Source organism: Nocardiopsis sp. LOL_012, from assembly GCF_048060475.1.
GTDB lineage: Bacteria > Actinomycetota > Actinomycetes > Streptosporangiales > Streptosporangiaceae > Nocardiopsis.
In genome coordinates this window covers 1-55,377 of record NZ_JBHMIV010000029.1, presented here as the reverse complement: position 1 = coordinate 55,377, position 55,377 = coordinate 1, and the positions used below count along the sequence as shown (strand labels likewise).

Genomic DNA, 55,377 nt, shown 5'->3' with positions numbered 1-55,377 from the left:
ACCGTGAACTCCTCCGCCAACACATGGAAGGACCGCACAGCCAACCGCCGCGGCACACTCCGGTTGGCCTCATACACCAACCCCTGCACCTCACGCAGCAGATCACGATCACCCGCGATCTCTTCAGGCGCCATCGACAACGGCCGCCCGTTCACCAGACGCCAGTACTCCAACTGATCACGCACCAACGTGATCAACGCACTCGCGAACGGCCGCCCCTCCGAGATCACCAACACCTGGCTCACCAGCGGATGCGCACGCAACCGACCCTCGAACTCGGCCACCAGCACCGCGTCGTCGACCGACTCCGCCGCACCCTCCGCCACCACAGGCGCCCCAGCCGCGTCCGGCGCAGGCTCCACCCGCGGCACCGGCTCCGTCACCGGCTCCACAGCACGCTCCGGCACCGCGAACCGGCCCGGAACCTCGGCCACCGCCGCCTGGGGCCGGAGCCGCCCCCGCACACGCACGAACCCGTCCTCGTCCATGTCCGCCAGCACCCCCGTGGCCAACCACCCCTCACGGAACGCACCGCGCGTCGCCTCACCGTCCCCCCAGTACTCCGAGAAGAGACCGCCCCCGCGCACATGGACCTCGCCCTCACGCGACACCCACACCTCACGCCCCTCCAACGCACGGCCCACCGACCCGGCCGACCGATCCCCCACCGCGTTGGCCACGAACACACCAGCCGTCTCAGGCATGCCGAACACCTGCACCACCGGCATCCCTATACCGCTGAAGAACCGGTCCAACCGCTCGGAAAGCCCCCCACCCCAACACACAGCCAGATGCACCCGGCCACCGAACACCTCGCGCACCCGACCCAGCGACCAGTCGTACATCGACCGCGACAACCGCCGCCACGGACTCTTCTTCGGCGCCCGGTCGAACTGCACCGCCGCATCCGCAGCCGCGTTGAACGTCCCCAGCGAATCCCACCCCATCAACCGGGCACGGTCCCGCTCCCCCTCGTACACACCCTCCAACAGCCCCGCCGGCCCCACCAGCACCGTCGGAGCGAACGAGGCCACCAGACCCGGAAGCGACCCCGGAGCCGCCAGCCCCAACCGCACCCGACCCATCACACACGCCAACAACGAAGCCAGCCCCGAGATCTCCGACAACGGAAGATCCACCAGCGCACTCGCCTGACCCGGCTTCAACTCCGACAACCGCGGCCACATCCGGTCCACCACGTCCGCCGCCGCGTCCCGCAGAGCACCGTGCGACAGCACCACACCCCGCATCCGCCGCGACACCGTGCTCATCGGATACAGCACCACCGCAGTGTCCTCAGCAGCGATCGCATCCCGCCGAAACCGCACCGCCGAGGTGTCCATGTACGCACCCAGCCGCACGATCTCCCCGGCACCGCCCTCCAGACGCCACACACGCCCCAGATCCGACACCTCACGCTGCAGCCCCGACACCGCATGCCACACCCGCTCGCCCTCGACCACGGCCGCCGCGGGACGCGTCTGACGCACCACATGGGCCACCCGCTCCACCGAAGCCGAGGCCGACACCGGAACCAGCACCGCACCCACCGACCACACGGCGAACGCCACACGAGCCCAGTCGTGACGGACCCCCGCAACCAGCAGCACCCGATCACCCTCGGACACCCCCGCCGCGACCATCCCCTTGGCCAGAGCCGTCACCTCCGTGGCGAACTCCCCCACCGTCCGCCGTTGCCAGCCCCCGCCCTCACCGGGCACCGTGAACGCCTCGACGTCCGGGGCCTCCCGCGCCAACCCGTACACCAACTCGCCCAGCCCGGACAGTTCTCGCCCACGCACACCCGGACTGACACTCGACCCGGCCATAGACCCTCATCCTCTGACACGTCGGCAACGGGATCACATACCAGCAGGCCCGTCACGAAAGGGGAACATGAGCACCTACTGTGCCCGGACACACCACCCCACGGCAACCCGGATCAGGTACACGAATCCCCAGCACACGACCGGTCATCGGACCTTCGACCGCACGGACCACACGAACGCCGCAAACGACAGCACCGCCGACACCGCCATCACCACGGCCATGCTCAGCACCGACGCCTCACCCGACGGGGTCATCCCGGCCAACGCGGCCACACCGCCCCCCATCGCGAACTGCAACGCACCCATCAGCGCCGAACCCGTGCCCGCCACCGCCACCGGCTGACCGTCCAGCGCCAACACCGTCGCGTTGGGCATGATGAACCCGACACTGAACATCATCAGCGCGAGCAGCGCCGACACCACGGCCAGCGTCGCCACACCGCACAACTCGAACACCAGCAGCGACACCACCGCCACCAGCGCGATCACCAACCCCAGAGCCAACCGACGCGGCGCCTCCACGCGCCCCACCAGCACCCCGTTGATCTGTGTCCCCGCCATCAGCCCCAGCGAGTTCACCGCGAACAGCCACGCGTACACCTGAGGCGAGGCACCGAACCCCTCCTGCGCCACGAACGAGAACGACGACACATAGGTGAACAGCATCCCGAAACTCAACCCGACCGTGAGCACCGGAGCCATATACCGCGGATCACGCAGCAGCCGCCCCACCGTCACCGCCAACTCCCGCGGCCCCCGCGAACGCCGCTCCTCCACCGGCAGGCTCTCCGGAAGCCACACCAGAGCCAACACGAAACTGAGCACCGACACCACCGCCAGCACCCAGAAACTCAACTGCCACGGCCCCACCAGCAACAACTGCGCCCCGGCCAAGGGGGCCAGCAGCGGCGCCAGCAGCATCACCAGAGCCAGCCGGGAGAAGAACCGCACCGCCTCATCACCGGAGAACAGGTCGCGCACCACCGCGCGGGCGATCACCGCACCGGCCGCACCCGCCGCGCCCTGGATGAACCGCACCACCGCGAACACCGTCGCGTCGGGCACGAAAACGCACAATACAGACGCCACCGTGAACAGCGCCACGCCCACCAGCAGCGGCCTGCGTCGTCCCACCGCATCGCTCATCGGGCCGATCACCAACTGTCCGACCGCGAGCCCCAGCATCATCGCCGTCAACGTGAGGTGGATCTGCCCCTCGGTCGCCGCCAAGTCATCGGCGACCTGAGGAAACGCCGGCAGGTACATGTCGGTCGCCAACGGGCCCAGGCCCGTCAGAACACCCAGCACCAAGACCAGGAGAGCGACCGAACGGCGCGGCCGGGCGGAACGGACCACACCACCCGACCCGGAAACCGACCCGACTGACAGGGACTCCGATGACTGCACGATCACTCCAAAACACGAGGGGGAGGGGGATCAGGGACACCACCGGGGGACCGAAGAACACCCCAGGCCATCCCATATCAACACTGTTGAACACCAAAAGCGTCCCGGCAACCCCCGGCATCCGCTGTGACTTGCACTACCCGGGCACCGCTTCAGCGCACCAGCCGGTCCACCAGCCGCTCCACCTCGGCCGCCGGATCCTCCGTCAGCCCCCCGTGTACCGGCCCCGTCTGCACGATCGTGCTCCTGGGTGCGGTCAACCACCGGAACCGCTGCCCGGGGCGCTCACCACCGGCCGCACCCGCCCCCCGACCGCCCGCACACGTCGCCTCGACCGCCGCCAGGGCCCGCCGCACGCCCGCCACATCGGTGTCCGGGGCCAGCGCCAGCAGCTTCCGCTCGTCCAGCGCCGTACGGGCCGCCAGGAACGCCCGCTCCTGGCAGTAGACGATCACCCCCGCGTTCACGCACTCGCCGCGCTCCAGGCAGGGCACCACCCTCACCAGCGCGTACTCGAACACGCACCGGTCGCGCTCCTCGCCCACGCGTCCGGTCGTCACCGCGTCGCTGTAGCGCTCACCGCCGCTCACCGCCCCACCTCCGGCAGCCAGGAGCGGTCCGACAGCCGGGCCAGCAGGTGTCGCACGTAGGCGTCGCGCACCTCACCGGGAGAGCCGAACCCCGGCTCGTCGGCCAGCCACTCGTCCGGTACCAGGTCCACCGCTGCGCGCAGGAGTCCCTCCCCCACCACGGGGGCCAGTGCCGCGTCCGCGGCGGCCAGATCGGGGGAGAAGCCCGACAGAACGTGGTCGGAGGCGTCGTAGGGGCGGGAGACGAACCGGTCCGCGTTAGCCCAACTGTGGTGGAAGATGAGTGTCGCCCCGTGGTCGATGAGGTAGGGACGCCCGTGCCACAGCAGCATGTTCGGGTTGCGCCATGAGCGGTCGACATTGCCGGTCAGAGCGTCCAGCCACAGTACCCGGCCGGCGAATCCGGGATCGGCGCCGAAAGCCAGGGGATCGAACCCCAGCGACCCGGGCAGGAAGTCCATCCCAAGGTTGAGTCCGCCGCTGGCCCTGAGCAGTTCCTGTACCTCGGGGTCGGGCTCGCCCCGCCCGATCACCGGATCCAGTTCCACCAGTGCCAGCTCGGGGACCGGCAACCCCAGGGCCCGGCCGAGTTCACCGGTGACGACCTCGGCCACGAGCGTCTTGCGCCCCTGACCTGCCCCTACGAACTTGACCACGTACATCCCCAGGTCGTCGGCCTCGACCAGACCGGGAAGCGAGCCCCCTTCGCGCAGCGGCAGGACGTACCGCGTCGCGACCACTTTCCTCAACACGACGACCAGCATAGGCAGGCACCGGGCGTGGACCGGCCCCACCTGCGGTCACCGCGCCCAGGGCCGCGCAGACGGCCGAGGTCGCCCCGCCTGCCGAAAGCCCCGGCACGGGGCCGGCCGTGCCCGCTCTCCGCCCCTGAACATGTTCCAGCCCCCTGCACGGGCCGACAATGACACGTCGCGCTCGGCCCGGGTGGGAAAGCGTGCGGCGTAGCCGCGCGATTGTCTTTTAGGAGTGTTTTGATTCTCCTTTCGAGATGAACAGCCACCTTTACGTCGTAGATTTGTATGGGTCTACAGAGGAGAACGTGGCATCTCCTCCAGGACTACCGCCACCTCACAGGTGGTCCTCGGGGTCGCCCTCCAGGTCCTCCCCCTCCGTCGAGGGCCTCGGCGTCTGCGGGGCGGGCTCCTCCTCCACCGGCGAGGCCGACTCACCCTCCTCCGCGTCCTCGGGCTCGATCTGGATCGGCCCCGGCGGAGGCATCTCCGGCGGAGGGAACTGCAGCATCCACCAGTACAGGGCTGTGACCAGCAGCAGCAGGAAGACCAGGAAGGCGGCCAGAGCACCGACCAGCCACCAGTTCCGCTCCCCCGGCCCGGCCCCGGCCTCCCGGTGGTCCTGCCGAGGCGCCCAGCGCGCGGCGGCCCCCGGCCGCTCCCCCGCCCAGTACGGCAGCACGACCGGTCCGTCGGCGACCACCGGACCGCCCTCGGCGACCTCCCTGAGGACCTCCCCCGCCGCGGAGGCGGCGCCGGGCAGCGCGACCCACAGCACCGACCGGCCGCGCGTGCGCGCGGCCAGGACGTCGTCTCGGCCGCGGACCGCCCGCACGAACCTCTCCCGCGCCCGGGGGTCGGCGCCGGCCCCGGAGTGCAGCACGGCCACGCTCACCTCGGCCCCCGAGGCGTCCCGGCCCAGGAACACGACCCCCACCGGGGAGGTGTCCGCCCTGCCGAGCAGGCGGAACCCGCCCAGTTGGCGGGGATCGTCTCCGCGCAGGCCCCGGGTGGCAACCCCCATGTCGTGGTCCCCTCGTTCAACGACTCGGCCGCCCGCCACGTGGCGTCGTGTCCCGGAATCTCCCGGGTGAAGCGGGTAGTGTCGCCACAAGCGGGTGATCCACACCCTATTCGGCGCTACCTGTCACGCGGGGCTCCCAGTCGGAGAGGCGGAAGATGTCAGAGAACTCACCCGGAGCCGTGCCCCCGCAGGGCGCGGACGGCACCCCGGGCGAGCCCACCAGGCTGCTGCGCTCGGCGCTCCAGGAGGTCTCCACCGTCATCGTCGGCCAGGACCGGATGGTGGAGCGCACCCTCATCGCCCTCGTCGCCCGGGGCCACTGCCTCATCGAGGGCGTGCCCGGCGTCGCCAAGACCCTGGCGGTGTCGACCCTGGCCAAGGTCACCGGCGGCTCCTTCTCCCGCATCCAGTTCACCCCCGACCTGGTGCCCTCCGACATCGTGGGGACTCGGATCTACCATCCCTCCACCGAGAGGTTCGACGTCGAGCTGGGCCCGGTCTTCGTCAACTTCGTCCTCGCCGACGAGATCAACCGCGCCCCGGCCAAGGTGCAGTCGGCGCTGCTGGAGGTCATGGCCGAGGGCCAGGTCTCCCTCGGCGGCACCACCTATCCGCTGCCCTCCCCGTTCATCGTCATCGCCACCCAGAACCCCGTGGAGTCGGAGGGCGTCTACCCGCTCCCCGAGGCGCAGCGGGACCGCTTCCTGATGAAGGTCGACGTCGGGCACCCCGGCGCGCACGAGGAGATGGAGATCCTGCGCCGGATGAGCACCCGTCCGCCCACGGCGCACCAGGTGCTGGACCCGGTCACCCTCAGCGAACTGCAGTCGGACGCCGAGCGCGTCCACGTGCACCAGCTCATCGCCGACTACGTGGTGCGCCTGGTCATGGCCACCCGTGAGCCCGAGCGCCACCAGATGCCGGACCTGCGCCAGGTGCTGGAGGTGGGCGCCAGCCCCCGCGCCACCCTCGGCCTGGTCGCGGCCGCACGCGCCCTGGCCGTCCTGCGCGGGCGCGACTACGTCCTGCCCGACGACGTCAGGGTGCTGGCCCGCGACGTGATCGCCCACCGGCTCGTCCTGACCTTCGACGCCCTCGCGGACGGGGTCACCGCCGGCCAGGTCGTCGACCGCGTCCTGTCCACGGTCCTGGCGCCCCGGGTGATCTGGGACGAGCCTCCCAGCGGCGAGACGGCCTCCTTCGCCTCCCCGAGGTGAGCCCCGTGTCCGCACCGATGTTGGGAACCGACGCGCGTCTGCGGGCCGCGCTGCGCCGGCTGGACCTGCGCATCGTGCACCGCCTGGAGGGGCTGCTGCACGGCGAGCACCTCGGGCTGCGCCTGGGGCCGGGGTCGGAGGCGGCCGAGGCCCGCCTGTACCAGCCGGGGGAGGACGACGTCCGCCTCATGGACTGGGCGGTGACGGCCCGCACCGACGTCCCGCACGTGCGCGACCTGGTCGCCGACCGCGAGCTGGAGAGCTGGACCCTGCTGGACCTGTCGCCGGGCATGGACTTCGGTACGGGCCTGCACACCAAGCGCCAGGTGGCCGTCGGCGCGATGGTCGCGGCGAACCTGCTCACCCAGCGGGTGGGCGACCGCTTCGGCGCGCACTTCCTCCACCAGGGCACGGTGCGGCGCTGGCCCGCCCGGTCCGGCAAGGAGGCGCTGCTCTCGCTCCTGGCCACGGTGGCGGCCGCCCCCACGGGGGACGCCCCCCACCCGGGCGGCGCGACGCTGGCCGACGCGGTGACCGACCTGGTGCGCACCCGGCGGCGCCGGGGGCTGCGCGTGGTCGTCTCCGACTTCCTGGACGGCCCGTCCGGGGAGGGCGGGTCCCCCGACTGGGAGCGGCCCCTGCGGCAGTTGTCCTCGCGCCACCAGGTGCTGGTCGTGGAGGTGGTCGACCCCAGGGAGCTGGAGGTGCCCGACATCGGATCGGTGACCCTGCGCGATCCGCGGACCGGGGCGGTGCGCGACATCCGGCTGACCGCACGGGTCAGTGAGCGCTACCGGCGGGCAGCGCACGCCCAGAGGCAGGCGATCCGGGCGGCGCTGCGGCGGTGCGGCGTCCACCACCTCGTGCTGCGCACCGACCGCGACTGGGTTCTGGACACCGCGCGGTTCGTCATCCACCAGCGCCGGACCGCGCACCACATGGCCAGGCACACCCCGGGGACGCCCCGGTGACCACGGAACGGCGGCAGAGGATGCGACACCGACGGCACGGGCGGCAGCCGTACCGGGGCGCGGACGGACGGAGGCGGGGCGCATGACCTTCCTGGAGCCGCAGCGGCTGTGGTGGCTGCTGGTGATCGTGCTGCTCGTCGCGGCCTACATGTTCGCCCAGACCCGCCGTCGGCGGTACACGGCGCGCTTCACCAACCTGGCCCTGCTGGACCAGGTGGTGCCCCGCCGCCCGGACCTGCGCCGCCACGTCCCCCCCGTGCTGTTCACGCTCGCCCTGGCGGTGCTGATCGCGGCGATGGCGGTGCCCGCCATGCCGGTGCAGGCGCCCCGGGAACGGGCCACGATCATCGTTGCGGTGGACGTGTCCCTGTCGATGGCGGCCACCGACATCGAGCCCGACCGGCTGAACGCGGCAAAGAAGTCTGCCCAGGGGTTCGTGAACACCCTCCCCGACCGGTTCAACGTGGGCCTGGTGTCCTTCTCCTCGACGGCGACGGTGGTGGCCTCGCCCACCCAGGACCACGAGGCGGTGGTCACCTCGATCGAGAACCTGCGGCTGGGGCCGGGCACGGCGATCGGCGAGGGCGTGTTCGCCTCGCTGGAGGCGATCCGCGGTTTCGACGAGGACTCCGTCGAGGACCCGCCCCCGTCGGCGATCGTGCTGCTGTCGGACGGGGAGAACACCAGCGGGCGGGCGATCGCGGAGGCCTCGTCCGTCGCCGCGGAGGCGGGCATTCCGGTGTCGACGATCGCCTTCGGCAGCGGCGCCGCGCTGATCGAGATCGACGGCTACCAGGTGCCCGCCGACATCGACAAGGAGGCGCTCATGGAACTGGCCGACGGCACCCGGGGGCACTTCTACGAGGCCGCGTCCGAGAACGAGCTCAACGACGTCTACGAGGACATCGGCTCCTCGCTGGGCACCGAGTGGGTCCATGAGGAAATCGTCACACGCTTCGTCCTGGCCGCCCTCCTGCTGGGCCTGGCCACGGCGGTGACCTCGCTCCTGTGGTTCCAGCGGATGCCGTGACCGCTTCCCGGCGGTGAGCGGGTGCCTCTCCTGCCCCACCCCCGCACACTGTGATGTTAGCGACATCCGTTTAATAGGGGTTTACCCCATTCCTGTCGTGCCCACGGGTTAGCGTTGCCATGTTTTGTCCTGCCCTTCCAGTTGAGGAAAGATGCCGAACATACCCGCAGCAGCACCCACCGCGATCTGCTTCGACCTAGACGACACGCTCATCGACGACAGCGCCGCGTCGTCCACGGGGCTGCGTGCGGTCATGGAACGGATCGGCCACCCCGACTTCTCCGCCGCACGGACCCTGTGGGAGGTGCAGACCGAGATCTCCTTCGGTACCTACCTGCGCGGCAAGATCAGCCTGGAGCAGCAGCGCCGAGAGCGCATCCGGGCGCTGGCCGTCCAGGCCGGCCGCTCCGACCTGGTCGACCAGCAGTGCGACGACCTCTACCGCCTCTACCTGGACGCCCACCGCTCTGGCTGGCAGGTCTTCCCCGACACACACCGCGCACTGAACGCCCTGGCCTCCGCCGGGTACCGCCTGGCCGTGGTCACCAACGGCGTGGAATCCCTCCAGCACGCCAAGATGCAGGCCCTGGAGCTGACCCCCTACTTCCACACCGTGGTCTGCGCCGACACCGCCGGCGCGGGCAAGCCCGACCCGCGCATCTTCGAGACGGCCGCCCAGCGCCTGGGCGTGGACCCGCGCGCCTGCTGGCACGTCGGCGACCAGATCCAGTCCGACGGTGTGGGGGCCCGGGCCGCGCACATGCACCCCGTCGTGATCGACCGCCGGGGCGGGAGGGGCTTCGAGGGCGTGACCATGGTCTCCGGCCTCGACGAGCTGCTCCACCTGGTCGGCCTGCCCACCGCGGCCCCCTCGGGGGTGCTGTGAGGCCCTCCCGGGCCACCGCGCGCCGCGTCACCGTCCACCTGGTCCCGAGGACCGGGACCGCTGTGCGCGGGCGGCGGCTGAAGTTCCCCGAGTCCCCGGAGGCGGTGGCCCGCGAGCTCGGCGGCCTGGCCCCGGGCACCCCCCTGTCGGCCGTGGACGTGCTCACCGAACTGGGTACCTCCCCGGAGGGCGGCACCGTGCACGTGGACCGCCTCGTGTTCGCCGAAGCGGACGGGACGCGCCCCCTGGTGACCGGACCGCTGCCCCCCTCGGTCGCGGAACTGGCCTCCGAGGAGGCGCCCGCCGACGGCCGCCCCCGGCTGAGCCGGGTGGCCTCCTACGGGATCGTGACCGGCCCGGACGGCCGCCTGCTGCTCAGCCTGATCGCCGAGGGCTTCCCCGGCGCGGGCACCTGGCACCTGCCGGGCGGGGGCGTGGACGCCGGGGAGGACGTGCGCGAGGCCCTGCGGCGCGAGGTGTTCGAAGAGACCGGCCAGCACGGCGCCGTCGGAGAGCTCATCGCGGTGACCGCCCACCACCGGACCGCGCCCCCCGGGCCGCAGGTGCACGGCGTGTGGGTCTTCTTCCACGTGCACGTGGGAGAACCGGTCGCCGCCCGCGTGGTGGAGACGGGCGGGTCCACCTCCGACTGCGGGTGGTTCGCCCCCGAGGAGCTGGTCGGGTTGCGCCTGTCCACCACGGCCAGGCGCGGACTGGGGCACCTGGTCGGCCGCCCGGACGGGGACCGCTGAGCCGTTCGGCTCAGCGGCGCCGCTCGCGCAGCCACCACAGGAGCGCGCCGGACCCCAGCACGGCCAGCCCCACCGCCCCCACGTGCAGTGGAAGACTGCACGCCAGGACCACGCACCCCGCCAGCCCGGCCACCGGCACCAGCAGCGGCGGACGGTTCTCGTCCGGCCCCAACCGCAGCGCCGAGGCGTTGGTGATGGCGTAGTAGACCAGGACGCTGAAGGCGGAGAAGGAGATCACCCCCCACAGGTCGGTGAGCAGCACCAGTGCCACGGCCACCGCGCCGACCGCGATCCCCGCGCGGCGGGGGACTCCGAGGCGCGGGTGCAGGCCGCGCAGGAAGCGCGGCAGGTGGCCGTCCTCGGCCATCACCGCGGCGGTGCGGGACACCCCCGGCAGCAATGACAGCAGGGCCCCCAGGCTCGCGACGGCGGCACCGGCGACGACGAGGGGCACCAGGGTGTCGAAGCCCGCCGCCCGGACCGCGTCGACCAGCGGCGCGGCGCTCGTGGACAGGCGCTCGCGGCCCAGCACGATGAGTACGCCGGTGCCCACGACCAGGTACAGGGCGAGCACCCCGCCCAGGGAGAGGGCGATCGCCCTAGGGATGGTCCTGCGCGGGTCGTGGACCTCACCGCCCAGCGTCGCCACGCGTGCGCAGCCCGCGAAGGCGAAGAAGATCACGCCGGCCGCGCCGAGCAGGCCGAAGGACCCGGGCCAGGGGCCGAGTCCGTCCACCTCGGCGACGGCGGCCAGACGGCCGCTGAAGCCCATGGCGACGACGACGGCGGCCAGGACGGCCAGCACCGCCCCGAGCACGGCCTTGACCGCCAGTGTGGAGCGGCGCACCCCCCAGTGGTCCAGGGCGACGACCGCGGCGACGGCTGCCGCGGCGACGGGCCGCTCCCAGCCGGGCGCGGCGTAGGCGGCAAAGGTCATGGCCATCGCCGCGCAGGAGGCGGTCTTGCCGACCACGAAGGCCCAGCCCGCCAGGTACCCCCACAGCTCGCCCAGGCGCTCGCGCCCGTAGACGTAGGCGCCGGCGGACCGGGTGTGGCGGGCGGCGAGGCGGGCGGAGGAGACGGCGTTGCAGTAGGCGATCGCGCCGGCGACGACGATGGCGACCGGCAGCCAGGCTCCCGCGCCGACCACCGCCGGGGCGAAGACGGAGAACACTCCGGCGCCGAGCATCGCTCCCGCGCCGATGGCCACCGCGTCGGCGGTGCCCAGTACACGGGCAGGGGTGGCCTGGGCTCCGGAGGGGGTGGTCAAAGGCGTCTCCTAGGGTTGGGTGGTGACCCGCCTTTTCCGAGTGTGCCCGATCCGGATGACCATCGGGTGCCCGTGGGTGTGAGGGCGGTGACCGCTTCCGGTCGCGACGGTGTCGCCGCGCGGGGGTCCGGACCGCGGGCGGCCCCCGGCGGGCGCCGGGGGCCGCATGGTTCACGCGCCGTCGTGGCGGAGCCCTCAGCTCGGCCGCCACGGGGTGCCGGTGTTCTCGTTGATGTCCTCGGCCGCCACCTGGCGAAGCTGGCGGGAGAGGTCGGACAGCGCACGCGATACGGCCAGTTCCTCGCCGATCTCGGGAACGTCCAGGTCCGCCGGGTGCTTGCGGGCCATGCCGTGGCCTCTGAGAGCCGTCCCGTCATCGGCGATCATGCCGACCTCGGCCCAGGTACGCGCGGCCTCCCCCTCGCTCTCCTCCGACACGACGACGTCGACGTCCCAGCGCTTGGTCGTCTGCATGGTGCTCGCCCCCTCCGCCTGTGTGTCCGCGGCCTTTGACGTGGGCTCGATGTGGGCGTCCGGTCCGGGGTACACGAGGTCGTCGTGTCCGTGCTCGCTCTGGAGCCAGTGCACCTGGTACGGCGGTTCCCCGCCGCTGCCCCGGACGCCGGTCACGATCCCCGTCCTGCGGTGTGCGTCGTCGCGCGGGCTCTCGACGACCAACCGGTCTCCTACCTGTGCTCGCATGCTCTCCCCCACAAACCTCGGCTACCTCCATCTTGGGCACGGCCGGGCGTCCGGTCCCGGGGGTTGACGATTTCGTTCCCGCTGGAACGGGAGGTTTTTGCCGTGCGGTCCCCCTCGCTTGCGGTGCTGGTACCGTCGCTGCGTGGCCCAGCACTACTTCGACCCCGACCCCGGCACCGCCAGCCGCCCGTCGACGGCCGACCTCGTCCTGCCCGACCTGCACCTGCGGCTGCGCACCGACCGGGGCGTGTTCTCGCCCGACAGGGTCGACCTGGGGACCCGGGTGCTGCTGGAGACGGTGCCGCCGCCACCGGCGCGAGGGCGGCTGCTGGACCTGGGCTGCGGTTACGGACCCATCGCCCTGACCCTGGCCTCACGTGCCCCCGGCGCCCGGGTCCTGGGCGTGGACGTCAACTCCAGGGCCGTGGACCTGGCCCGGCGCAACGCGGCCGAGCACGGGCTGGGGGGCGCACGCTTCGCCGTGGTCTCCCCCGGGGGCGGCCTGGCCGCGGACCAGGGGCCGCACCGGCCGGAGGCCCCCTCCTGCACGGAGCAGGACCTGGCCGGGCCCTTCGACGCGGTGTGGTCCAACCCGCCCATCCGGGTGGGCAAGGGGGTGCTGCACGCGATGCTGCTGACGTGGCTGGGCCGCCTCGCCCCCGGCGGCGAGGCCCACCTGGTGGTGCAGCGCCACCTGGGCGCCGACTCGCTGCAGAAATGGCTGGACTCCCAGGGCCTGCCCGCCGAACGTACGGCCTCCCGCGCGGGGTTCCGGGTGCTGCGCGTGCGCCGCTCCAGCACCGGCGAAACGCCGTAACACCGATTTTGCCCGTTGTGCCCCAGGTGAGGAGTGCGGTCGGCCCCCCGACCGGTTAACCTGAGGCGAGCACTGGCAGAATCGAGAATCCGACCCCACCCGCTGAGGAACACACCGCAGTTGAGCACGCAGTTGCGTCCCACGGACGTCAAACGCCTGAACCGGCAGTGGCGCAGGCGCACGGAGGGGCGCGTCGCCCTTCTCGTCGAATCCGTCACCCAGCCCTTCAACCTGGGTTCGATCCTGCGCACGTGCGCGACGCTTGGCGTGGACCGCCTGTGGCTCACGGGCAACAGCGCCGACCCCGACGACCCCAAGGTCGGCAAGACCGCGCTGGGAACCGCGGCGAAGGTCCCCCACACCCGCTTCCCCACCACCGCCGAGGCGCTGGAGGACGTGCGCTCGGACGGCTACAAGGTCGTGGCGGTCGAACTCGCCTCCGGGGCGCTCCCCCTGCACGCCGCCCCGCTCGAACCGGACGTGTGCCTGGCCGTGGGCGCCGAGGACCACGGCTGCTCCCCTGCCCTGCTGGCGGGCGCGGACGCCGTGGCCTACATCCCGCAGGTCGGCCGGGTCGGATCGCTCAACGTGGCGGTGGCCACCGCGATCGCCCTCACCGAGGCCCGCCGCCGCGAGTGGGCCTCCCTGGGCGGGGAGGCCGACGCCCCCGTCGGGGGCTGACCGGGAACCCTTCCCCGCGTCCGAACGTTCTCATCGCACACACAGGCCGTTTCAGGCACATCCGACGCGCGAAGGCGCAGAGAGAGGAACAGTGGACCCGTCCCGAAGTACCAACAGCGTCCCCCGCGGATGCTGTGACCCAGATTCAGACGAGCCCCCTTCTCCTAGGGGCGCGCACCGGTACAGGAACCCCGCCCCGCGGCGGACACAGGCGGTGCGTGCCCGATGAGCACCGTCCTCGGTATCGCCGTCGGCCTGCTGGTGATCCTGGTGATCATCGCCGCCAACGGGTACTTCGTCGCCCAGGAGTTCGGCTTCATGGCGGTGGACCGCTCCCGTGTCCGGGCTCGGGCCGCCACGGGCGACCCCGTCGCGAGGCGGGTCAAGAAGGTCACCGACCGCACCTCGTTCATGCTCTCCGGCGCCCAGCTGGGCATCACCGTGACCGGCCTGCTGGTCGGCTACGTGGCCGAGCCGATGATCGGCCAGGGCATCGGTGAACTGCTGGGGCTGACCGGGGTCCCCGTGGCCACCGGTGTGGCCGTGGGCACCGTCTTCACGCTGCTGTTCTCGACCGCGGTGCAGATGGTGTTCGGCGAGCTCTTCCCCAAGAACCTGGCGATCGCCCGCCCCGAGCCGGTCGCCCGCTGGCTGGCCCTGTCCACCAACATCTACCTGCGGGTCTTCGGTCCCGTGATCTGGCTGTTCGACCAGGCGGCGATCGTCCTGCTCAAGGCGGTACGGATCACGCCGCTGGAGGACGTCCAGCACGCGGCGACCCCGCGCGACCTGGAGAGCATCATCGCCGAGTCCCGGGAGAAGGGCGACCTGCCCGCGGAGCTGTCCGCCCTGCTGGACCGCACCCTGGACTTCCACGAGCGCACCGCCGGGCACGCGATGATCCCGCGCCCGGAGGTGGCGACGGTGGAGGAGGGCGACCCGGTCAGCCGGGTCGTCGAGCTGATGGCCTCGGACCACTCGCGCTTCCCGGTGCTGGGCGACGGCGTGGACGACATCGTGGGCGTGATCTGCCTGCGCGACGTCCTGGCCCTGGGCGAGCGCGACCTGGCCGCGATCAGGGTCAGCGAGGTGGCGCGGCCCACCGTCATGGTCCCGACCTCGCTGCCGCTGCCGGAGGTGCTGGACCGGCTGCGCGAGGCGGACGAGGAGTTCGCCTGCGTGCTCGACGAGTACGGCGGCCTGGCCGGGGTGATCACCACCGAGGACCTGGCCGAGGAGCTCGTGGGGGAGATCGCCGACGAGCACTCCCCCGACGAGGAGGCCCCGGCGCACCTGGAGCACGAGGGCGGCTACATGGTGCCGGGCGCCCTGCACGTGGACGAGGCCGAGCGACTGCTCGGCCACGACCTGCCCCAGGGCGACTACGAGACCGTGGGCGGCCTGCTCATCCACGAGCTGCACCGGCTGCCCGACGTGGGCGACCGGGTCGACATCGCCCTGCCCCGGCCGGCCGGCGCCCACGAGGAGGACCCTGACATGGAGCTGACACTGATCGTCGACTCCGTGCAGCGGCACGTTCCGCACACCGTGGAGCTGCGCCTGCACGAGGCGGCGGACGCCCGGTCCCGGGAGGTGCGGGCATGAGCGACCTGAACCCGTGGGTGGCGCTGGCCCTGACCGCGTTCATCATCGCGCTGAGCGCGTTCTTCGTGGCGATCGAGTTCGCGCTGGTGGCGGCCCGCCGCTACCGGTTGGAGGCCCAGGCCGAGCACAGCGTGTCGGCGCGCGCCGCGCTGCGCAACGCCCGCGACCTGTCACTGCTGCTGGCCGGTTCGCAACTGGGCATCACCCTGTGCACGCTGGCCCTGGGGGCCATCTCCAAGCCCGCCGTGCACCACCTGCTGGAGCCGCTGTTCTCGGGGCTGCCGCACGCGGTGGCCTCGACGGTCTCGTTCGTGCTCGCCCTGACGGTCGTGACGTTCCTGCACCTGGTGGTGGGTGAGATGGCGCCCAAGTCGTGGGCGATCTCGCACCCCGAGAAGTCTGCGACGCTGCTGTCGATCCCGATGCAGGCGTTCATGTGGTTCACCCGACCCCTGCTGGTCACCCTCAACGGGATGACCAACTGGTTCCTGCACCGGTTCGGGGTGGAGGCCGTGGACGAGGTGTCGGCGGGGCACGACCCCGACTCGGTGCGCGAGCTGGTGGAGCACTCGGTCAAGGCCGGGGCCCTGGACTCCGAGCGCCGCGACCAGCTCGCCACCGCGCTGGAGGTCAACTCTCGGCCGCTGAGCGAGATCATCACCCCGCGCGAGGAGATGGCGTGGGTGGCGCCCGAGGCCGGCCTGGAGGAGATCAAGCGTGTCTCCCGCTCCTCCACACACCTGCGCCTGGTCGTCGTGGACCAGGAGCAGCCGGTGGGCGTGCTGCACGTGCGCGAGGCCCTGACCCGCCCGCCGGGGACCACGGCGGCCGACCTGATGCGCCCGGTGCTCACCCTTCCGACGAACACGCCGATGTACGCGGCGATGAGCGTCATGCGGGAGAGCCGCAGCCACCTGACCCTGGTGGAGGAGGACGGTGCGCTGCGCGGACTGGTCACCCTCCAGGACATCCTGGACCGGCTGCTGCTGCTGGACACCGCGGCCTGAGGCCGGACGGGAACCGCCGGGGGCGGGGGACGCACCGTCCCCCGCCCCCGGCTCCGTCTCGGCGTCAGGACGTCTTGACGGTGAGGTTGACCTCGATGTTGCCGCGGGTGGCGCGGGAGTAGGGGCACACCTGGTGGGCGGCCTCGACGAGCTCCTCGGCCTTGGCCTGGTCGGCCCCGGGGATCGTGACGACCAGGTCCACCTCCAGGGACAGGCCGTCCTCGGCCTTGCCCAGGCCGACACGGGAGTCGATGGTGGAGCCGGCCAGGTCGGCACCGGCGCCGCGGGCGACCTTCTTCAGGGCGCCGTGGAAGCAGGCGGCGTAGCCCACCGCGAAGAGCTGCTCGGGATTGGTGCCGGGGCCGTCGTCGCCGCCCAGCCCCTTGGGGACCGACAGGTCGACCGACAGGCGGCCGTCGTCGGTCTTGCCGGTTCCGGCGCGCCCCTCACCGGTGACGGTGGCGTTGGCGTTGTACAGGATGTCGAGAGCCATGGACTGCCTTTCTGTGTGGTCCGGCGCCCAGCGGGGCGCCGTGGTTCGGGATGCGGCCGACGGTGTTCAGGACCCGGCCCCGGGTACGGGGCGCGAGCGCCCGCCTCGGGGGGCGGACTCCACCGACGCGGTGAGGCGGTCGAGCGCCCGCCGCAGCTCACCGGCCTGCTGCGGGTCCAGCCCGGCCGCGCACAGGACGCGCCCGGGTACCGTCCACACCCGCGAGCGCATCCGCTCGCCCTCCTCGGTCAGGGTGACCTCGACGACGCGCTCGTCGTCGGCGCTGCGGCGCCTGTCGAGGAGTCCGGCGCGCTCCAGGCGGCGCAGGAGCGGTGAGAGCGTGCCCGAGTCCAGGCGCAGGGCGCGTCCCAACTCCTTCACGGTGAGCGCGTCGCGCTCCCAGAGGGCGAGCAGGACGAGGTACTGGGGGTAGGTGAGCCCCAGGTCGTCCAGAAGGTCGCGGTAGAGCCCGGTCAGGGCCCGTGAGGCCGCGTACAGGGAGAAGCAGAGCTGGTTCTCCAGTGCCAGGTGCTCGTCCCGCTGTCCGTCTGCCATGGCCCGCTCCCCTCTCCCGTGTCCGCTGTGGCCGCACGGCCACCGTAGCACTCATTAGTTGTCCACAACATGATTTTGCGCAATGTTTTTGTCCGGGCTCGCCGTACAGCGGCGCACCCCTCGCTTCGGCGTGGCCTCGCGAGGAGCCCCGGCCCCTTGGGGGCTCGGGAGGAATCGCGTCTCAAAGAAAACGCACGCCCTGGGCCAGCGGCAGACCGCCGCCGTAGTTGACCGTGTTGGTCGCCCGCCGCATGTACGCCTTCCAGGCGTCGGAACCGGACTCTCGGCCGCCGCCGGTGTCCTTCTCCCCACCGAAGGCGCCGCCGATCTCCGCACCCGAGGTACCGATGTTGACGTTGACGATCCCGCAGTCCGACCCGGCCGAGGACAGGAACAGCTCCGCCTCGGCCTGGTCCCGGGTGAAGATCGCCGAGGAGAGCCCCTGGGGCACCCCGTTGTGCAGTTCCATCGCCTCGTCCAGGGTCCGGTAGGACATCACGTACAGGATCGGGGCGAAGGTCTCCTCCCGCACGACCTCCGTCTGCCCGGGCATGCGCACCAGCGCCGGCTCGACGTAGTAGGCGTCCGCGCCCGCCTCCTCCAGGCGGCGCCCCCCGCCGACCAGGACGTCGCCGCCGTCGGCCGCGGCCCGCTCCAGCGCCCCGGCCATGGCCTCGTACCCGTGCCGGGTGATGAGCGGCCCCACCAGGGTCGACTCCCCGAAGGGGTCGCCGATGCGGTCGCGTAGCTGCTTGTAGGCGACCACGAGGCGCTCGGCGACCTGGTCGACGACCGTCTCGTGCACGATCAGGCGGCGCAGCGAGGTGCAGCGCTGTCCCGCGGTCCCCGCCGCGGAGAACACACTGCCGCGCACCACCAGGTCCAGGTCGGCCGAGGGAGCCACCACCGCGGCGTTGTTGCCGCCCAGTTCCAGCAGGCAGCGCCCCACCCGCGCCGCGACGCGCGGGCCGACCTGGCGCCCCATCGCCACCGACCCAGTCGCCGACAGCAGCGCCACCCGGGTGTCGTCCACCAGCGCCCCGCCGACCTCGCGGCCGCCCAGCACCACCGTGTGTACGCCGGAGGGCGCCCCGGTGTCGGCCGCCGCGCGCATGAGCATCGCGTGGCAGGCCAGCGCGGTGAGCGGGGTCGCCTCCGAGGGCTTCCACACCACTGTGTTCCCGCAGACCAGCGCCACACAGGTGTTCCACGACCACACCGCCACGGGGAAGTTGAACGCGGTGATCACCCCGACCACGCCCAGCGGGTGCCAGGTCTCCATGAGGCGGTGGCCCGGCCGCTCGGAGGGCATCGTGCGCCCGTACAACTGCCGGGACAGCCCCACGGCGAAGTCGCAGATGTCGATCATCTCCTGGACCTCGCCGAGGGCCTCGGAGGTGATCTTGCCCGCCTCGATCGTCACCAGTTCGGCGAGATCGGCCTTGTGTTCGCGCAGCAGTTCGCCCAGGCGCCGGACGAGCCCGCCCCGCTGGGGCGCGGGGGTGTCGCGCCAGACCGGGGAGAAGCACTCGCGGGCGGCGGCCACGGCCCGCCCCGCGGAGGCGGGGGTGTCGAACTCGACCGGGAACAGGTGCTGGCCGGTGATGGGGGTGCGGGCCATCCCGGCCGCGCCGATCGGCTCGCGCAGCCGGTCGACCCCGCAGCGCTCCAGAGCGGCCCGGGCGCGGTCGGCGAGGGCGTCGGTGTCGGGAAGGGCGGCGGTGTGCATGGGATGCTCTCTTCGTCGAGAGGTGGACCTGGCATCCCACACACTGCCAACTCCGGCCCCTGCGGTCCAGGTCCACCGCCGCGGACGCCCGGCGCGCCCCCGGGACCACCGGGGAACGGCCCCGCTAGTAGTAGGAGGACTCGTTCATCGACCAGATCACCGATCCGCCGTAGAACACCAGGTAGACGACCCAGGCGACGATGCCGACGCCGAACATGGCGTAGGAGATGACCATGCACGTCCGTGCCGCCTGGGGGTTGCTGCCCGCGATGGAGGCGCTGACGATGCCGAGGACGAGCCCCACGATCGAGAACATCCAGCACAGGCACAGCCCGATGGCGTTGGCGACGATGGCGCCGATGGCCGCGCCCTGGATACCGCCCGACCCCGGCGGCGGGCCGCCGCCGATGGGGGGAGGCGGCGGAGGCGGGCCGCCCATCCCGCCGGGCGGCGGTGGATACCCCCCACCCGCTCCGGGCGGGGACTGGTACCCCCCTGTGCCCTCGGGCGGCTGGCCGGGACCGTAGTGCATCGGGTGTCTCTCTCGATCGGTTGGGGCACACGGGACGTGTACCGCCACGCACTGGGACGCGCGCAAACACGGTTCGGTTCGGAGAAACCCATCGCCCCGCACATTCATGACACGGTGCGCTCTTCATGTCGCGTTGAGTAGTAATGGGGTGGCTCTTCGGATAGTGTCCCAGCGTGTCTGTGACCTCACTGAGACGAGAACTCCGTGCCCGCGCTGCCGCGGCCCTGGGCCTGCTCCTCCTGGCGTCGGGCTGCCACTCCGACGCGCCGGAGGAGGCGCGCGCCGAGGCGATCCGCCTGCCGGTCGGCGAGGTGCCCGGCCTCGGCGTGGCCGAGCACTCCGTGGACACCGACCACAGCGTGGTGGGCTACCGCTACCCGCTCCTGGGCGAGGCACACCCGCTGACCATGGAGGTGCGCACCGCGATGGCGCGCCGCCAGACCGCGTTCCTGGAGGAGCTGACCGGCAGGGGCCGACCCGAGCTGCGGCAGGACGCGGCACTCCTGGCAGCCTCCTCCGACGTGGTCGGGGTCCGCCTCACAGCGGTCTCCTCCGCGGGGATCCGCGACCACGAGGAGGCCACCACACTGTGGTACGACGCCGAGAGCGGGGACGTGCTGCCCTGGACGTCGCTGTTCCGCGGTGAGGCGGCCATCGAACGCGCCCACCTGGTGCTCGCCGACGCCCTGCTCGATGACTACGGCCTGTCCCTGGAGGAGCTTCCGGGGATCGTCGGCGAGGTCGCCCTGCGCAGCGCGAGGGAGACCGCCTCCCCCGAGGGGGCGGTCGCTCCCGGAGGCGTCCCGGCGGAGACCGCCGGGAGCGAGGGCACCGACCTGCTCGACCCCGTGCGGGCGGCGGAGGCGGCCCAGGCGTGGGAGGGCTCGCCCTTCGAGGACCTGGCCTTCAGCACCGCCGGGGGCCTGGCGGTGCGCCTGGACCCGACGCAGTTGCCGGGCACCGGCCGGGTGAGCGATGTCGTACTGCCCCTGGAGGCCGGAGCGGCCGAGGGGATCCTGTCCGCGCTCGGATTCCACGCGCGCGACGCGGCGCTGGAGGGCCCCGCCTCAGGGCTGTCCGCCGACGGGCCCGTCTCGGAGAAGGACACCCTGGACTGCCTGCGGCTCAAGTGCGTGGCCCTGACCTTCGACGACGGCCCCGGCGAGCACACCGAGGACCTCCTGGACAGCCTCGCCGCCTTCGACGCCAAGGCCACCTTCTACGTCCTGGGCTCCCTGGTGGGCGAGTTCCCCGAGACCGTGGCGAGGATGGACGCCGAGGGGCACGAGCTGGGCAACCACACGTGGAAGCACGACGACCTGAGCGCGATGTCCGCCGCCGGGATCGAGGCCGACCTGGGCCGGACCAACCGGGCGGTGCGCGAGGTCATCGGTTCGGACCCGCCCACCCTGCGCCCGCCCTACGGCGCCCTGAACGGGACGGTGCGCGAGCACGCCGGCCTGCCCATCCTGTTGTGGGACGTAGACACCATGGACTGGCGCAGCCGCGACACCGACGAGATCGTCGCGCGCGCGCTGGACAAGAGCACCGCGGGCAGCGTGGTGCTGCTCCACGACATCCACGAACCGTCCGTGCGGGCGGTGCCCCCGGTGCTCAAGGAGCTGCACCGGCAGGGGTACCACTTCGTGACGGTCTCGGAGATGTTCGGCGACATGCTGGAGCCAGGCGACGTGTTCACCGACGCCCGACCCCAGTGAGCGCCGACCGGATCACAGCATGCGGCGCAGGAGCCGCTCCTTGAATCCGGTGACCGGCGCGTAGGCCAGCCGCATGGTGTCGGGCACGAGGGACTTGTCGAGCACCGACTTGGTGTGCGAGAAGGTGTCGATCGAGGCCTCGGAGTGGTAGGCGCCCATACCGCTCTCGCCGACCCCGCCGAAGGGCAGGCCCGGCACGGCCAGGTGGGCGATCGGCAGGCCGAAGGCCAGGCCGCCCGAGGAGGTCTCCGTGGTCAGGCGGCGCTTGGTCTCGGCGGACCCGGTGAAGGCGTACAGCGCCAGGGGCTTGTCGCGCTCGTTGACGAAGGCGATGGCGGCGTCCAGGTCGGGGATGCGGATGACTGGCAGGACGGGACCGAAGATCTCCTCGGCCATGACGGGCGCGCCGGGGTCCACCCCGTCCAGGACCGTCGGGGCGATGTAGAGGCCGTCGCGGTCGTACTCGCCCCCGACCACCGCGGTGCCCGAGTCCAGCAGGGCGGTGAGCCGGTCGAAGTGACGCTCGTTGACGATACGGCCGAAGTCGGGGCTCGTTCTGGGGTCGTCGCCGAACATCTCGGTGACGGCCGCGGCCAGTTCGCGCTCCAGCGCCTCGGCGCTGTCGCCGACGGCCAGGACGTAGTCGGGGGCCACGCAGGTCTGTCCGGCGTTGGTGAACTTGCCCCAGGCCAGGCGCCGCGCGGTCGCGGCCGGGTCGGCTCCGGGCTCGACGATCGCGGGGCTCTTGCCGCCCAGTTCGAGGGTGACGGGGGTAAGGTGCTTGACGGCGGCGGCCATGACCAGGCGCGCCACCGCGCCGTTGCCGGTGTAGAAGATGTGGTCGAAGCGCTGCTCCAGCAGGGCGGTGCTCTCGGGGATGCCGCCCTGGACCACCGCGACCGCCTCGGTGTCGAGGTAGCGCGGGACCAGGTCGGCCAGGGCGGCGGCGGTGGCCGGGGCGAGTTCGCTGGGCTTGACCAGGGCGGTGTTGCCCGCCGCGATGGCGCCGACCAACGGCGCCAGGGCCAGGTTCAGCGGGTAGTTCCACGGGGCGATGATCATCACGGTGCCGAGGGGTTCGCGCACCTTGCGGGCCTTGGCCGGGGCCAGCGCCGCGGGTACGGAGACCCGCTGGGGGCGCAGCCAGGACTTCAGGTGTCTCAGGGTGTGGTCGATCTCGTTGAGGACGAAGCCGATCTCGGTGGTGTGCGCCTCGACCGGGCTCTTGCCCAGGTCGTCCTTGAGCGCCTTCTCCAGTACGGGGCGCTCCTCGGTGAGCAGGTGCCGCATGGCGCGCAGTTGTTCACGGCGCCAGGTGACCGGCTTGGTGCGGCCGTCGGCGAACGCGGCGCGCAGGCCGCCGACGATCTTGGGGATGTCGGCGACGGCGTCTTCACTGGGGGCGTAGGTCTTCGACATGACCCGATGGTAAACGAAAGCGTTTCGTTTCCATAGGGGTAGAACGCCGCCGGCCGGAATCCTCCGCGCGCCCCTCCTCCCCGCGCGGAAGCGGGCGCCGCATCCGGACACGCTCCGGAAACAGCGGCTGGCATAGGATTCCGGGCATGACCACGGACCATCTGCCGGACGTGTCCGGCCCCGCCCCCTCCCGGGGGCGGCCACGGGACGCGGCCCGGGACCGCGCGCTGATGGACGCCACCCTGACCGAACTCCGCCTCCGCGGATACAGCGGACTGACCACCGCCGCGGTGGCCAAGAGGGCGGGGGTCTCCACGGCCACCCTCTACCGCCGCTGGAGGTCCAAGGAACACCTGGTGGTGGGGGCCGCCCAGGCCTGGATCGAGGACCTGGGCCCCGACGAGGACACCGGGAGCCTGCGCTCGGACCTGTCCCGCCTGCTGCACGACAAGGCCCGCGCCCTCGACAGCCCCTCGGGGCAGTTGGTCCGCGCCGTCATCGGGGAGGCCGCGCACAACCAGGCACTGGCCGACGTGCTGTTCGAGGCCTACATCGTGCCCCTGCAGAACCGGGTCGCCGCGCTGCTGGAGCGCTCCGCCGCGCGCGGCGAGATCGAACCGGTGGCCGACCCCGTGGTCGTCGGGGAGATGGTGATCGGGCCGATGACCACGCACACCTACCTCGTCCCCCACGTGCCCGGCACCACCCCGAGCGCGGACCTGGCCGACCGCCTGCTCCCCTACCTGCTGCGCGCCCTGGGAGCCCGGGACTGACGCCCGGCGTTCGACGCGTCCGCGTCAGAAACCCACCTCGACGCTCAGGCCCAGCCACAGACCCAACGCGTACTCCACCCGTGTCATGTCGGCCTGGTCCAGATAGCCAGCCGGGTCACCGAGCACATAGCTGGTGTCGATGGTCCGCATCTGGTCCGTGAGGGCCAGAGTGTCGCGCCCAGCGATGTGCGATCGAGGTCTGAACAGCGCGGACTGGGCACTGGTCGATGTGGGGACGACGGTCACCGTGGACCATACGCGCGGACCGTCACTGACAACGATGCCCAAGCGGCGCCCGCGCTGTTCGTGTCCACGCTTGGCGTCCCTCAGTTCGATCGGGTAGGCGGCGCCTTGGATCAACGGGTCTCCTCCGGACGCGCGTTGACGATCGTGTCCGCGCCAACGATGCGGATACGGCCGTCCTCCGTGTACTCCCCTTCGTCCGGTTCATCGGCGGGATTCTCGCGAGAAGCGGCGATGCGGGCCATGTCCTCGTGGGCTCTGCGTCGCTGCTCCTCTCTGACCAGGGACCGCAGCCCGCGTCGAATCAGCTCGCTGGTGGGCTCCCCAGGGCCTTTCAGACATTCGATGAGCTGCGTGTCCGCTTCGGTGGGTCGAAACCCGGTACTCATACTCTCGTTGTCCAACTGATGTTGGACAAGCTGCAGGCACACGGGACGAAAACCACGTCGTACGGCGCGAGAGACCGAACGACTGGACCCCGATTCGGGCCCCGAATGGACCTTGAGGCGGCCCGCGGACTCCGACAGCATCGGGGCCATGGACGACACCAGCCGACCGCACACCGCCCGCGAACAGTTCACCCCCGAGGGCGTCTACCTCAACACCGCGACCCACGGCCTCCTGCCCCGCCGGACGGTCCTGGCCTTGCGAAGGCACACCGACGAGGTGGCCTCGGGCCGCTTCCAGGCCGTCGACGCCGACGCCGACATCGAGGCGGCCCGCTCCGCCTACGCCCGGCTCGTGGGCGTCCCCGCGAGCCTGGTCGCGGCCGGCACCCACACCTCCCAGTTCGTGGGGACCATCGCCCGGTCCCTGCCAGACGGAGCACGGGTCCTGACCTCCGAGGGGGAGTACGGATCGGCGGTCCACCCGCTCATGACCGACGGCCGGCTCACCGTCGAACAGGTCCCGCTGGAACGGCTTCCCGAACGGATCGGCCCCGGCACCGACCTGGTCGCCGTGTCCGCGGTCCAGTCCTCCAACGGAGCCATCGCCCCCGTGGACGACCTGGTGACGGCCTGCGCCGACCACGGCGCCCGGCTGATGCTGGACACCACCCAGTCCGCGGGCTGGCTCCCGGTTCCGGCCGACCGCGTCGACTTCACCGTGTGCAGCACCTTCAAATGGCTGCTGGGCCCGCGCGGCGGTGCCTACCTGACCGCCACCCCCGAGGCCCTGGACACGCTCCGGCCACTGGCACCCAACCCCTTCGCCTGCGCGCGGCCCTGGGAGTCCCTCTACGGCGGGCCGCACGCCCTCGCCGAGGACGCCCGCCGCCTGGACCTGGGCCCTGTGTGGTCGGCCTGGATCGGCCTGGCACCGGCCCTGGAACTCATCGAGGAGGTGGGGGTGCCGGCCATCGGCGCGCACAACGCCGCGCTGGGCGACCGGCTGCGCACCGCGATGGGGCTGGAGCCGGCCGGGTCGGCGATCGTCTCCCTGAAGGTGGAGCCCGAGGCGGCCGAACGCGTGCGCGCGGCGGGCATCGCCACCGCCGAGCGCGACGGGCGGCTGCGCGCCTCCTTCCACCTGTACAACGACGAGTCCGACGTGGACCGGCTGGTGAAGGCCCTGCGCTAGAAGATGGTCCCGCACAGGGGCGCGTGGGGCACCCGCAGCGCGGTGTCCAGCGACGCGGCCGCCCCCGGCGTACGCTCGTCGACCAGGCCCGCCGCCGCGTGGGCGGCCAGGGTGTGCTGGCCCAGGAACGCGGCACCCAGGTGGGAGGCGTCCAACGCCAGGTCCGGGGCGGCGCCGGTGGCCTCCACCGAGGCGCCGCCGCCGTCGGCCCTGACGTGCCAACGGCCGGCGTTCCACGGCGCGTGGCGGTCGGTGACCTCCACGACGGTGTCGACAGGCGCGGCGTAGGAGCGTTCGGCCAGGGCGGCGGGTACGTCCACCAAGCGCACCCACAGGGCGGTGCCCGGCGCCGCGTGGATCCGCTGCCGGTCGGCCAGCAGGGACCACAGCGGATCGTCCACGGCGGTGTGCTCGAAGGCGATCCGCGCGACGAGGTCCCGGGCGAACACGTGCTCGTACAGGGCGACACGGGCGGCCGGGTCGGAGGCCACCAGCTCCTGGACGCGCAGTTCGCTCTCCCAGCCCGTCAGTGTGGGCTCCCCCTTGATCCGGTACAGGGCGTAGCCGCGCGGGCCGTCGCCGCCGGAGACCACGACCGCCCGCAGGGGGCCGGAGCCGCCGCGTGTCTCGGGCCGGTCGTCCAGGACGCGGTCCCACCAGTGGCCGTCGCGCCGGTAGCGGCCGGGCCGGTCGGCGACGGCCGCGTCGAACACCCGTGCGATCTCCTGGCGGACCTCTCCGGGATCGCCGAGGAAGGTGCGAAGGGCCGGGTCGCGGGGGGCGTCGGGACGCAGTACCGCGGCGGGGTGCGGCACGGTCAGGTGCGTCTCCACCGACGCCGCACCATAGCCGAACCGGCCGTAGATGCCGCCTTCGGAGGCCCACAGCGCGGCGAGCGGCTCGCCCCTGCGGTGCAGGTCGCGCAACTGGTGGCGCATCATGGCGGTGAGCACGCCCCGCCGCCGGTAGGTAGGCCACACGCCCACGACGGTCACACCCGCGACCGGGCGCGGACCGCCCGGCATGGCCATCTCGAAGTCGAACGACCCGGCCGTGCCGACGATTCGATCGCCCTCGACGGCCACCAGGAACCGGTCGTATCCGGCGGCCTCGACCACCGGTCGGAAGCGGTCCGCCCGCTCCCGGGGATCGTCGGAGGACAGCAGCGCCTCCCCGACCACCGCGACCAGGTCGGGGAGTTCGTCGGGTTCGATGCCGCGCACGGTCCACACCGCCGCGGCCTGCTCTGGGCCGGGATCGTTCGCCATGGGTCCACCCAACAGGAGAGCAGCCCCGGCCGCCACCGAATTTCCGCGGCGCGCCGCGCGGCCCCGGGGAAGGAGTATCCCCGAGCGCACGGGGGGACGCTCATGGTGTGACTCATTCCATGCACTCCCACCGCACAGGCACCCCGCGCGACACCGACCGGCTCGTGGTCGGGGTGGACGCGGGCGGCTCCACCACGCGCGCGATCGTGGCCGCGCCCACCGGCGAACGGCTGGGCGAGTCGTGGGCGGGCGGGTCCAACCCCGGCACCCACGGTGCCATCCGGGCCGCCGCGCAGCTCGCCGAGGCACTCGACGGCGCGCTGGACCAGGCCGGACAGTGGTCGCGCGCCGCCGTCGCCCGGACCGTCGTCGGCCTGGCGGGGGCCTCGGCCCTGCGCGACCCGGACGTGCGCGCGCGGATGGAGGGTGCCCTGGCCGAAGTAGGCCTGGCCCCGGAGCGGGCCGCATTCACCGGCGACGACGAGACGGCCTTCGCCGCGGGAACGCCCGCCCCGGACGGCACCGTGCTCATCGCCGGCACCGGGGCGATCGCCACCCGTATCGACGGGCGCCGCCGCGTCAGGTCGGCCGACGGCATGGGCTGGCTGATCGGCGACGACGGCTCGGCGTTCTGGATCGGCCACCAGGCGGCCAAGGAGACGGCACGGCAACTGTCCCGGGGCAGCGACCTCAGCCCGCTGGGCGCGGCCGTGGCCAAGCGGGTGATCCCCGGGCAGCGCCCCGCGGAAGGGGAGGACCACTGGCCCGAGGAGCACGCCCGCAACTTCGCGCGGACACTGACCGAGGGCCCCCCGGTGGCGCTGGCCGCGCTGGCACCGCTGGTCAGCGAAGCGCACGCGCTGGGCGACCCGGCGGCGGCGGTGATCGTGGAGGCAGCGGCCGGCCATTTGGCGCACACGGTGCACCAGGTCCGCACCCCCGGTGAACGGCTGCCCGTCGTGCTGGCCGGCGGGGTCCTCGCCCACTCCGAACCCGTGCGCGCCGCCCTCACCCGCAAACTCGCACTGGGCACCGCCGGGTCGCGGATCCTCCCGGCGGGCTGCTCCGTCGGCGGAGCGGCGTGGCTGGCGGCGCTGGAGGCGGGTGCGGACGCGGCGGACACGCGGCTGCACGGCGTGTTCACCCGAACCGGGCGCAGAACGGGACGCACCGACGCCGCCTGAGCGCGCCTCTCACATCCCCAACCCCTCCAGGGCAGCCAGGTAGGCCTCGTTGAAGGTGGGGAACTGGGGAACCGACTCGGCCAGAACCGCGACCGGCACCCGCGCCCGGACGGCCAGGGCCGCGGTGTGGATCCACTCCGAGGCCAGAGGGCCGTGCGCCCACGCCCCCACCAGGACGCCGCGGCCCCGGTCGGCGACCAGCGCGAGCGCACCCTCGGGGTCGGCGGTATAGGTCCAGGGACGCGCCGTGTTCTCCGGAACGTCCACCTCGGCGACGGCGGTGTCGATGCCCCGGTCGCGGGCCTGCCGCGCGGTCAGGCCCACGGCGGCGGCCTCCGGATCGCAGAACACCACGCGGGGCACCGCCGTGTAGTCGGCGGCGCGCCCGCGCCCCAGGATGTTGTCGGCCACGACCCTGCCCTGGTACTTGGCCACGTGGGTGAACATCGCCCGGCCCGTCGCGTCGCCGACGCCCCACAGCCCGGGCGCGGCACGGCAGTACTCGTCCACGGGCAGGGCCGTCCCCTCCAGGCCGACCCCCGCCTCGGGCAGCCCGAGCCCGTCGGCGGCGGGACGGCGGCCCGCTCCGAGCACGACGACGTCGGCTCGGACGGCGGCGCCGTCGCCGAGCACGGCGCGCACACCCGCCCCGTCCGGGGCCACCGACCGCAGTTCGGTACCCACCCGCACATCCACCCCGTTGCGGGCGAAGGCCCGCCCGACCCGCGCGCACAGCCGCGGGTCCTCGCGGTCGAGCAGGCGCGGGCCACGCTGGAGGAGGGTGACGCGGGTCCCCATCGCGCCGAGGAAGTGGCCCAGTTCGATACCGACCGCTCCCCCGCCGACCACCAGAGCGCTGCCGGGCAGGTCGGTGAGCGTGGTGGCCTCCCGGTTGGTCCACACCCGGTCCGGCCCCAGGGCGTCCAGCCCCTCCACCGGTGGGCGCACCGGCCGCGATCCGGTGGCCACGACGACGTGGTCGGCGCAGACCTCGCTCTCCCCGACCCGCACCCGCCAGGGGGCGCGGCCGGTGACACGGGCCCGCCCGCGCAGCAGCAGGGCGCCGCGGTCGCGGTAGCCGTCGGCCTGCGCGGTGTCGTCGAGGTGGCGGACCATCCGGTCGCGGCGGGCGCGCAGGGCCGGCCATTCCACCGCGGGCCGCTCCAGCCCGGCGGCACCCCCGGCCTCGCCGCGGGCCTCGGGTGTGCGCAGCAGCACCTTGGAGGGGATGCAGGCGTAGTAGGCGCACTCGCCGCCGATGAGTGCGTGCTCGGCCACGGCGACCCTGCGCCCCGCGTCCAGCAGCCGGGAGGCGACGGTCTCACCTCCGGGTCCCATACCGATGACGATCACGTCGACGTGCTCCATAGGGCCTTCCGCCTTCCCGGTCTCCGGTGCTCCCCGCGATCGTCGCCCCTGGCGCGGGCCCGCGCGGGGCCGACACGCCGGGGTGCCTCCCGGTGTCCGGGCTCACACCGCTGACGTGCGGGAACGGTCGGCGGCCGTGTTTGACTGTGGTGCGTTCCGCCGTCGAACACGAAGGGACCGCCGCCCCCGGCGCACAGGCATGTCCACCCAGACCATCATCCTCGTCCTCGACCTCGTCGGCGTGTTCGCGTTCGCCCTCGACGGAGCCCTGACCGGCATCCGCACCGCGCGGGTGGACATCGTCGGCGTCATGTCGCTGGCCGTGGTCACCGCCATCGGCGGCGGCATCATCCGCGACGTACTGCTCGGCGTGACCCCGGCGACGTTCCAGGACTGGCGCTACCTGGTCACCGCGCTGGCCGGGGGCACCGTGGCGTTCTTCCTCGGCCACCGGCTCAGACGCCTGAACAAGGCGATCCTGGTCTCCGACGCGGCGGGGCTGAGCCTGTTCGCGGTGATCGGGGCGACCAAGGCCCTGGAGATGGGGTTCGGGCCGTTGCAGGCCACCCTGCTGGGCGCCATCACCGGGGTCGGCGGCGGCACGGTACGCGACGTGCTGCTCAACCGGGTGCCGACGGTACTGAGCGCCGACTCCCGCCTGTACGCCATCCCGGCGATGCTCGGCGCCGGGTTCGTGGTGGTCGTGAACGTGTTCGGGTTCGGCGCCGGTTGGGTCGCCGCCGTCGGCGCGCTCGTGTGCTTCACGGTCCGGATCCTGTCGCTGCGCTACCGGTGGAACGCGCCGAGCCCGCCGGGGGCGCGGACCCGGTGAGGCGCGCCGCGGTCTCGTGCAGCGTCGCCACCATCGCCGAGACCGGCTCCGAGGGGCGCCGGCGGTGGACGGCGAAGATCTCTCTGGCCAGGCGGGCCCCGTGCAGGGGGCGGCTCACCCAGGCCCCCGTGCGGGCCGCGCCGAGGATGCTGCTCGGGATGAGCGCCACGCCCACCCCCGATTCGATGAGGGCGAGCGCCACCTCGTAGTCGCGGGTCTCGTAGACCACGTTGAGCCGCACCCCCGCCGCGGCGGCCGCGGTGTCCAGGCTGATCCGGTCGTGGACGCCCGGAGCTCCGCAGATCCACTCCTCTCCGGCCAGGTCGGGCAGGGACGGGGGCCGGTCGGTGATCGGGTGGCCCTCGGGGGCCACCGCCATCAGAGGGTCCACGAGCACGCGTTCGCGGTGCAGTCCGCCCGTGCGCGGCAGGGGCACCCCCGGGTACCGGTGGGTGACGAGCAGGTCGAGTTCTGCACAGGTGAGCAGGTCGTAGCCGCCCGGTGGTTCGATGTCGGACAGCGACAGCCGCACGTGGGGGTGGGCGTGGCCGAAGGCCGCCAGGGTCCGTGGCAGCAGCACCTTGCCCGCGCTGGCGAACGCCCCCAGGGACAGGTGCCGGGGCGGCTCACCGGCGATGGCCCGGACGGCGGCCTCCGCGTCGCGCAACTCCCCCAGGACCCGCTCGCCGTACTCCAACAGGACCCGCCCGGCCTCGGTGAGGGTCGCGCCGGTCCGGCCGCGCTCCACGAGCACGCAGCCCGTCTCGCGTTCGAGCTTGGTGAGTTGCTGGGACAGCGCGGGCGGGGTGAAGGAGAGCCGCTGGGCGGCGGCGGCGATCGACCCGGCGTGCGCGACCTCCACCAGGACGCGCAGCCGGTGGGCGTCCAGCACCGGCACCACCTCCGAACACGGTCCGACACAAAGCTGAGCTTCACCATCTTTAGCAGACCCAACTTCACGTTAACCGGAAACGGCGGCACAGTGGTGAGCATGAGTCCCGTTACAGCACACGCGGCACGCACACCCACGGCCACCGACGTGCGGGCCGCGGCCGAGCGCATCGCACCCTACGCCCGCCGCACCCCGGTCCTGCGCGCCGAGGTCGACGGCAGGCCGCTCACCCTGAAACTGGAGCACCTCCAGCGCACGGGGGCGTTCAAGCTGCGCGGCGCCCTCAACGCCCTGCTCGGCGGCGAACCCGTCCAGCGGGTCATCACCGCCTCCGGCGGCAACCACGGGCTGGGGGTGGCCACGGCCGCCCGGCTCCTGGGGATCGGGGCCACGGTCTACGTACCCGAGACGGTCCCCCAGGCCAAGGCCGCGGCTCTGGCCGCGACGGGCGCCGAGATCGTACGGGTGGGCGAGGGCTACGCCGAGGCGTCCCAGGCCGCCGGTGCCCGCGCCGAACACGAGGGGGTGCGCTACCTGCACGCCTTCGACGACCCCCTCATCGTGGCGGGCCAGGGCACCATCGGTCTGGAGATCGCCGCCGACGCGCCCGAGTGCGACACCGTGGCCGTGGCCGTGGGCGGCGGCGGGCTGGTGGCGGGCGTGCTCCTGGGCGCGGGCGGCCGACGCGTGGTCGGCGCGGAGCCGCAGGGCTGCGCGAGCCTGCACGCCGCGCTGGCGGCCGGGCACCCGGTCACCGGGCCGGTCGACTCGGCCGCCGCCTCCGCGCTGGGCGCGCCGGCCCTGGGCCGTGTCCCCTTCGAGGTGCTGCGCGGTCGTCCGGTGGAGTCCGCCCTGGTCGACGACGGGGAGATCACCCGCGCCCAGGACCGCCTGTGGGAGGAGTTCAAGATCGCCACCGAACCCGCCGCGGCCGTGCCGTTCGCTGCGTGGCTGGCGGGCCGGGTCCCCGGTGAGAACCCGTGCCTGGTGGTGTGCGGGGCGAACGCGGGCTGGCACCACGACGGCTGAGCCGGAGGTGACGTGGGGCACAAAGGGACCCTGCCTCCCGCGTTACCGACGGGTCGCCCTTACATTGTGGTGGGCATCCCACCACATCGTGAAGGAGAATCCGTGTTCTACGGTGCGCTGCGGCAGACCGCGGCGGTCCTCGCCCGGACCCTGTGCCGGCCGACCGTCGAGGGCCGGGAGAACATCCCCGCCACCGGGGCGGTCCTGCTGGCCAGCAACCACCTCTCCTTCGTCGACAGTGTCGTGATCCCACTGTCGGTGACCTCGCGCCGGGTCAGGTTCCTGGCCAAGAGCGACTACTTCGAGGGGAGCGGCCTCAAGGGGCGGTCCGCCAAGGCCCTGTTCGGGGCGCTGGGGGCCGTGCCCGTGCGCCGGACCAGCGCCCGCGACGCCATGGCCTCGCTGGACCTGATGCTGGAGCGGCTGCGCGAGGGCGAGGCGTGCGTGGTCTACCCCGAGGGCACGCGCTCGCGCGACGGGCGGCTGTACCGGGGCCGCACCGGCGTGGCCCACCTGGCGCTGGAGTCCAAGGCGCCCGTGGTTCCGGTGGCGGTGTCGGGCACCGAGAAGGTGCAGCCGATCGGCGCCTCGATGCCGCGCCCGCACCACTTCACCGTCCGCTTCGGCGAGCCGCTGGACTTCTCCACCGGCTACGACCACCTGGCACCGGGCAAGGCGCGCCGGGAGATCACCGACCACATCATGGACGCCATCCACGGTCTCTCCGGCCAGGAGCGGGCCGGCAAGTACAACACCTTCGCCGGCGAGGGCTGAGCCGGAGCGGCACCACGGGGACACCACGGCTCCCCCAAGTCGCCACAGGGAGAGTTTCCCCGTTCCGTGAGCGGTAACGGGCATGGACGCGGCCCAAGAGACGTCCATGCCCGGGAGGCGGCCATGAAGCTCCACCACGCGCCGATCCGCCTGACCGCGGGCGCGCTCATCCTCAACTCCGGGTGGGACAAGCGCGACGCCGACGAGGAGACCGCCCAGGGGCTGCACGGCATGGCCTCGGGCGCCTACCCGTTCCTGGGCAAGATCCCGCCGACCGGCTTCGTCCGGCTGCTCTCCGCCGGGGAAATCGCACTGGGCACGGCACTGCTGCTGCCGGTCGTGCCCGCCCGGCTGGCGGGGGCCGGGCTGGCCGCGTTCGCCGCCGGGCTGGTCGGCCTCTACCTGCGCACCCCCGGTATGCGCAAGGAGGGCAGCCTGCGCCCGACCCAGGACGGACTCTCCCTGGCCAAGGACACCTGTCTGCTGGGCGTGGGGCTGACCCTGCTCCTGGACGGCTGCCGCCGCGACGACGAGGTGACGATCATCGCCGAGGCGTGAGCGGCGCGGTGCCGACGTGTGCGAGCATGGCGGCCGTATCCGCACCGAAAGGGCTCCCGTGACCGAATCCAGTGACGCGCCGATGGCGGCCTTCCTCGCCCTGCACGCCGACCTGCCCCGTCAGGGGCCGGGCTCGGCGCAGACCACCCGCCGCCTGCTCGGCCTGGCCGGGCCGCTGCCCGCCCGGCCCCGGGTACTGGACCTGGGCTGCGGGCCGGGGCGCTCGGCGCTGCTGCTCGCCGCCGAAACCGGGGCCCGCGTCACGGCGGTCGACACCCACCAGCCGTTCCTGGACACGCTGACCGCCGCGGCGGCCCGCGACGGCCTCCAGGAGAGGATCACCGCCGAGAACCGGTCCATGGACGACCCGCCCTGGCCGGACGGGCACTTCGACCTCGTCCTGTCGGAGGGGGCGGCCTACATCATCGGGTTCGACCGCGCACTGCGGTCCTGGCGGCGGCTCATCGCGCCCGGCGGAACGCTCGTCGTCACCGAATGCGAGTGGATCACCAGCGCCCCCTCACCCGAGGCCCGCGCCTTCTGGGACGCCGCCTACCCGCTGCGCACCCGCCGCGAGAACACCGCCCTCGCCGAAGCGGCCGGGTACCGCGTCCTGGCCGCGCGCACCCAGCCCGAATCCGACTGGTGGACCGAGTACTACGATCCGCTCGCGGCCCGGACCGAGACGGCCGACCCGTCGGTCCCCGGCATGGCCGAAGCCCTGGCCGGCGCACGCGCGGAGATCGCGCTGCGCCGCGACCACGGCGGCGAGTACGGCTACACCGGGTACGTACTGCGCCCCCGGGACCGCTAGCGCGGCACGCGCTCGGCCAGCCACGCCTCGACGTCGGCCGACGAGCGCGGCAGGCCCGCCGACATCACCCGGCGGCCCTCCTCGGTCACCAGGACGTCGTCCTCGATGCGCACACCGACACCCCGGTACTCCTCTGGCACGGTGAGGTCGTCGGGCTGGAAGTACAGGCCCGGCTCCACCGTGAGCACCATGCCCGGCTTCAACTCGCCGTACAGGTGCACCTCCTGGCGGGAGACGGCACAGTCGTGCACGTCCAGGCCGAGCATGTGGCCGGTGCCGTGCAGGGTGTAGCGGCGCTGGAGCCCCAGTTCCAGGACCCGGTCGACCGGCCCCTCCAGCAGCCCCCACCCGATCAGGCCCTCGGCCAGCACCCGCTGGGCGGCCTCGTGGAAGTCGGTGAACGGCCGGCCCGGGGCCACGGCGGCGATCCCCGCCTCCTGCGCGGCGTACACCAGGTCGTAGACCCTGCGCTGGAGTGCGGTGAAGGTGCCCGAGACCGGCATCGTGCGGGTGACGTCGGCGGTGTAGAGGGTGGTAGTCTCCACACCCGCGTCCAGCAGCAGCAGGTCGCCGTCGCGCACCGGCCCGTCGTTGTGCATCCAGTGCAGGGTGGTGGCGTTGGGGCCGCAGGCGGCGATCGTGCCGTAGCCGACGTCGTTGCCCTCCACCCGCGCCCGCAGGAAGAACGTGCCCTCGACGAACCGCTCGGAGGTCTCCTTGGCCCGAGGCAGCGCCCCCACCACGTCGTGGAACCCGCGCACGGTGGAGTCCACGGCCTTCTGGAGCTGGGCGACCTCCCACTCGTCCTTGACCAGGCGGTGGTCGGCCAGCGTGACCGCCAGCTCCTCGTCGAGCCGGGCGGACTTGGCGCGCGACTCCTCGTCGACGTCGGCGCGCATCCTGTCCACGATCGCCTCCAGCTCGGCGTCGTGGCCACGCACGATGCGGGTGGTCCCGGCCGCCGAGCGCAGCGCCCCGGGCAGGGCGCGCACGTCGGCGGTGGCCACACCCAGCAGGTCGGCGGCCTCGCCCAGGCTGTTGCGGCGGCCGGTCCACAGCTCGCCGTAGGAACCGAGCCAGAACTCGCCGTTGTCGCGGTCCGAGCGGGACTTGAGGTAGAGCACCGCGTCGTGGCCGCCGTCGGAGCGCGGGTTCAACACCAGGCAGCCGCCGTCGGAGGTGTCACCGGTCAGGTAGGCGTAGTCCGTGGCAGCCCGGAAGGGGTACTCGGTGTCGTTGGAGCGGGTGAGGAGCCGCCCGGCCGGGACGACGATGCGGTCACCGGGGAAGGCGGCCCCGATCGCGGAGCGGCGGCGCGCGGTGTGCCCGGCCTGCTCGATCGGCTCCAGGTCGCGCCGATCGGTGTCGGCCCATCCGGTGCGCATCCACGCGGCGAGTTCGTCGGAGACCGACTGCGCCTGGCCGTTCTTGCGCGGGGTGAACACGAAGGCGTCCTCGGCTCCGGGGCGCTGCTGCTCGCTCACGTCGCGGCTCTCCTCGTGGGTCGTGGGTCGTCTGGGGCGGCCGCTTGTGGCGGCCCGCCCCTCCATCGTAGGGCGGGTGCACCGGAGCGTCGTCCCACCTCGCCCCGCCACCGGAACAACACCCGCACGATCGGGATCATGCCTGATCACCAGGGAAGAGTCCCCTCACCACCACCCGCCGCCCCCTCCTGAGGGGGCCGCCCGGTCAGGGCGCCAGGTCGCGGCCGAAGGGGATCGCGGTGGGATGCGGCAGCGCGCCGGTCTCACCCGGCCCCAGGCGCCGGTAGCCGATCCGCCCGTACAGGGCGAGCGCCTCGGGCTGGGCGGGTCCGGTGTAGAGCAGCACCCGCGTGTAGCCCAGATCGCGGGCGGCACCCTCCAGCTCGGCCATGACCGTGCGGGCCAGCCCGCGCCGCCGGTGCCGCGGCGAGGTCCACACGCGCTTGATCTCGGCCGTCCCGGCCTCCGCGGCGCGCTCCGCGACGTAGGGGCGCACCGCTCCCCCGGCGACGACCTCCCCGCCCAGCTCGGCCAGCACCAGGCAGCCGTGCGGCGCGGCGAACTCCGAGAGCGGGTACAGCGCCAGCTCACGGGCGGCCCCAGCGGCGCCGTAGCGCTCGGTGTACTCCCGCTTCAGCCCGGCGAGCAGCCCCGACGCCCTCGGGTCGTCGTGGCCCACCCGCAGGAGCGCCACCTCGCCGACGGCCGCCGCGCCCGCCCTGTTCGGGGCATACGTCACCGTGGTCCTCCCCCACTCGTCCTGTGTGCCCGGACGCCCGCTCAGGGGCCGCTCGGTGCGCGCTGGCCCGGAACCCGCGGAGAACGGAACCGGGGGCTCGCGCCCAGCGCCCGCAGGCCCCGCTCCATCTCGTACCCCGCGGCCAGCAGCCGCTCCTTGGCCGCCTGCGCACTGCGCACGGTCTCCTCGTCGAACACGAGATTGTAGTAGCGCTCGGGTACCCGGTTCAGACTCGCGCGCAGGGCCCGCAGCGCCGCGGTGGCCGCCGCCCCGCCGCCCGCCTCGGGCAGGACGCCGTAGTCGCGGCGCGCCCACGCCGGCAGGGTGGCGTAGGCCAGGGCCCCCACCGGGAACCACAGGGGCTTCAGCGGCGCCAGCCACGACAGGTGCTCGGGCACCTTCGGCCACAGCAGGAACCGCACCGCCCACCGCGCCTCCGGGGTCACCCGCAGCAGGGGGCGGACCGAGGCCAGGTAGCGGCGCATCTGCGCCACGTCGCGCGGCACGTCCCAAGGGTCCAGGCCCACATAGGTGGCGGTGCGCGCCTGCTCGTCGATGTAGCCGTCCATCTCCGCGGCGGTGAGCGGCACCCCCGCGCGGTACGTGGTCTCCAGATAGGAGGAGACCTCCGTGCAGTGCACCCACACCAGCAGGTCGCGCTGGTCCACACGGTGCGGCCGTCCGGTGCCGGGGTCGGTGAAGGACAGCGCGGCGTGGACCCGCCGGATCCGATCCCCGATCCGGTCGGCCTCCTGCGGGCTCCCGTAGGTGGTCACGGCCACGAAGTGGGCGGTGCGCAGCAGCCGCCCGGTGGGGTCGGTGCGAAAGTCCGAACGCTGCCACACGCCCTGCATCGCCACCGGGTGCAGGGCCTGGAGCATGAGGGCGCGCACCCCCGCCACCCACATCGAGCGGTCCATGTGGATCTTCCAGGTGACGCTCTCCGGGGCGGCGACGGTCGGCTGCATCGACTCCTCCAGCGGGGCATACGCGGGACGGTCCGCCTCCACGATACGACCGGTTCATCCGGATCGGAGGGGGGAACGGCTCTTCGATAGCGCACCGAGAACCGGTGCCGCCCCGGCACAAGACCCGTCCGGACACACCCGGCCCTGGTCAGACCGATAGGGTGGCCAGACGTGAGCGCGAAACCCCTGATTCCCGATGTCCTGGCCGCACGCTACGCCTCGGCGGAGCTGACCCGCCTGTGGTCCCCCGAGTACAAGGTGGCCGCCGAACGGCGGCTGTGGCTGGCCGTCCTGCGCACCCAGGCGCGCCTGGGCGTGGAGGTCCCCGACGGGGTCGTCGAGGACTACGAGAAGGTCCTCGACCAGGTCGACCTGGACTCCATCGCCGAACGCGAGCGCGTCACCCGCCACGACGTCAAGGCCCGCATCGAGGAGTTCAACGCCCTGGCCGGGCACGAGCACGTCCACAAGGGCATGACCTCGCGCGACCTCACCGAGAACGTCGAACAGCTCCAGGTGCGCGACAGCCTGCTGCTGGTGCGCGACCGCACCGTGGCGCTGCTGGCCCGCCTGGGGCGGCTGTCGGCCGAGTACGGCGAGACGGTGATGGCGGGCCGCTCCCACAACGTGGCCGCGCAGGCCACCACCCTCGGCAAGCGGTTCGCCTCGATCGCCGACGAGGTTCTGGTCGCCCACGGGCGGCTGGAGGAGCTCATCGCCCGCTACCCGCTGCGCGGTATCAAGGGCCCGGTCGGCACCGCCCAGGACATGCTGGACCTGCTCGGCGGCGACCGCGACGCCCTGCGGTCGCTGGAGGACGGGGTCGCCTCCCACCTGGGGTTCGAGCACCGCCTCACCAGCGTGGGCCAGGTCTACCCGCGCTCGCTGGACTTCGAGGTGCTGACCTCGCTGGTGCAACTGGCCGCCGGGCCGTCCTCGCTGGCCAAGACCGTCCGCCTCATGGCCGGGCACGAACTGGTCACCGAGGGGTTCGCCGAAGGGCAGGTCGGCTCCTCGGCGATGCCGCACAAGATGAACACACGCTCGTGCGAGCGGGTCAACGGACTCACCGTCATCCTGCGCGGCTACGCCTCCATGGCCGGTGAGCTGGCGGGCGACCAGTGGAACGAGGGCGACGTGTCGTGCTCGGTGGTGCGCCGGGTGGCGCTGCCCGACGCCTTCTTCGCCTTCGACGGGCTCGTCGAGACCATGCTGACGGTGCTGGACGAGTTCGGGGCCTTCCCCGCGGTGGTCTCCGCCGAACTGGACCGCTACCTGCCGTTCCTGGCCACCACCAAGATGCTCATGGCGGCCGTGCGCGCGGGGGTGGGACGCGAGAGCGCGCACGAGCTCATCAAGGAGCACGCGGTCGCCTCCGCCCTGGCCATGCGCCAGGAGGGCACCGGCAACCGGCTGCTGGAGCGGCTGGCCGAGGACACGCGCTTCCCCCTGGACCGGGCGGAGCTGGACGCGCTGCTGGCCGACCGGATCACGTTCACCGGGGCCGCCGCCGACCAGGTCTCCGCCGTCGTGGAGCGTATCGGACGCATCACCGGGGCCAGCCCCGAAGCGGCCGCCTACACCCCCGGCGCGATCCTGTAGATACGACGGGCCGGTTCCCGCACGCGGGAACCGGCCTCAGGACCCGGCCGTACGCACCAGCCGGGCGAACAGGTCCGGGTCCACGTTGCCGCCCGAGACCACCGCGACCGTCTCCTCCGGCCTCCCCGGAACCGTGGCCACCTTGCCAGCCATAACCGCCGCGGCGGCCAGCGCCCCGCTGGGCTCGGCCACCAGACGCGCGCCGTGGGCCAGGGCCGACACCGCCCGCGCGATCTCGTCCTCGTCCACCGTCACCACCTCGTCCAGCCGCACCGACAGGTGCGCGAAGGTCAGCTCCGACAGACACGTGCGCACCCCGTCGGCCATGGTCCGGCCGGTGCGTTCGGCCGACCACTCCACCCGGAGCCCCGCGGCCAGGCTCTCCGCGGCGTCGGCGGCCAGTTCGGGCTCCACCCCCACCACCCGCACGGGCCGGGGCCGCACCGTCATCGCCGCCGTGGCCACACCCGAGGCCAGCCCTCCCCCGCCCACGGGCACCACCACCGTGGTCACCTCCGGGGACTGCTCCAGGATCTCCAGGCCCACGGTGCCCTGCCCGGCGATGACGCGCGGGTCGTCGAAGGGCGGCACCATGACCAGGTGCTCCGCCTCCTCCAGCTCACGGGCCGCGGCCAGGCGCCGCCCGGGGGGCACCGTGACCACACGGGCACCGCACGCACGGATGCGGTCGACCTTGACCTTCGGGGCGCCCTCGGGCACCACGACCGTGCACGCCACGCCCTGGGCACGGGCGGCGTGGGCCAGCGCCAGACCGTGGTTGCCCGAGGAGTGCGTCACGACCCCCGAGGCTCGCTGGGTCGGGTTGAGCAGGGCCACGGCGTTGGTGGCGCCGCGCAGTTTGAACGCGCCGGTGGGCTGGAGGCTCTCGGGTTTGACGAGGAAGGGAGGGACGTCGGGGGGACCCGCGGTGAGGGGGGTGCGCACGACCCGGCCCTCCAGCCGGGTGGCGGCGGCACGCACGTCGTCTGCGGAGACCAGTCGCATGACGGCGATATGCCCCGCACCACCCCGGAACATACGGGATAATCACTATGATGCGTACCGAATGGACACCTGAGGACCTGCCCGGAAAGGCGTTCTACACGCTCCTGACCGCCGTGGTGGTGCCCCGGCCCATCGCCTGGGTGTCGACCAGGTCCTCCTCCGGCGTGGACAACCTGGCGCCGCACTCGTTCTTCACCGTGGCCTGCACCGAACCGCCGATCGTGCAGTTCACGTCGGTCGGACGCAAGGACTCACTGCGCAACGCCGAGGCCACCGGCGAGTTCGTCGTCAACCTCGCCCCCGAGCCGCTCCAGCGCGAGGTCAACGCGACCGGCACGCCCTATCCGCCCGGGACCAGCGAGTTCGACGCGGTGGGCGTGGCGCGCGAGGCCAGCCGAGCGGTCCGGCCGCCGCGCGTGGCCGGCTCACCCGCGGTCCTGGAGTGCGCGCTGCACTCGACCGTGCCCCTGGAAGGGTGCACGCTCGTCCTGGGCCGGGTGGTGCACGCCGCCGTCGACGAGAGCGCCCTGGTGGACGGGCACCCCGAGATCGGCCGCCTGCGCCCGCTGGCGCGGCTGGGACGCGACGAGTGGTCGGCCATCGGCGAGGTCAGCGAACTGCGGCGGCTGCCCTACCGGCCCTGACCGGCTCAGACGTCGAGGGGCTTCTCCGCGGCGGGCAGCAGGGACAGGAAGCCCACGACCGGCGCCGGGTCTCCGGACCAGTCCATGGCGATGATCTGGCCGGTGGTGCGCCGCCCCATGAGGGCCCGGTACAACTCGAAGGCGGTGCCGCGCCAGTGTGGCCCGGTGCCCTCCCCCAGCGTCCAGGATCGTTCGGCGTCGGTGGCGGTCACGGTCAGGGCGGGCCGCTCCTGCGGCCAGGACCGCCCCATCCCGGTGAGGGAGAAGTCCAGCAGGGCCTCGGCGTGCTCGGTCTGGGCCGCCAGGCCCAGGGCGCCGCGGATGTCGTTCTCGTGGTTCCACACGTCCACCGCGGGCAGCCGGTAGCGCGCCTTGCCCTGGCTGCGCATGAGATCGAGCAGGACGGGTGCGCTGGTGCGCCACTCCTGGCAGATCTCGGCGATGTCGCGGCCGTCGCGGTCGGCGACCTGGCCGGCGGTGACCTGGTCCGTCACCGGAGGGGTGACCGTCCCGGCCGCCACGTCAACACACACCCCGGCCAGGTGGGCGTAGGTCTGCCGGACGGTCCACGCGGGGCAGGCGGGGACGGCGGCGGACAGCTCGCCGGGGGGCAGGCCGAGGGCCAGGTCGATCAGGCGGCCGTGGGCTTCGCTGTAGATACGCACCGGATCCATGCGGGACACATTACCTAACGCCGTTCGGCGCACAGGGGCGTCCCGCCCCTTCCGGGCTCGGGTCGGAAGGGGCGGGACGCGGTCTCGGACGTTCGCTGCCCTCCTCGGAGAGGAGGGCAGCCGTGATCAGTCCTCCTGGCAGTACACCCGGGGATCGATGTTGGTCCCGTCATGGCTGCCCACGAACCCGAAGGTCGTGGACTCGCCCGCCGCCACCGCCGCGTTGCTGGACACGCTGGTCGCCTCGTAGTGGGCGCCGTGGTTGACGACATCGGCGTTCCAGGCGTGTTGGACCTGCTGGCCGTTGGCGAACACCCAGTCCACCATCCACCCGTTCAGGGCACTCTCCCCGGCGGTCACCTCCACCTGGGCCTGGAAACCACCCGGCCACTCGTTGACGAGCGTGTACTCGGCCGTGCAGTAGTCCTCCACCGGCTCGCTCGGCTCGTCGGTGGGCTCCTCCGTGGGCTCGTCCGTGGGCTCGTCCGTCGGCTCCTCCGTGGGCTCGTCCGGCACATCGCCGAAGACCACGTCCGAGCAGTTGTAGAACGCCTCCGGGCTGTCGGAGCGCTCCCACACCACGTACACCATGTGGCGGCCCTCGCGGTCGGGCACGTCGACGTCCCAGTAGTACTCCGCCCCGGCGTCGCCCTCGCTGCGCAGGGGCGGATCCGTGGTCTCGTCGATCAGCTCCAGGTCGTCCCAGGCCAGGGGCGACTGCGGGTCCCACCCGTCACGGGTGAGGTAGGTGAAGAACGTGCCCGGGTGCGGCGCCCAGGCGTTGTGGCGGAACTCCGTGGTGCCCGGCTCCAGCTCGGTGGCCGGCCAGTCCGTGCGTGCCGCGTTGAACGCGGCGAAGTCCTCGGTGGGACCGCACAGCTCACCGTCGGCGACGCGGTCGCGGTGTGCGCTCCCGACGTCGGGGATCAGGTTGCCGTACCAGTTCCAGAACGCGTACTGGCCGCCCTCGTCCAGCGCGTCGGCACACGCGTCGTTGGTGGGGTCCAGTGCCCCGCCGCCGGTGCCGCCGGTCGCGTCCTGGAAACAGGCGTAGGTGCGGCTGGCCGGGTAGGTGTAGGCGCCGTGGGCCTCGGCCGGACCGGGGGTGGCCACGATGACGCCGACGCCGAGCATGAGCCCGCCGAGCGCCGCCGAGAGGGCCAGAGTCGTATGTGACCTCGTTCTCATAGTCGTTCACTGCTCCTTCGTGGGGGGTGGGCCGCTCGCGCGGGGCCCTTGCGTGCCCCGCGCGAGCGGTGTTCAGGAGGTACAGGTGAGTTCGGGGACCTCGGCCGGGTCCTGGCGGGTGCCGGTGAAGCCGAAGGAGGTGCTCTGCCCCTCGGACAGGACCGCGTTGTAGCCGGCGTCAGCGGCACTCACCTCGGACCCGCTGGTGGAGACCACCGCGTTCCAGGACTGGGTGATCCCCTCGCCGCCGGGCAGGGTCCACCCCACCGTCCAGCCGTCCAGGTCGGTCCCGGCGGTGACGGTGACCTGGGCCTGGAAGCCGCCCGGCCACTCGTTGCCCACCGTGTACTCGGCCGTGCAGTCGCCCGCCGGGGCGGTGGGCTCGCCGGTCGGCTCCTCCGTGGGCTCCTCGGTCGGCTCGTCCGTGGGCTCCTCGGTGGGCTCCCCGCCCCCGTAGACCGGCGCCTCGACGGCGGTCTCGGCGATGCCGTCGGGGCCGTTGAAGATCCGCTCGCCCCAAGGCGTGATCCGGGCGGGGTCGAAGTCCTCGACCATGTCGAGGTAGTCCACTCCGCCGCTGTTGCCGCTCCAGGACCAGCCGATGTAGCCCAGCCCCAGGCGCTCGGTGTGGTGCATGATCGCGTCCTCGTCCGGGTTCCCGTCGCTGTGGTCGTGGCCGAACTCGCCCACGATCAGCGGTAGGCCCGCGTCGACGAAGGACTCCAGGTAGCCGACGACCGTCGACTCCTGTTCGTAGACCCCGTACATGTGGATGGAGAAGACCGTGTTGGCGTGCGGATCGGAGTCGAAGACGCCCTGGGCCTGCTGGCGCATGGTGCCCTGCCAGTCCTGACCCCAGTTGGGGGCGTCGACCACCAGGGTGTGCTCGAACCCGGCGCCGCGCAGCCGGTCGATGGCCGCGCTCGTGTCGGCCGCCCAAGCCTCGTTGGTGGCGGCGTCGTTGCCGTAGGGCTCGTTGCCGATGTTGACCAGGACGTAGTCCTCCTCGCCCTCGACGGCCTCCTGCACGCGCAGCCAGTAGTCGACGGCTTGGTCCAGGGTGGCGGCGGCCGATTCCTCCCCGTATCCGGTGGTGTCGTGCACCTCCAGGACACAGATCAGCCGGTGGGCCTTGCACTCGGCGACCACGTTCGCCACGTCGGCGGCGTCGTTCTCGGTCCACCGGTCCCCGCTGCTGAGGACCACGCGCACGGCGTTGGCGCCCAGGGACTTGATGCCGGCGAGGGAGTCGAGTTCCTGGGGGTACCAGGTGTGGGCGTGGCTCACGCCCCGGATGATGAAGTCGTTTCCTGCGGCGTCCACCAGGCGGCCGTTCTCGACACGGAACCCCGTATCGGCCTGGGCTGGGAGGACCTGGACGAAGAGCGCGGCGACCAGCGCCAGCGCGGAGGCGAGGGCGATGGCCCATCGTCTCATCATGCGGAACTCCTGGGGGGTTCGTGCCCGGTGGGGCACGGGGATCGGGGTAGCGGGAGGGCGTCGGCCACCGAGGCCCGCCGCGGCGCCTCCGCCTCGGGGAGGGGCGCCCGCCCCGAAAAGCGGGCGCCCCTCGTCATGTCGGTGCCGGGGCATCCGGCACGGTCGGATCGGTCAGTCGAGGGGCGGGTAGGCGTTGTCCAGCAGCTCCTGGAACTGCGCGGAGAACCAGTGGCCGGCGACCGGCGCGTCGGGCAGGGCGCCGCTGGGGCTGTTGCCGTTGCGGGCGTTGCCCTCGTAGGTGGGGTCGCACATCCGGTCGAAGCCCTTGCCCTCGTCGTTGGGGATCAGCTCGCTGGAGCCGTCGGACTCACCCGGCGGCTTCATCCAGACGTAGGCGTCGATCCCCGGCTCGGGGGCGGTCTGCGGGCGCTCGCCCAGGCCGGCGCCGGCCTGGTTGCACCAGTTGCCGATGTGGATGCGCCGGTCGATCCGGCTCTCCTCGATGTAGGTGTTCAGGTCGGTGGACGAACTCGGGCCGGTGGGACGCTCGTCGCCGCCCCAGCCGTTGCGGGAGGTGTCGATGAGCATGCCGATGTCGCTGTCGAAGCCGACCGAGACCAGCTCGTCGCGCAGCGCCTGGGAGAAGGAGAGCTCGTCGGCGTAGTGGTTCCAGTCCACCCAGTCGGACTGGCGGACCAGGACACCGTTGATGACGCCGTCCACGTCGATGTGGGGCTCTTCCAGCGCGGAGTAGTTGGCGGTGTTGGCGATGAAGCCGTGCACGTCGCCGGGCGTGGCACCGGCGGCGTTGGCGGCCTCGTAGAAGATCTCGGCGGAGGGGGTGAAGTTGGTGTCCCAGCCGATCCAGCCGTGGTGGCCGGCGTCGACGTAGTTGTAGACGTTGCCGATGTCGCCGAGGGTGGCCAGGGCGTAGCCGACGCCCTCGACGTAGTTGCCGTTGGCCAGCATCTCGTCGCACTCGGGGGTGGCCGTGGCCCGGGAGCCGACGTTGGTGACCAGGTTGGGCAGGGAGTCGATCTCGATCGTGGCCACGACCCGCAGGGAGGTGTCCTCGTAGTCGGCGAGGATGTCGGCGATCGGGTCGATGTACTCGTTCTTGTAGCGGTCGATCTCGTCCGGGCCGAGCTCCCCGTTGGAGGCGAGGGCTGCGCAGTCCCGGCCGGGCAGGTTGTAGATGACCACCTGGAAGACCAGCGGGTCGCCGTCGGCCTGCTCCACCGCCTCGTCGAGGTGGTCGCGCAGCCCGTAGGAGCCGGTCGTGGGGCTGTCGTTGCCCTCGATGGCACCGATGCGGTCGAGCCAGACACCGGTGGGCTCGTCGGCGACGGCCTCACCGCCGGGCTCGGCCGCGGCGTTGGCCGACCAGATCGGGTTCACGTAGACGTCGGCGCCCACGTAGGGGTTGTCGACGCGCTCACCGGGCTCGTCGGTGGGCTCGTCGGTCGGGTCCTCGGTGGGCTCCTCCGTCGGCTCCTCCGTCGGCTCGTCGGTGGGCTCCTCCGTCGGGTCCGGGTCGACCTCGCCCTGGCACACCGTGCCGTTGAGGGTGAACTCGACCGGAACCGGGTTGGCACCGCTGTAGGTGCCCTGGAACCCGAAGGAGACGCTGGAATCGGTGCCGATCGAGCCGTTGTAGCCGACGTTGCTCGCGGTCACGCTCTGGCCGGACTGCTCGTACGTGGCGTTCCACATGTTGGTGATCTGCTGGTCACCGGCGTAGTCCCAGTCCAGGTCCCATCCGTCGGCGGGGTCGCCGAGGTTGGTGATCTCCACGCTGGCGACGAACCCGGAGCCCCAGTCGTTGGCGACCTGGTAGTCGACCTCGCACTGGGTGTCGGCGCTGGCTGAGGTGGGGAAGACGACGGCGGCGAGCGTGCCGCCGAGGACGAGGGCGAAGGTCGCGGCGAGTCCGCGGCGCGCCGCCGGGCCGGTGCCCGGTACGCGTCTGGGTGTACTCATCTGCTGTTTCCTCATGGTCGGGGGGTGGGTCCATGGTTGGGGTGAGCGTGTGCGGTGGCGGCCCCCGGGCCGCGTACGGTGTCCGCACGCGGCCCTGCGGGCCCTCGACGACGGGATGGGAGCGGGGCATGGCCACCTCGTTGGTCGGGGCGGGCGGCCTCCACCGGCGAACGTGTCCGGGAGCGCTCCCACACGGGAGGCGCACACGGGGTCCGCCCGAGGAGACCACGGTCTCTTCAGCCCTCCGCCACGTGACCCACGCCACGTTCGGGAGCGCTCCCAGGAGCGTAACCACAGACCGTGCGCATGTAAACACCCCCTAAAGCAGAAAATTTTACGAATGTGGCGAACAGGTTTCCCCTATGGCACAGGGCTTACCGTCGGCACGCGTAGTGCCACGGCACCGAGGGGTGTTCGGTGCCGTGGCGCGGGGACCGCGCGGGCCTACGGCCCTACTAGGGGGGTACGGTCCCCTTCCCGGGAGGTCGTCGCGGCGGCGGTCCACCTCCGGCCCGGTTCCGGAGCCCCCACGCGGGCGTGCGTCAGAGCGCGCCGCACGTGGGTTCGGGGGACGAGACCCCCCCACCGGTACTGCCGACGAAGCCGAAGGAGGTCGACTGCCCGGCGGAGAGGGTGCCGTTGTAGGCGGCGTTGGTCGCGGTGACGTCTGCCCCGTCACCGGTCACCGAGGCGTTCCAGGCGTGCGCGACGCTCTCGCCGCTCCCGAAGGTCCACCCGACGGTCCACCCGGTGAGATCCGTTCCGGCGGTGACGGTCACCTGTGCCTGGAAGCCGCCCTGCCACTGGTTGGTGACGGTGTACTCGGCCTCGCACTCCCCGGAGGGCGGGGGGTCCGTCGGGTCCGGGCCGGGGTCGCCGCCCAGCGCCTCGTGGAGGGACCAGTAGGCGGGCTTGGGCTGGTAGCCGCCGTCGATCGGCAGTGCGGCCCCCTGGCCCTCGAAGACGTCGGGAACCCAGGAGTGGGCGTCGGTGACACCCCACACGGTCACACCGGAGCACCCCTCGACCGCGTAGCAGGCCTCGGCCACCCGCGTGTAGTCGTCGGCCTGCTGCTCCAGTTTCTGCTGGGTGGCCGGCAGTTGGACCCGGATGTCCAGTTCGGTGATCATCACCTCCAGGCCCAGGTCGACGAACCGCTGGATGTTCTGCTGGATGTCGGAGGGGACCTGCCCCGAGATGAGGTGTCCTTGGAAGCCGATCCCGTCGATGGGCACTCCCCGGGCCAACAGGTCCTGGACCAGGGCGTAGTAGGCGTCGCTCTTGGCGTTGATCCCGTCGATGTTGTAGTCGTTGATGAACAGGCGTGCGTCGGGGTCGGCGCGGTCGGCCATCCGGAAGGCCTCGGCGATGTAGTCCTCGCCCAGGGTCCGGTGGAAGACCGAGTCGCGGAACCGGGCGTCGTCGCCGATGGGCTCGTTGACCACGTCCCAGGTGTCGATGTCGTCCCGGTAGCGTCCCACCGTGGTGGTGATGTGGGTGTCCATGACCTCCAGCAACTCGTCCCCGGTGAAGTCGCCGTCAGCCACCCAGGACGGCAACTGGCTGTGCCAGACCAGCGTGTGGCCGTGGACCATCTGGTCGTTGCTCCGGGCGAACGCCACGATGCGGTCGGCACCGCTCCAGTCGAACTGCCCGGGTTGCGCTTGGACGGTCTCCCACTTGAGGGAGTTCTCGTGGGTGACCGAGTTGAACTCCTCCGCCGCGGTCCGCGCGTAGTCCGGCTGGTCCAGGTGCCGCGCGCCCACCGCGGCGCCCATGCGCAGGCCCTGCTCGTCGGCCAACTGCCGGAGTGCGGCGGCTTCGGCGAGGGCCGCGTCCCGGGCCGGGAGCGCGCTGTCGTCTTGGGCGTGAGCGGCGGCCGTCAGGCCGCCCGTGAGCAGGCCTGCGGCCAGGACGGCCGCCGCGGCGGCCCGGCCCCGGGGCGCTCTGCGCCCCTCGGTCGATGGCATGGTCCTTCTCTCCTTCGCTGGGGGGTAGGGGCGGGCGCCCGGAGAGCACCCGCCCCGCGTGCGGCCACGGACGGTCAGGAGCCGTCGCCGAACAGCTCACCGTGGGTGGCCAGGGCCGTGGCCACGTCCACCTGCGCCCAGAAGCGGTGGTAGGTGAACTCGGGAGCCGGACCACCGTCCAGGTACTCCTGGACCCGAGGCCAGTTCGGGTCGTCCTCGTAGAAGGAGCGGATGGACAGGAACGTGGAGTCGGAGTCGATCGCGTCCCCGTTGGGCATCTGGCCGGTCCATCCCTCGGGGACGTAGAGGCCGCCGTCGGGGGAGTCGAAGGGGTCGTCGAAGCGCTCGTAGTCGGACCGCGTCTCGGGAACGGCGACGCCCAGGTCGTCCTGGTGGGCCAGGAGCGCATCGAGCAGGCCCTCGGCCACCTCGCGGGACTCGGCGTGGCCGGTGGCCGCGGAGTAGTGCATGAGGGTCTTGGCCAGCCCCGCGGCGATGCCGACGTCCTGGCCGTGCGAGACGACCTCGACGCTCAGGCCGGGGTTGCCCGTGCTCTGGCCCGTCCAGGTGTCGGGGCTGCCGGTCCACTCCATGTCGGCGGGGATGGCGAACTCGCCGTCCTCCCCGACCGTGGTGTTGGCGATCGCCCACGGGATCCAGTCGTCCAGGATCCCGGCGGCGCGCTCGTCACCGGTGATGCGGTGGTACTCGGCCACCCGCTCCATGTCCCAGACCTGGAAGCCGAACCAGCGGTTGGACGGCGGGTCGTGCCAGACGGGCTTCTCGTCGTAGAACATGCCGTAGAAGGTGGGCGTGTCCGAGGGCGGCTGGGCGTAGGTGCCCTCCCAACTGTTGGTCGCGCCACCCGCGATACCGCCGTCGGAGGACTGGAGCCACTCCAGGAACTCCAACTGTCGGTCGAGGCTGGTGTCCCAGTCCTCCGCCCCGGTCGCCGACTCCGGCTGGAGCGCGGCCACCTCCGAGAGCGCGTAAGCCGCCATCACGTTCTGGTAGCCCTGGTGCGCGGAGGAGCCGCCGATGCGCCAGGCCCAGGGGTACTGGGCGCTCTCCGAGGCACCGCCCCAGGAGTAGTACCAGGCCATCAGGTAGTGCGCGGAGTCCTTGCCCGATCCGGGCGGGCAGGCCTGGGCCCCCACGCAGTCGCCGATCTCCTTGAAGTACTTGTCGAACATGGCGTAGCGCAGGTAGTCGCCCATCATCGCCGCGTTGGCGACGTTCTCGGCGATGGCGCCCTCGTTGCCCTGCTCCGAGGCCCACTGGTGCGCCAGGTAGGCCACCTGCACGGCCCGCGCGTCGGCGTCGGGGGCGTTGGTGTAGCGCCACTGCTCGGAGTAGGCGTCGTCGTCGGTGAACAGGTCGAGGAACCCGTTCTCCCCGCCGTGTGCGAAGGTCTCGCACGAGGGGTGCGGCACGGTCTCCCAGACCGACTCGTTGGAGCCGCGCTGGAAGGTGTTGATGTAGGCGGGGGCGTCGTCGGTGCCGTCACCGCAGAAGCCGTAGCCGTAGGTGTTGTCCACGTCCAGCAGCCAGTGCATGCCGTAGACCTCGTCGGTGCCGTAGGTGCTGCTCAGCTCCTGGGCGAGCGGGTCGGATCCGGCGGCGGCCCCGTCGTCCAGGGCCATGGGGTAGTCGCTGGGGTCGAGCGATTCGGGGATGTAGGTGGCCGGGTCCGAGGCGTCGTAGGAGCCGTTCGTGGGCTGGTCGGCCGTCCCCGGGATGATGAACGCCTCCATGGACTCCCATGCGGAGTTGAAGGGCGCCCAGTCACCGGTGATCCTGCCGTAGGTCGCCTCCAGCCACAGATAGTAGCTGTAGGCCTCGGAGGTGGTGGCGTGGCCGTGGTCGGGCGCCTCCACGATCAGGGTCTCCACCGAGTGGTAGGGCACGAGGAGCCCGCCGAAGTCGCGGAAGTAGCCGCTGGCGGGGTCCTTGATCTTCTCGTACTGGGTGAGGAACTCCTCCTCGTAGGGGTTGGCGGGGCCCGTCAGCTCGCGGGCGGTGACGACCACGGGGTCGTAGCCCTCGGCGGAGACGGTGAACTCGGCCTGGGCGGGGTCCCCCGACCCGTCACCGGAGGAGGCGACGGTCACCTCCTGGGGGGTGTCCCAGTCGCTCTCGCCGAAGGTCAGCGCGGCGCCCGAGGACACCGACAGCGCCTGGCTGCCGGAGGTGCGCTCCACGCTGACGGCGACGTCGGCGTCGGGGGCCTGCGACAGTGCGACGTCGAAGGACGCCTCGCCGCCGGGCTCCAGGGTGATCGAGTCGGGGGCCACGGTCAGGGCCGGGTCCTCGGGATCGGGCTCGTCGTCGCCCGCGCAGTCCACACCGTTGAGGGTGAAGTCCGTGGGGGCGGGGTTGTCGCCGCTGTAGGAGGCCTGGAAGCCGAACGTCGCGGTCTGGCCCGCGGCCAGGCCGGGGGCCCAGGACGGTCCCTGCGCGCTCACGGCGGCGCCGTCCTGGGTGACCTCGGCGTTCCAGGAGTTGGTGATCTGCTGATCGCCGGAGAACTCCCAGCCCAGGTCCCACTCGGTGAGGGGGTCGGACTCGTTGGTGACCGAGACCTGGGCGGTGAAGCCGGTTCCCCAGTCGTTGGTCTGGTAGTCGACGGAGCAGACCGGGGCGGCCTGCGCGGGGGCGGACGGGAGCAGCGCGGCGAGGAACGCCGCGCTCAGGAGAGCGGAGGCGGATCTGCGCCAACGCGTGCGGTGCGGATCGGGGCGGGGGGTGATCACGTGTCCTCCTCGGACAGGTTCTCCTCTGCCGCCGCCCGAGCCCGAGGGAACAAGCGGGCCTCTCTCCGAGGGGAAGGGCGGCGGGGTCGGAGTGCGGGTATCTGAGGGGAGCCGGGCACCACGCTGTGACCTGCGGCTCGGAGCCTGGGAGCGTCCTCTTGGGAGCGCTCCCAGGCGAGGGGGTGGGAAGGGGATGGGTAGGTGACTGGACACTCGCGCCCTCCGCATGTGATCCAGCTCATGCGGGAGCGCTCCCAGGAGCGTAACCACAGACCGTACCCATGGGAACACCCCCTAGGGCCGAAAGTTCACCGAAAGTCTCGGCCCCGCTTCCCCTGCGGCACAGGGCCTCCCGCCCCCTCGCGGGCCACAGCCGACACTCCGGTCCCGCCCGCCCCGGGCGGGACCGGCCTCACCTGCCCAGGCCGTCCATGAGGTCGGCGAAGTCGACCGGGTCCGCGCAGGGGCCCCGGTCCTCGGAGGCGTGGTCGGCGGCCAGCAGGGCCAACTGGCGGGCGGCCCGCCCGATACGGTCGTCGAGCTCGCGGGCGCCCGCGCCGTCGGCTCCCCAGTCCGCCGAGGCCGCGTACACGCCCGTGGGCACGACCACGGACCTGGTGTGGGAGAACAGCGGCCGCAGCGCGTGCTCCAGCACCAGCGAGTGGCGCGGGCTGCCTCCGGTGGCGCCGACCAGCACCGGGGTCCCGTCCAGGGACCCGGGTTCGACGACATCGAAGAACGCCTTGAACAGACCGCTGTAGGAAGCGTTGAAGACCGGGGTGACGGCGATGACGCCGTCGGCGGCGGCCACGTCGTCCAGGACCGCGGGCAGACCGCCGGTGGGAACCCGCGTGAGCATGGCGTTCACGATGTCGTGGGCCACCTCGCGCAGTTCCACCACGCGCGCGTCGGCCTTCAGGCCCCGCTCGTCCAGGGCGCGCTCGGCGGCCCCGGTGAGCCGGTCGGCGAGCAGCCGGGTCGAGGACGGGGTGCTCAGCCCCGCCGAGACGGCGACGATCCTACGAACCTCGGTCATGACACGGCCTCCTCGTCGGCGCCCTTCGCGGCCAGCAGCGATGCATGGGTGGGCGCGTCGGGCACGTGTGCGGGCCTCCTAGCGGCGAACTCCTTGCGCAGCACCGGGACGACCTCCTCTCCGAGGATGTCCAACTGCTCCAGGACGGTCTTGAGGGGCAGTCCGGCGTGGTCCATCAGGAAGAGCTGGCGCTGGTAGTCGCCGAACTGCTCCCGGAAGGTCAGGGTACGGTCGATGACCTCCTGGGGGCTGCCCACCGTGAGCGGTGTCTCACGGGTGAACTCCTCCAGGGAGGGTCCGCCGCCGTAGACCGGGGCGTGGTCGAAGTAGGGCCGGAACTCCTTGACCGCGTCCTGGGAGTTCTTGCGCATGAAGACCTGACCGCCCAGGCCGACGTAGGCCTGGTCCGCCTTGCCGTGGCCGTAGTACTCGAACCGGCGGCGGTAGAGCGAGATGAGCTTCCTGGTGTGGGTGGCGGGCCAGAAGATGTTGTTGTGGAAGAAGCCGTCCCCGTAGTAGGCGGCCTGCTCGGCGATCTCCGGGCTGCGGATGGATCCGTGCCACACGAACGGGGGCACGCCGTCCAGCGGGCGCGGGGTGGAGGTGAACCCCTGGAGCGGGGTGCGGAACTTGCCCTCCCAGTCCACGACGTCCTCCCGCCAGAGGCGGTGGAGCAGGTGGTAGTTCTCCAGCGCCAGCGGGATGCCCTGGCGGATGTCCTGTCCGAACCAGGGGTAGACGGGTCCGGTGTTGCCGCGGCCCATCATCAGGTCGACCCGGCCGTCGGCCAGGTGCTGGAGCATCGCGAAGTCCTCGGCGATCTTGACCGGGTCGTTGGTGGTGATCAGTGTGGTCGCCGTGGACAGGACGAGCCGCTCCGTGCGTGCGGCGATGTAGCCGAGCATCGTGGTCGGAGAGGAGGCCACGAACGGCGGGTTGTGGTGCTCGCCGCTGGCGAAGACGTCCAGGCCGACCTCCTCGGCCTTGAGCGCGATGGCCACCATCGCCTTGACGCGCTCGGCCTCCGTCGGTGTGCGCCCGGTGGTGGGATCGGTGGTCACGTCGCTCACCGAGAAGATTCCGAACTGCATGGCCGCCCCTCAGGCTAGTTTCCAAAGAAGTAGTTTCTTGCGAAACTATCACGCGGAACAACAGCACGCACCGGCGCATTCCCCCGCCGGATGAGGGTCGCACGAGGGCCCGCGTTCATCCACAGGCACGCTGTGTATCCACTGGACGTCATACCGGCGTGCTATTGCTGATAAGTGGGCACCGCTACGGTCACCCCGAGTCATAGCGGCCGAACGCGGTTGAGAACGCACACGAAGGAGGAGGGGCGCCGACCACCCGACGGCGGCCCGACACCCCATGGCCACCACGCTCGACCCCCGCCGGCGCGTACCCCACCAGCGCCAGGACACCCACGAGCACACCGACCGCGAACCCGTCGTACTCGCCGACGCCCTCGGCGAGGTCATCGCCGCCCTGGGCGGACCGCCCCCCGAACCGGCCGAACCCTCCCCGCCCCGGTAGCCGGCCCGGGGCCCGGAAACGCCCCGGGCCCCGGTTCACCCGGGCAGGAACGAACGCACCAGCTCGATCCTGCCCGCGATGTGGGCGTTGAACTCGGCCAGTTCCTCCGCTGGGACCCACAGTTCCAGGATCGTGCGGCCGCCGACCCGGCGTACCGGGTAGCGCGCGGCGAAGTCCGCCTCCACCCGGAAGCGGGTGACGTGGCCCCCACCGTCGCGGGGCAGGTTCCAGTCCCGGGCGATACGGACGGCATAGTCCTCGTTGAGCACCGGGTAGAAGATCGGCTGTTCCGGCAGGCACGGCGGCCACGCTCTCCACCCGGAGTCCCTGAGCAGCGCCAGCTCCTCCGGCCCCGTGGGCCGCCACAAGGTCGTCGCCTCGGGCATGGTGCACCTTCCGTTCACACGAGTCCGGGGGATCCTAGAACTCCCATGACCTGGAACGCACGCGATTATTACCCACCTCACCGAGAATCGGCCGCGCCACCGGGAACACCACTCATAGGCGAAGCGTTCTCACAGGTGAAGCGCCCGACAAGAACTCCCGACAGACCCCGTTCCACCCGTCTTCACCCTTGGGGCGCTCCACACAAACCATGCGCGGGTGCGCGCGTTCGTGTTCGGCAATGGGGGTTACCGACACGTCTTTCACAGCCGCACCCGCCTTCCCAGCGGCCGGACCGCACTCAGTGCACCCTGGCCGCGTCGGCTGTGGCCCGCGTTGGGGGACGCGGGCCACAGCTATGTCCGCAGGGGCTTGCGGCCGACACCGCAGTACTCCGCCACCGGGACGACCTCCCCCACCTCGGCCGGAGCCACCCGCCACAGCGAGCACGACACCACGCCGGGCTCCAGCAGTTCCAGACCGTCGAAGAGCGACTCGACCTGGGCGGCCGAGCGCACCGTCAGTTTGGGCGTCCCGCGCTCGTTCCACGCCGCGGCCACCTGGTGGGCGCGGTCGGCGTCGACGTCCTCGACCGGGTGGGACACCACCAGGAAGCTGCCCGGGGCCAACGCGTCCAGAAGCCGGTCCAGGATCGACCGGACCTCGGCGTCGTCGTCGACGAAGTTGACCACGCCGAGCAGCATCAGCCCCACGGGCTGGGACAGGTCCAGGATCCCGGCCGCCGCGGACAGGATGGTCTCCGGGTCGCGCAGGTCGGCGTCGACGTAGTCGGTGGCCCCCTTCTCACCGCTCGTCAGCAGGGCGCGCGCGTGGGTGAGCACGAGCGGGTCGTTGTCGACGTAGACCACCCGGGCCTCCGGGGCCAGCGACTGTGCCACCTCGTGGGTGTTGTTGTGGGTGGGCAGGCCGGTACCGATGTCGAGGAACTGCCGGATCCCCTCCCTCTCGACCAGGTGGGTCACCGCGCGCTCCAGAAAGCGGCGGTCGGCGACGGCGTTGTCCACGATCTCGGGGAAGAACGAGCGGATCTGCTCGCCCATCTCCCGGTCCACGGGGTAGTTGTCCTTGCCGCCCAGCCAGTAGTTCCAGATACGGGCGTTGTGCGGAACGGAGGTGTCGATCTTGGGGTTCTCGGGAGGCACGCTCTGCACTTTCTCCATTCGTGGTGTGAGCACCGCGATGCTTCGGGGCCCGGGAACATTCAACGCCTCCCGAGGCTACCGGAGCAAGTTGCCCAGAAGCGGAAAACCCGTTGGTTGCGGCGATACGGGACACGATACGCTCACGCCGCACAGGGCGGGGCACGACGGGCGCCCGCCGCACCGGCGGGGCAGTGGAGGCAGGGCGTGAAGCATTCCAGCGCGGAATTCGCGCGGATCGCCGAGAACGGCACCGTGCTGCGCTGCCGGGTCGGCTCCTCGGTCCACGGCCTGGCTCTGGACGGCCAGGGCGACCGCGACGAGATGGGGATCTGCGTCGAGCCGCCCGAGTACGTCATCGGCCTGCGCGCCTTCGAGCAGTACGTCTTCCGCACCCGTCCCGACCACGTGCGCTCGGGCCCCGGCGACCTCGACCTGACCGTGTACTCACTGGGCAAGTGGGTCACCGACGTGACCGAGTTCTCCGTCGGCGGCGAGAAGGTCTACCTCTCGCC

Annotated in this window: 53 protein-coding genes (1 of these 53 only partly in view); 22 read left to right on the top strand and 31 right to left on the bottom strand. The window is 72.3% G+C overall.

The window, feature by feature from the left end:
- The 5 genes from ACFHWE_RS17730 to ACFHWE_RS17710 all read right to left on the bottom strand — a co-directional run.
- Window positions 1-1,829: the 5' portion of an AMP-binding protein gene (locus ACFHWE_RS17730; RefSeq protein ID WP_416602780.1), read on the bottom strand. The gene continues 109 nt to the left of window position 1, outside the view; only the first 1,829 of its 1,938 coding nucleotides appear in the window; it begins with the start codon at window positions 1,827-1,829; its stop codon lies beyond the left edge, outside the window.
- Window positions 1,830-1,973: 144 nt separating this feature from the next.
- Window positions 1,974-3,185: a multidrug effflux MFS transporter gene (locus ACFHWE_RS17725; RefSeq protein ID WP_416602793.1), complete on the bottom strand. Its 1,212-nt coding sequence runs from the start codon at window positions 3,183-3,185 to the stop codon at window positions 1,974-1,976.
- Between the two features lie 203 nt (window positions 3,186-3,388).
- Window positions 3,389-3,826, bottom strand: coding sequence for a DUF3037 domain-containing protein (locus ACFHWE_RS17720; RefSeq protein WP_416602779.1), 438 nt, complete (start codon window positions 3,824-3,826; stop codon window positions 3,389-3,391).
- On the bottom strand, window positions 3,823-4,590 hold the full coding sequence (locus ACFHWE_RS17715) for a HipA family kinase (RefSeq protein WP_416602778.1): 768 nt from the start codon (window positions 4,588-4,590) through the stop codon (window positions 3,823-3,825). Before ACFHWE_RS17715 ends, ACFHWE_RS17720 begins: the two co-directional genes overlap by 4 nt.
- Window positions 4,591-4,915: 325 nt before the next feature.
- Complete coding sequence (locus tag ACFHWE_RS17710; RefSeq protein WP_416602777.1) at window positions 4,916-5,602, bottom strand: hypothetical protein; 687 nt, start codon at window positions 5,600-5,602, stop codon at window positions 4,916-4,918.
- A 155-nt stretch (window positions 5,603-5,757) separates the two neighbouring features.
- Between ACFHWE_RS17710 and ACFHWE_RS17705 the strand changes: the two genes are divergently transcribed.
- The 5 genes from ACFHWE_RS17705 to ACFHWE_RS17685 all read left to right on the top strand — a co-directional run bounded on the left by ACFHWE_RS17705 (window position 5,758) and on the right by ACFHWE_RS17685 (window position 10,458).
- Window positions 5,758-6,819: an AAA family ATPase gene (locus tag ACFHWE_RS17705; protein WP_416602776.1), complete on the top strand. Its 1,062-nt coding sequence runs from the start codon at window positions 5,758-5,760 to the stop codon at window positions 6,817-6,819.
- Window positions 6,820-6,836: 17 nt separating this feature from the next.
- The gene (locus ACFHWE_RS17700) at window positions 6,837-7,790 is read left to right on the top strand and encodes a DUF58 domain-containing protein (RefSeq protein ID WP_416602792.1); all 954 of its coding nucleotides are present in this window, start codon (window positions 6,837-6,839) and stop codon (window positions 7,788-7,790) included.
- 82 nt (window positions 7,791-7,872) lie between these two features.
- Window positions 7,873-8,820: a VWA domain-containing protein gene (locus tag ACFHWE_RS17695; protein ID WP_416602775.1), complete on the top strand. Its 948-nt coding sequence runs from the start codon at window positions 7,873-7,875 to the stop codon at window positions 8,818-8,820.
- Window positions 8,821-8,971: 151 nt separating this feature from the next.
- Entirely contained in the window at window positions 8,972-9,706 is a 735-nt protein-coding gene (locus ACFHWE_RS17690) for an HAD family hydrolase (RefSeq protein ID WP_416602774.1), read from the top strand.
- The gene (locus ACFHWE_RS17685) at window positions 9,703-10,458 is read left to right on the top strand and encodes an NUDIX hydrolase (RefSeq protein WP_416602773.1); all 756 of its coding nucleotides are present in this window, start codon (window positions 9,703-9,705) and stop codon (window positions 10,456-10,458) included. The genes ACFHWE_RS17690 and ACFHWE_RS17685 overlap by 4 nt, the downstream gene beginning before the upstream one ends.
- 10 nt (window positions 10,459-10,468) lie before the next feature.
- On the opposite strand, the gene ACFHWE_RS17680 is transcribed toward ACFHWE_RS17685, so the two are convergent.
- On the bottom strand, window positions 10,469-11,728 hold the full coding sequence (locus ACFHWE_RS17680; protein ID WP_416602772.1) for an APC family permease: 1,260 nt from the start codon (window positions 11,726-11,728) through the stop codon (window positions 10,469-10,471).
- A gap of 195 nt (window positions 11,729-11,923) precedes the next feature.
- Window positions 11,924-12,430: a dsRBD fold-containing protein gene (locus ACFHWE_RS17675; RefSeq protein WP_416602771.1), complete on the bottom strand. Its 507-nt coding sequence runs from the start codon at window positions 12,428-12,430 to the stop codon at window positions 11,924-11,926.
- 142 nt (window positions 12,431-12,572) lie between these two features.
- Between ACFHWE_RS17675 and ACFHWE_RS17670 the strand changes: the two genes are divergently transcribed.
- From ACFHWE_RS17670 to ACFHWE_RS17655, 4 genes are all read left to right on the top strand, one after another.
- The gene (locus tag ACFHWE_RS17670) at window positions 12,573-13,247 is read left to right on the top strand and encodes a class I SAM-dependent methyltransferase (RefSeq protein WP_416602770.1); all 675 of its coding nucleotides are present in this window, start codon (window positions 12,573-12,575) and stop codon (window positions 13,245-13,247) included.
- A 120-nt stretch (window positions 13,248-13,367) separates the two neighbouring features.
- The gene (locus tag ACFHWE_RS17665; protein WP_416602768.1) at window positions 13,368-13,928 is read left to right on the top strand and encodes a TrmH family RNA methyltransferase; all 561 of its coding nucleotides are present in this window, start codon (window positions 13,368-13,370) and stop codon (window positions 13,926-13,928) included.
- A 225-nt stretch (window positions 13,929-14,153) separates the two neighbouring features.
- Entirely contained in the window at window positions 14,154-15,533 is a 1,380-nt protein-coding gene (locus ACFHWE_RS17660; protein ID WP_416602767.1) for a hemolysin family protein, read from the top strand.
- Window positions 15,530-16,540: a hemolysin family protein gene (locus ACFHWE_RS17655; RefSeq protein WP_416602766.1), complete on the top strand. Its 1,011-nt coding sequence runs from the start codon at window positions 15,530-15,532 to the stop codon at window positions 16,538-16,540. The genes ACFHWE_RS17660 and ACFHWE_RS17655 overlap by 4 nt, the downstream gene beginning before the upstream one ends.
- Before the next feature lie 64 nt (window positions 16,541-16,604).
- Here the strand turns inward: ACFHWE_RS17655 and ACFHWE_RS17650 are convergent, their stop codons facing one another.
- From ACFHWE_RS17650 to ACFHWE_RS17635, 4 genes are all read right to left on the bottom strand, one after another.
- On the bottom strand, window positions 16,605-17,033 hold the full coding sequence (locus ACFHWE_RS17650; RefSeq protein WP_416602765.1) for an organic hydroperoxide resistance protein: 429 nt from the start codon (window positions 17,031-17,033) through the stop codon (window positions 16,605-16,607).
- Window positions 17,034-17,099: 66 nt separating this feature from the next.
- Window positions 17,100-17,588, bottom strand: a complete 489-nt coding sequence (locus ACFHWE_RS17645; RefSeq protein ID WP_416602763.1) for a MarR family winged helix-turn-helix transcriptional regulator — start codon at window positions 17,586-17,588, stop codon at window positions 17,100-17,102.
- A gap of 181 nt (window positions 17,589-17,769) precedes the next feature.
- Window positions 17,770-19,317, bottom strand: coding sequence for an aldehyde dehydrogenase family protein (locus ACFHWE_RS17640; RefSeq protein ID WP_416602762.1), 1,548 nt, complete (start codon window positions 19,315-19,317; stop codon window positions 17,770-17,772).
- 124 nt (window positions 19,318-19,441) lie between these two features.
- Window positions 19,442-19,849, bottom strand: coding sequence for a hypothetical protein (locus tag ACFHWE_RS17635; RefSeq protein WP_416602760.1), 408 nt, complete (start codon window positions 19,847-19,849; stop codon window positions 19,442-19,444).
- Window positions 19,850-20,022: 173 nt separating this feature from the next.
- Between ACFHWE_RS17635 and ACFHWE_RS17630 the strand changes: the two genes are divergently transcribed.
- Window positions 20,023-21,567 carry a polysaccharide deacetylase family protein gene (locus tag ACFHWE_RS17630; protein WP_416602759.1) on the top strand — a complete coding sequence of 515 codons (1,545 nt, stop codon included), beginning with the start codon at window positions 20,023-20,025 and terminating at the stop codon, window positions 21,565-21,567.
- 12 nt (window positions 21,568-21,579) lie between these two features.
- Here the strand turns inward: ACFHWE_RS17630 and ACFHWE_RS17625 are convergent, their stop codons facing one another.
- Window positions 21,580-22,986, bottom strand: coding sequence for an aldehyde dehydrogenase family protein (locus ACFHWE_RS17625; RefSeq protein ID WP_416602758.1), 1,407 nt, complete (start codon window positions 22,984-22,986; stop codon window positions 21,580-21,582).
- A 146-nt stretch (window positions 22,987-23,132) separates the two neighbouring features.
- Between ACFHWE_RS17625 and ACFHWE_RS17620 the strand changes: the two genes are divergently transcribed.
- Window positions 23,133-23,759, top strand: a complete 627-nt coding sequence (locus tag ACFHWE_RS17620; RefSeq protein ID WP_416602757.1) for a TetR/AcrR family transcriptional regulator — start codon at window positions 23,133-23,135, stop codon at window positions 23,757-23,759.
- Window positions 23,760-23,783: 24 nt separating this feature from the next.
- Here the strand turns inward: ACFHWE_RS17620 and ACFHWE_RS17615 are convergent, their stop codons facing one another.
- Entirely contained in the window at window positions 23,784-24,119 is a 336-nt protein-coding gene (locus ACFHWE_RS17615) for a type II toxin-antitoxin system PemK/MazF family toxin (protein WP_416602755.1), read from the bottom strand.
- Complete coding sequence (locus ACFHWE_RS17610) at window positions 24,116-24,391, bottom strand: RuvA C-terminal domain-containing protein (protein WP_416602754.1); 276 nt, start codon at window positions 24,389-24,391, stop codon at window positions 24,116-24,118. The genes ACFHWE_RS17615 and ACFHWE_RS17610 overlap by 4 nt, the downstream gene beginning before the upstream one ends.
- 148 nt (window positions 24,392-24,539) lie before the next feature.
- Here ACFHWE_RS17610 and ACFHWE_RS17605 point away from each other — a divergent pair, with 148 nt between their 5' ends.
- A complete protein-coding gene (locus ACFHWE_RS17605; protein WP_416602753.1) occupies window positions 24,540-25,583 on the top strand; it encodes an aminotransferase class V-fold PLP-dependent enzyme in 1,044 nt (347 codons plus the stop codon).
- On the opposite strand, the gene ACFHWE_RS17600 is transcribed toward ACFHWE_RS17605, so the two are convergent.
- Window positions 25,580-26,851, bottom strand: a complete 1,272-nt coding sequence (locus ACFHWE_RS17600) for a GNAT family N-acetyltransferase (protein WP_416602752.1) — start codon at window positions 26,849-26,851, stop codon at window positions 25,580-25,582. The genes ACFHWE_RS17605 and ACFHWE_RS17600 overlap by 4 nt on opposite strands.
- A gap of 173 nt (window positions 26,852-27,024) precedes the next feature.
- Between ACFHWE_RS17600 and ACFHWE_RS17595 the strand changes: the two genes are divergently transcribed.
- Complete coding sequence (locus tag ACFHWE_RS17595; protein ID WP_416602791.1) at window positions 27,025-28,035, top strand: N-acetylglucosamine kinase; 1,011 nt, start codon at window positions 27,025-27,027, stop codon at window positions 28,033-28,035.
- Window positions 28,036-28,044: 9 nt separating this feature from the next.
- Here the strand turns inward: ACFHWE_RS17595 and ACFHWE_RS17590 are convergent, their stop codons facing one another.
- Window positions 28,045-29,403 carry a dihydrolipoyl dehydrogenase family protein gene (locus tag ACFHWE_RS17590; protein WP_416602751.1) on the bottom strand — a complete coding sequence of 453 codons (1,359 nt, stop codon included), beginning with the start codon at window positions 29,401-29,403 and terminating at the stop codon, window positions 28,045-28,047.
- 199 nt (window positions 29,404-29,602) lie between these two features.
- On the opposite strand from ACFHWE_RS17590, the gene ACFHWE_RS17585 reads away from it, so the two are divergent.
- Window positions 29,603-30,235: a trimeric intracellular cation channel family protein gene (locus tag ACFHWE_RS17585; protein WP_416602750.1), complete on the top strand. Its 633-nt coding sequence runs from the start codon at window positions 29,603-29,605 to the stop codon at window positions 30,233-30,235.
- Here the strand turns inward: ACFHWE_RS17585 and ACFHWE_RS17580 are convergent.
- Window positions 30,165-31,127 carry a LysR substrate-binding domain-containing protein gene (locus tag ACFHWE_RS17580; RefSeq protein ID WP_416602748.1) on the bottom strand — a complete coding sequence of 321 codons (963 nt, stop codon included), beginning with the start codon at window positions 31,125-31,127 and terminating at the stop codon, window positions 30,165-30,167. The two genes, ACFHWE_RS17585 and ACFHWE_RS17580, sit on opposite strands and share 71 nt — an antisense overlap.
- A 99-nt stretch (window positions 31,128-31,226) precedes the next feature.
- Between ACFHWE_RS17580 and ACFHWE_RS17575 the strand changes: the two genes are divergently transcribed.
- The 4 genes from ACFHWE_RS17575 to ACFHWE_RS17560 all read left to right on the top strand — a co-directional run bounded on the left by ACFHWE_RS17575 (window position 31,227) and on the right by ACFHWE_RS17560 (window position 34,302).
- A complete protein-coding gene (locus tag ACFHWE_RS17575; RefSeq protein ID WP_416602746.1) occupies window positions 31,227-32,156 on the top strand; it encodes a serine/threonine dehydratase in 930 nt (309 codons plus the stop codon).
- 102 nt (window positions 32,157-32,258) lie between these two features.
- On the top strand, window positions 32,259-32,930 hold the full coding sequence (locus ACFHWE_RS17570) for a lysophospholipid acyltransferase family protein (RefSeq protein ID WP_416602744.1): 672 nt from the start codon (window positions 32,259-32,261) through the stop codon (window positions 32,928-32,930).
- 123 nt (window positions 32,931-33,053) lie between these two features.
- Window positions 33,054-33,488, top strand: coding sequence for a hypothetical protein (locus tag ACFHWE_RS17565; RefSeq protein WP_416602742.1), 435 nt, complete (start codon window positions 33,054-33,056; stop codon window positions 33,486-33,488).
- 58 nt (window positions 33,489-33,546) lie between these two features.
- Window positions 33,547-34,302 carry an SAM-dependent methyltransferase gene (locus ACFHWE_RS17560; RefSeq protein WP_416602741.1) on the top strand — a complete coding sequence of 252 codons (756 nt, stop codon included), beginning with the start codon at window positions 33,547-33,549 and terminating at the stop codon, window positions 34,300-34,302.
- Here ACFHWE_RS17560 and ACFHWE_RS17555 read toward each other — a convergent pair.
- The 3 genes from ACFHWE_RS17555 to ACFHWE_RS17545 all read right to left on the bottom strand — a co-directional run bounded on the left by ACFHWE_RS17555 (window position 34,299) and on the right by ACFHWE_RS17545 (window position 37,493).
- Window positions 34,299-35,786: an aminopeptidase P family protein gene (locus ACFHWE_RS17555; protein WP_416602739.1), complete on the bottom strand. Its 1,488-nt coding sequence runs from the start codon at window positions 35,784-35,786 to the stop codon at window positions 34,299-34,301. The genes ACFHWE_RS17560 and ACFHWE_RS17555 overlap by 4 nt on opposite strands.
- A gap of 205 nt (window positions 35,787-35,991) precedes the next feature.
- Window positions 35,992-36,525 (bottom strand): GNAT family N-acetyltransferase, encoded by a 534-nt coding sequence (locus ACFHWE_RS17550; protein ID WP_416602737.1) that lies wholly within the window; start codon window positions 36,523-36,525, stop codon window positions 35,992-35,994.
- A gap of 41 nt (window positions 36,526-36,566) precedes the next feature.
- On the bottom strand, window positions 36,567-37,493 hold the full coding sequence (locus ACFHWE_RS17545; RefSeq protein ID WP_416602736.1) for an oxygenase MpaB family protein: 927 nt from the start codon (window positions 37,491-37,493) through the stop codon (window positions 36,567-36,569).
- A 171-nt stretch (window positions 37,494-37,664) separates the two neighbouring features.
- Between ACFHWE_RS17545 and purB the strand changes: the two genes are divergently transcribed.
- On the top strand, window positions 37,665-39,095 hold the full coding sequence (gene purB, locus ACFHWE_RS17540; protein WP_416602735.1) for an adenylosuccinate lyase: 1,431 nt from the start codon (window positions 37,665-37,667) through the stop codon (window positions 39,093-39,095).
- Window positions 39,096-39,131: 36 nt separating this feature from the next.
- Here purB and ACFHWE_RS17535 read toward each other — a convergent pair whose 3' ends face one another.
- A complete protein-coding gene (locus ACFHWE_RS17535; RefSeq protein WP_416602734.1) occupies window positions 39,132-40,100 on the bottom strand; it encodes a threonine ammonia-lyase in 969 nt (322 codons plus the stop codon).
- Between the two features lie 50 nt (window positions 40,101-40,150).
- Between ACFHWE_RS17535 and ACFHWE_RS17530 the strand changes: the two genes are divergently transcribed.
- The gene (locus ACFHWE_RS17530; RefSeq protein ID WP_416602733.1) at window positions 40,151-40,744 is read left to right on the top strand and encodes a flavin reductase family protein; all 594 of its coding nucleotides are present in this window, start codon (window positions 40,151-40,153) and stop codon (window positions 40,742-40,744) included.
- 5 nt (window positions 40,745-40,749) lie between these two features.
- Here ACFHWE_RS17530 and ACFHWE_RS17525 read toward each other — a convergent pair whose 3' ends face one another.
- From ACFHWE_RS17525 to ACFHWE_RS17490, 8 genes are all read right to left on the bottom strand, one after another.
- Complete coding sequence (locus tag ACFHWE_RS17525; protein WP_416602732.1) at window positions 40,750-41,418, bottom strand: maleylpyruvate isomerase family mycothiol-dependent enzyme; 669 nt, start codon at window positions 41,416-41,418, stop codon at window positions 40,750-40,752.
- Window positions 41,419-41,544: 126 nt separating this feature from the next.
- Window positions 41,545-42,606, bottom strand: coding sequence for a lytic polysaccharide monooxygenase auxiliary activity family 9 protein (locus ACFHWE_RS17520; RefSeq protein ID WP_416602731.1), 1,062 nt, complete (start codon window positions 42,604-42,606; stop codon window positions 41,545-41,547).
- Between the two features lie 72 nt (window positions 42,607-42,678).
- Window positions 42,679-44,046, bottom strand: coding sequence for a cellulase family glycosylhydrolase (locus tag ACFHWE_RS17515; RefSeq protein WP_416602730.1), 1,368 nt, complete (start codon window positions 44,044-44,046; stop codon window positions 42,679-42,681).
- Between the two features lie 171 nt (window positions 44,047-44,217).
- A complete protein-coding gene (locus ACFHWE_RS17510; protein WP_416602729.1) occupies window positions 44,218-46,026 on the bottom strand; it encodes a glycoside hydrolase family 6 protein in 1,809 nt (602 codons plus the stop codon).
- A 542-nt stretch (window positions 46,027-46,568) separates the two neighbouring features.
- On the bottom strand, window positions 46,569-47,996 hold the full coding sequence (locus tag ACFHWE_RS17505; protein WP_416602728.1) for an endo-1,4-beta-xylanase: 1,428 nt from the start codon (window positions 47,994-47,996) through the stop codon (window positions 46,569-46,571).
- A 74-nt stretch (window positions 47,997-48,070) separates the two neighbouring features.
- The gene (locus ACFHWE_RS17500; protein ID WP_416602727.1) at window positions 48,071-50,749 is read right to left on the bottom strand and encodes a glycoside hydrolase family 48 protein; all 2,679 of its coding nucleotides are present in this window, start codon (window positions 50,747-50,749) and stop codon (window positions 48,071-48,073) included.
- A gap of 412 nt (window positions 50,750-51,161) precedes the next feature.
- Window positions 51,162-51,785 carry an FMN reductase gene (locus ACFHWE_RS17495; RefSeq protein WP_416602726.1) on the bottom strand — a complete coding sequence of 208 codons (624 nt, stop codon included), beginning with the start codon at window positions 51,783-51,785 and terminating at the stop codon, window positions 51,162-51,164.
- A complete protein-coding gene (locus tag ACFHWE_RS17490; RefSeq protein ID WP_416602725.1) occupies window positions 51,782-52,876 on the bottom strand; it encodes an LLM class flavin-dependent oxidoreductase in 1,095 nt (364 codons plus the stop codon). The genes ACFHWE_RS17495 and ACFHWE_RS17490 overlap by 4 nt, the downstream gene beginning before the upstream one ends.
- Window positions 52,877-53,153: 277 nt before the next feature.
- Between ACFHWE_RS17490 and ACFHWE_RS17485 the strand changes: the two genes are divergently transcribed.
- A complete protein-coding gene (locus ACFHWE_RS17485; RefSeq protein ID WP_416602724.1) occupies window positions 53,154-53,318 on the top strand; it encodes a hypothetical protein in 165 nt (54 codons plus the stop codon).
- A 35-nt stretch (window positions 53,319-53,353) separates the two neighbouring features.
- Here ACFHWE_RS17485 and ACFHWE_RS17480 read toward each other — a convergent pair whose 3' ends face one another.
- Window positions 53,354-53,704 (bottom strand): ADP-ribosylation/crystallin J1, encoded by a 351-nt coding sequence (locus ACFHWE_RS17480; protein WP_416602723.1) that lies wholly within the window; start codon window positions 53,702-53,704, stop codon window positions 53,354-53,356.
- A gap of 354 nt (window positions 53,705-54,058) precedes the next feature.
- Window positions 54,059-54,865, bottom strand: coding sequence for an SAM-dependent methyltransferase (locus ACFHWE_RS17475; RefSeq protein ID WP_416602722.1), 807 nt, complete (start codon window positions 54,863-54,865; stop codon window positions 54,059-54,061).
- Between the two features lie 204 nt (window positions 54,866-55,069).
- Here ACFHWE_RS17475 and ACFHWE_RS17470 point away from each other — a divergent pair.
- A partial coding sequence (locus ACFHWE_RS17470) for a DNA polymerase beta superfamily protein (protein WP_416602721.1) occupies window positions 55,070-55,377 on the top strand: 308 nt, incomplete at its 3' end.

What these genes read in the sequence shown, in the direction of transcription:
- ACFHWE_RS17600 (WP_416602752.1), bottom strand. Translation starts at nt 26,851, where the DNA reads ATGGCGAACGATCCCGGCCCAGAGCAGGCCGCGGCGGTGTGGACCGTG.
- ACFHWE_RS17690 (WP_416602774.1), top strand. Translation starts at nt 8,972, where the DNA reads ATGCCGAACATACCCGCAGCAGCACCCACCGCGATCTGCTTCGACCTA.
- ACFHWE_RS17565 (WP_416602742.1), top strand. Translation starts at nt 33,054, where the DNA reads ATGAAGCTCCACCACGCGCCGATCCGCCTGACCGCGGGCGCGCTCATC.
- ACFHWE_RS17510 (WP_416602729.1), bottom strand. Translation starts at nt 46,026, where the DNA reads ATGAGTACACCCAGACGCGTACCGGGCACCGGCCCGGCGGCGCGCCGC.
- ACFHWE_RS17605 (WP_416602753.1), top strand. Translation starts at nt 24,540, where the DNA reads ATGGACGACACCAGCCGACCGCACACCGCCCGCGAACAGTTCACCCCC.
- ACFHWE_RS17635 (WP_416602760.1), bottom strand. Translation starts at nt 19,849, where the DNA reads ATGCACTACGGTCCCGGCCAGCCGCCCGAGGGCACAGGGGGGTACCAG.
- ACFHWE_RS17650 (WP_416602765.1), bottom strand. Translation starts at nt 17,033, where the DNA reads ATGGCTCTCGACATCCTGTACAACGCCAACGCCACCGTCACCGGTGAG.
- ACFHWE_RS17695 (WP_416602775.1), top strand. Translation starts at nt 7,873, where the DNA reads ATGACCTTCCTGGAGCCGCAGCGGCTGTGGTGGCTGCTGGTGATCGTG.
- ACFHWE_RS17675 (WP_416602771.1), bottom strand. Translation starts at nt 12,430, where the DNA reads ATGCGAGCACAGGTAGGAGACCGGTTGGTCGTCGAGAGCCCGCGCGAC.
- ACFHWE_RS17710 (WP_416602777.1), bottom strand. Translation starts at nt 5,602, where the DNA reads ATGGGGGTTGCCACCCGGGGCCTGCGCGGAGACGATCCCCGCCAACTG.
- ACFHWE_RS17505 (WP_416602728.1), bottom strand. Translation starts at nt 47,996, where the DNA reads ATGCCATCGACCGAGGGGCGCAGAGCGCCCCGGGGCCGGGCCGCCGCG.
- ACFHWE_RS17525 (WP_416602732.1), bottom strand. Translation starts at nt 41,418, where the DNA reads ATGGATCCGGTGCGTATCTACAGCGAAGCCCACGGCCGCCTGATCGAC.
- ACFHWE_RS17625 (WP_416602758.1), bottom strand. Translation starts at nt 22,986, where the DNA reads ATGTCGAAGACCTACGCCCCCAGTGAAGACGCCGTCGCCGACATCCCC.
- ACFHWE_RS17645 (WP_416602763.1), bottom strand. Translation starts at nt 17,588, where the DNA reads ATGGCAGACGGACAGCGGGACGAGCACCTGGCACTGGAGAACCAGCTC.
- ACFHWE_RS17660 (WP_416602767.1), top strand. Translation starts at nt 14,154, where the DNA reads ATGAGCACCGTCCTCGGTATCGCCGTCGGCCTGCTGGTGATCCTGGTG.
- ACFHWE_RS17640 (WP_416602762.1), bottom strand. Translation starts at nt 19,317, where the DNA reads ATGCACACCGCCGCCCTTCCCGACACCGACGCCCTCGCCGACCGCGCC.
- ACFHWE_RS17530 (WP_416602733.1), top strand. Translation starts at nt 40,151, where the DNA reads ATGCGTACCGAATGGACACCTGAGGACCTGCCCGGAAAGGCGTTCTAC.
- ACFHWE_RS17485 (WP_416602724.1), top strand. Translation starts at nt 53,154, where the DNA reads ATGGCCACCACGCTCGACCCCCGCCGGCGCGTACCCCACCAGCGCCAG.
- ACFHWE_RS17495 (WP_416602726.1), bottom strand. Translation starts at nt 51,785, where the DNA reads ATGACCGAGGTTCGTAGGATCGTCGCCGTCTCGGCGGGGCTGAGCACC.
- ACFHWE_RS17535 (WP_416602734.1), bottom strand. Translation starts at nt 40,100, where the DNA reads ATGCGACTGGTCTCCGCAGACGACGTGCGTGCCGCCGCCACCCGGCTG.
- ACFHWE_RS17715 (WP_416602778.1), bottom strand. Translation starts at nt 4,590, where the DNA reads ATGCTGGTCGTCGTGTTGAGGAAAGTGGTCGCGACGCGGTACGTCCTG.
- ACFHWE_RS17610 (WP_416602754.1), bottom strand. Translation starts at nt 24,391, where the DNA reads ATGAGTACCGGGTTTCGACCCACCGAAGCGGACACGCAGCTCATCGAA.
- ACFHWE_RS17585 (WP_416602750.1), top strand. Translation starts at nt 29,603, where the DNA reads ATGTCCACCCAGACCATCATCCTCGTCCTCGACCTCGTCGGCGTGTTC.
- ACFHWE_RS17655 (WP_416602766.1), top strand. Translation starts at nt 15,530, where the DNA reads ATGAGCGACCTGAACCCGTGGGTGGCGCTGGCCCTGACCGCGTTCATC.
- ACFHWE_RS17575 (WP_416602746.1), top strand. Translation starts at nt 31,227, where the DNA reads ATGAGTCCCGTTACAGCACACGCGGCACGCACACCCACGGCCACCGAC.
- ACFHWE_RS17545 (WP_416602736.1), bottom strand. Translation starts at nt 37,493, where the DNA reads ATGCAGCCGACCGTCGCCGCCCCGGAGAGCGTCACCTGGAAGATCCAC.
- ACFHWE_RS17480 (WP_416602723.1), bottom strand. Translation starts at nt 53,704, where the DNA reads ATGCCCGAGGCGACGACCTTGTGGCGGCCCACGGGGCCGGAGGAGCTG.
- ACFHWE_RS17520 (WP_416602731.1), bottom strand. Translation starts at nt 42,606, where the DNA reads ATGAGAACGAGGTCACATACGACTCTGGCCCTCTCGGCGGCGCTCGGC.
- ACFHWE_RS17700 (WP_416602792.1), top strand. Translation starts at nt 6,837, where the DNA reads ATGTTGGGAACCGACGCGCGTCTGCGGGCCGCGCTGCGCCGGCTGGAC.
- ACFHWE_RS17705 (WP_416602776.1), top strand. Translation starts at nt 5,758, where the DNA reads ATGTCAGAGAACTCACCCGGAGCCGTGCCCCCGCAGGGCGCGGACGGC.
- ACFHWE_RS17590 (WP_416602751.1), bottom strand. Translation starts at nt 29,403, where the DNA reads ATGGAGCACGTCGACGTGATCGTCATCGGTATGGGACCCGGAGGTGAG.
- ACFHWE_RS17515 (WP_416602730.1), bottom strand. Translation starts at nt 44,046, where the DNA reads ATGATGAGACGATGGGCCATCGCCCTCGCCTCCGCGCTGGCGCTGGTC.
- ACFHWE_RS17620 (WP_416602757.1), top strand. Translation starts at nt 23,133, where the DNA reads ATGACCACGGACCATCTGCCGGACGTGTCCGGCCCCGCCCCCTCCCGG.
- ACFHWE_RS17490 (WP_416602725.1), bottom strand. Translation starts at nt 52,876, where the DNA reads ATGCAGTTCGGAATCTTCTCGGTGAGCGACGTGACCACCGATCCCACC.